Below are 57671 nucleotides of genomic sequence, written 5' to 3' on the forward strand. Positions count from 1 at the left end.
GATGACAACCAGGTTTGCACCGATGACAATCGAGTTTTCACCGATGCAAACTGAGTTTGCACCGATGCCAATCGAGGTTGCACCGATGCCAATCGGGTTTGGCATCGCCTGAATTCGGGATGGTCCTCATCCCTCAAGGCTGGAGCAGCGGATCTATTCCTGTAGCGGCTTGTCCACTGGGTGCCACGGTTTGGTACTCCAAGCCGTGTTCTACACGCCATCACGGCTTGGAGTACCAACCGTGGCACCCAAGCCAGTTTCTGAACTGTAAACCATAACAGGCTCTAAGGCCGTGCTAGGTTAGGTCGCGTTCGCGATCCAGATCACCAAAGCGACAATCAACAGAATACCAACGATGGTCCAGATCAGTCCGCCCTTCATAACGCCCTCGCTTGAGCCATTTATGGCCCGTTTAAAATATTGCCAGCACGCTAATTACGTGCAGCAGATGGAACGCTCGTCCCACCGTCGGCAGGGATCGCGGGACACCCCGTGAAACCCAATACCGAACCCGACTATAAGCGGTCCCATGCGTTGCTCGATACGTGTAATTTTTTTCAGTTTCGAGATTCGGTGCGCATGTGAAGGGTTCAGCCAATGATAAGTTGGCGCTAACCGCGAGGACGGTGTGGCCGTCGTCGGTGATAATCACAGCTTATGAGCGATGCACCAATGGAACAGCGACTGGGAGCTTACTTCCTGATTTACTTCGCGTTGTTCAACGCGTTCCTGGCTGGTATCGACACGACGGCCATTCGCCCGCGCGATGCGTCGCTGTGGCAGGTGCCAGCGTGCGCGTGGTACGCGTACCTCGCGACGGCGATTGCCCTACTGTTGACGGTCGTCGTGGTCGTCGACTTCTTCCGCTCCAGCCGCCGCGGCGCCAGTGCTACGGTTGACGGACCGGAGGTCCCTGCGCCATTGGTTTCGCAAACGGTCGGTGAGTAATCCTGCCGAGCATTCCTCTCGCGGATCAACAGCGGCGATGACGCTATAACGATCCCTAGAAAGAAGCTCGCCTTTCGCCGTCGATGCAAAACATTTCAGAGTCGCTTCTAGAGCAGGGCGCACCTTGCCGTAGCGATTGGGTGCCACGGTTTGGTACTCCAAGCCGTGCTTTAGCTTAGACGCAGCCGACACGGCTTGGAGTACCAAACCGTGGCACCCGGAGGACAAGCCGCTACAGGAACACGTCCGCTGCTCCTAGTGCTCGCCCGCTGCCTCGATCGTGGTGTGAAGTTGTTTACCGCAGTGAGGGCAATGGTGGGACGAAACGGCGGCATCGTCCTCGTGGGCATTGGCCTGCGATAGGTGACTTTTGTGGGCATGCCTTTGCCGACGCCGCGCGGCGAGTTCTTCGGAGAAGCCTGAGGCGATGATGGCCGTTGGCAGCGCAACGATGCCGATGCCGCAGATCGCGATGATGCCGCCCAGCAGTTTGCCGAGGTGCGTCACCGGGTAGACGTCACCGTAGCCGATCGTGGTCAGCGTGACGACGGCCCACCACATGGATGCGGGGATGCTGCTGAACACCTCTGGCTGCGCTTCGTGCTCTGCGTAATAGACGGCGCCAGCGGCGACGACGATCACGATCATCAGGATGAGGAACATCACCGCCAGTTCCGGTCCGCGGCTGCGCAGCACGTTCCCCAGCAATCCCACCGCCCGCGAGTAACGCCCGAGTTTCAGCACGCGCAGCAACCGCAATAGCCGAAGTGCGCGGACGAAGCGCAAATCGGCGCCGAACGTGAGAATGAGCGACGGCAGGATCGCCAGCAGGTCGACCAGTGGCATTGGCCGGACCGCGAAGCGCAACCGGCCCCAGACCGGGTGGGCGAACTGCGGGTCGGCCGTGCAGCACCACAACCGGGTGAGGTACTCGGCCGAGAAGACGATGACCGAGAAGATCTCGAACCCGTAGAAGAACCCACCCCACCGCTGGTCGATCGGCTTGACCGTTTCCAGGATGACGGCGGCGACGTTCAGCAGGATCAAGGTCGCCAGCGCTTGGTCAAACCAGACCAAGTGCCGCTGGGCCACGGCTTCGTCACCGTCGGCCGGCCGCTCGATCATCTCGTAGACGCGGCGCTTCAAGCTAATGGCGGACTGGGTGGATTCTGAAGTCATGCGCGACGGTCGGAAGTATGCATCATTGCATCGCTTCGCACCAGCTTTAAGGCTAGCGGACAACGCCACCGCGGGATGCATTGCCTGTCATCCCGAAGGAGGCCCAAGGGCTATCGGACAAAACCTCCGCGGGATCGCGCGCACTGTCATCCCGATGGGAGCCTTGGCGACCTGAGGGATCTCCCAAGGCTCACACTGTCTGTGATTCGAGATCCCTCAGGTCGCCCTAGGCTCCCTTCGGGATGACACATGCCCGGACTTCCGAGGACGGATTCTCGCGGGTAATCATTGACTATGCGGCGCCTCGCCGGTACGCGAAAACGCCCGCTCGCGGAATATCGCGAGCGGGCGTCTCGGTTATCTATCTGGAAGGTTGCGATCGTGGCCCGTCTTACGACGCGGCGCCGACCAGTTCGCCCGCGGCTTCCTTGGCGGGGGCTTCCTTCTTGACCGCGCGCTTCTCGCTGAGGCGGACGGCCTTGCCGACGCGATCGCGCAGGTAGTACAGCTTGGCCCGGCGGTTGACACCACCACGCTTGACGACCAGCTTGCTGATGAACGGGCTGTTGACCGGGAAGATACGCTCGACGCCCTCGTTGTTCACGATGCGGCGGACGGTGAACGTCTCATTCATGCCGCGGCCCTTGCGCATGATGACGGTGCCGCTGAAGACCTGAATGCGTTCCTTCTCACCTTCGATGATGCGGGTGTGAACGTCGACGGTGTCGCCGATGTTGAAGGTGGGGACGTTGTCCTTCTTGAGGTACTGTGCTTCGACGGCTTCGAGGATCTTGTTGGTCATGACTGTGTCTCCGATCGTTTGGGCTTTGATTCGAGATTTCCGATCGGCGACGACAGTGCCACTTCAACACCGTCTACACATCAGAAATCGCGGAGCAAAAACCAAAAGTGGCCTTTCCGTGCGTCTGTTCGTCCGGGAATAACCGCATCCCGGGTCGGGTATCTTAACGATCTTTCCTGCAGGATCAAACCTAATCTGAATCAGGTCTTATCGTGTATTTCGTTCGGATCGATCCGGTTGTTCCGGGATCAATCTTCTTGCTTCGTCTCAAACCTCCCTACTGAAGTGGGAAGGCCAAACAGCTCGTGCGCCTCAGTTGTTTCCGTTTCGCGCTTTCCAAGCGTTCCACAGATCTGGTCGGCGCTGTTCGGTGCGTTGCTTGCGTTGCTGTAAACGCCAATTCGCTATCGCTTTATGATCACCGGACAACAGGATGTCGGGGACCGTCATCCCGTTGTACTCGCGGGGTCGCGTGTACTGGGGAAATTCAAGCAGTCCGTCGGCGAAGCTTTCGTCATCGGCGCCACCTTCGGCGCCGAGGGCGCCGGGCAGCAGGCGGACGATCGCGTCGATCACGACCATCGCGCCAAGCTCACCGCCGCTCAGCACGTAGTCGCCGATGCTAAGTTCTATCGGCTGAAGCGTGTCGATGATTCGCTCGTCGAACCCTTCGTACCGCCCTGCCACCATCAGCAGCCGCTCTCGACCGGCCAGCTCGCGGGCGAGCGTTTGATCGAACACCCGACCTTGTGGCGACAGCAGGATGCGCGTCGCAGGTCGCGGGTCCTGATTTTCGGTCGCGGTGACGGCGTCGCAGAGCACCGTCGGCATCATCACCATGCCCGGACCACCGCCGAACGGCTTGTCGTCCACCGACTTATGGGCGTCGGTCGCAAAGTCGCGAATGTTGGTCAGGTGGTACGAGACCAACCCTTTATTCGCGGCTCGCTTGGGAATGCTCGTGCCCAGGAACGGGCCGAACATCTCAGGGAACAGTGTGAGGATATCGATGCGCATAAAAGATTCGGGGTTCAGGCTTTAAGGACTCGCATCCCGTGTAAGACTGAACCCCGAATCCTTGTTCATCAGCGAACTAAGCCGACGCCTTCTCGGCCGGCGCTGCCTTGGGCTTGCCCGGCTTGGGCAACCGCAGCGACTTGTGCTCGACACCGCTACGCTTTAGCAGTGACGAGACGGTCTCGCTGGGGATCGCGCCCACTTCCAGCCAATGCCGGCAGCGGTCGATCTTGGCGACGAACTGCTTGTCCTTGTCCTTGTTCAACGGATCGTAGAAACCAAGCTCTTCGATCACGCGGCCGTCACGCGGCGTGCGCGAGTCGATCGCGTTCAAGCGATAGAACGCATGATTCTTCCGACCCATCCTCTTCAAACGCAGCTTTACCGACATCGATTCACTCTCTCTCGTTGTAACATTCCTCGCGCGAACGCGAATCGGGGAGTATAACGAGGACGCAATCGGATGCAAGGGGAAGGAGGGGGTGGGATGTGACTGAGCTGCTAAGTGTATCAAGTTGTGAAATCCCAAATCCCAATGCCAAACAAATGACCAAGCACCAAGTCCCCAAGCAGATGGCCCTCGGCATTGGGCAAGTTGTCATCCCGATGGGAGGCCTGCCGACCTGAGGGATCTCGAACCGCAAAATAATTTTCGGCCTGTGGGAGATCCCTCCCTCGCTGTCGCTCGCTCGGGATGACAGTGCGCGCAGATCGATGCTCGCTCTCGAGTGAGTCATTCTCTTCCTTGGTCATTGGTGCTTGGGATTTTGTTTGGCATTAGGACTTGGGATTTTCCTCTCCCCCGCTACCATCCCTCACCATGATTCACGAGAACCTGTCTCAATCGATCGATGACCTCTTATCCCGGATCGTTGCCATCCGGGACTCTCTTTGACTTCCCCAACAAATTAGCCCGAAAACAGGAATTAGAAGCGAAGATGGGCGAGGCCGACTTCTGGGATGACCAGGAGAAGGCCAAGTCGGTCGTGAGCGAGGCGAAGTCGCTGAAGGCGATCGTTGAGCCGATCGAGTCGCTGTTGCGCGAGATCGACGACGTGCGCGCAATGGTGCAGTTGGGCGAAGAGGTCGACGACGCCGCCACGCTCACCGAGGCCGACGAGACGCTGGCGGCGCTCGAACAGCGTGGCGAGCGGGTTGAGCTGCAGTCTCTGCTGGATGGCAAGAACGACCCGCGCAACTGCTTCGTGCAGATCCACGCCGGCGCCGGTGGCACCGAGGCCCAGGACTGGGCCGAGATGCTGCTGCGCATGTACCTCTACTTCTTCGAAAAGCGTGGCTGGGACGTTTCGGAGACCGACCGCCAATGGGGTGAACAGGCGGGCATCAAGTCCGTCACCCTGCTGGTGAAGGGCGAGTACGCCTACGGCTACATGCGAGCCGAGGCGGGCGTGCATCGTCTCGTTCGGCCAAGCCCGTTCAACGCCCAAGGCAAGCGCCAGACCAGCTTCGCCAGCGTCGACGTGGTGCCAGAGTTCGAGGAAGACGACAGCAGCACCGAGATCCCCGAAAAGGACCTCGATATCGTCGCCTTCGTCCGCTCCAGCGGGCCCGGTGGGCAGAACGTGAACAAGGTCGCCAGCGCGGTCCGCATCACGCACATCCCCACCGGCATCCAGGTCACCTGCAGCGTCGAGCGCAGCCAGCAGCAGAACCGCCGGCTGGCGATCGCACTGATCACCGGTCGCTTGGAATTGATCGAGCAGGCCAAGCGCGACGACGAACTGAAAAAGCTCTATGGCGAAAAGGGCGCGATCTCGTGGGGCAACCAGATTCGCTCCTACGTGCTGGACGACCGCCGGGTGAAGGACCACCGGACCAACGTCGAGACGAGCAACGTTGAAAGCGTGCTCGATCGGGGCGAGCTCGATGCCTTCATTGACGCCGAACTGCGACGAAAAAGGCGCGACAAGAAGTCCTAGAGCGGTTCAACTTCGGGTGTAGCGTCTGGCCGCAACCCTGTCATCCCGAGCGGGAGCGGTAGCGACTCGAGGGATCGCGCCACTGTCGAGCGCCGTCCGTCACTTGAGATCCCTCAGGTCGCTACCGCTCCCTTCGGGATGACACGCTGCACCTGAGGTAGAGCCGCTCTAGTATGATCAGAATAATCGACGCGCCTCTAAACCGGGCTTGCCACTTCAGTGGCAAGCCCGTCTTGTTCACGAATCGAACCCGACCGAGGATCGATCCGTAACAAGTGGGTGCCAGCGGGTTTACGCCCCTCTCAAGAAACATTACTGATGTATCTTTAAGTCATCGTCCGATAAGTTGATATAGAACGTCGCGGGGCGTTGTAGAAGCCGTTTGTTTTGCATCGCCCGGCTGAATCCGTAAAATCCGCACGCGGGCTCCAGGACGCAGAACAACATGATCGTCGATTGTCACACGCATATTTGGCAGTCCGCAGACCAGCTGGGTCATGTGGATCTGGGTGAAGCCTCGCGGCGCGGGCGTGCCGCCAGCAAGCTGACGCCGCAGAAGAGCGCCTGGCGCACCCTCCCCGCCGCCGACCCCGATCATCACTGGGCGCAGAGTGGCACGGTCGACAAGTCGATCGTGCTCGGCTTCAAGAGCAAGTACATGGGGGCCGAGATCCCCAACCGGCTCGTCTCCGATTACGTCAAACGCTTCCCCGCCAAGCTGATCGGCTTCGCCGGCATCGATCCGACCGAGCCGTCGGCCGTTGAGGAACTGCAGATCGCCCGCAACGATTTGCACCTGCGCGGCGTTACGATCTCGCCGGCCAACCAGGATTTCCACCCGGCCGACAGTCGCGCCATGCGCCTCTACGAAGAGGCCCAGCGGCTCTCGATGCCGATCCTCGTCCACCCGGTCGGCCAATACACCGAACAAAGCAAGCTGGAGTTCGCCCGCCCGTATTTGCTGGATGAGGTCGTCCGAGCTTTCCCCAAGCTGCGCGTCGTCATCTCGCAACTGGGCCAGCCTTGGGTGGATGAAACGATCCTGATGCTTGGCAAGCACGCCAACGTCTACGCCGACGTGAGCGGCATGCTCGGCCGGCCTTGGCAGGCGTACAACGCGCTCGTGTCGGCGTATCAAAACGGTGTGATCGACAAGCTGTTGTTCGGCTCCGACTTCCCCTACACCAGCGCCGGCGAGTGTATCGAGGCGCTCTACAGCATCAACCAGGTCGCTCAAGGCACCAACCTGCCCGTGGTGCCGCGCGAAAGCCTGCGCGGCATCGTCGAGCGCGACACGATCACGTTGCTCGGCATCTCGTAGCTGGCCGCCAGCATCGCCTTTTTCTTCCGGATGGGTCACTCGCTTCTGATGCGCTATCTCACTCCCCTCCTCATCCTGCTCGCGCTTCTGACCCTCGGCGGTTGCAGCACTCAAGGCCGCGTCGCGACGCTGCGCCTTCAGCCACAGCGTGACGCGGAGGCCTTCGTCCAGCGGTTCGCCAACGCCTATGCCGTCACGCGCGATGATGGGCAAACCGATGTCGTGCTGACCGATACCACGTCCAACGACCTCACGCTCTACATGCACCTGCGACTGCTGTGGCGGCCGATGAGCGGCACGAAGACCGATCAACCGTCGACCACGAACGCCGTCATCGACTGGTACGTCTTCAGTCAGGATGAGCCCCGGAAAATGCTGCGGTACACCGGCGCCGGGCTGGTAACCGCCAATCCGTCGGCGGGCGATAAGACGTACGTCTCGATCCGCAACGCGTCGCTCCGCCTCGCCGCCCGCCGGGGGGATCTGGTCGACCCGGTCGGCCCGTCGACCCTCACCGGCTCGTTCCACGCGCAGGTAGACTCCGGCCAAGTCGAACGGGCGCTGGCCGACCTGGAATCCAACACCCGCGCTGCCGGCATCACCCGCCCGCAGGACGCAGCGAGGTAGGACGAACAAAAACATGGCCACCTTTTCCTACGAGCCCCCGCTGCCCCCGGTCGCGCCCGACGCGTTCATTCAGACCGTGTACCTCGTTGAAGAAGGCACGCGCATCGGCGCCGCGACGTGGGTCATCCCCGACATCGACGCCGGCGTCCTTCAGATCCTGACGATGGAAATCGTGCCTGCCCACCGCCGGCATGGCCACGGCAAACGACTGCTGAGCGAGGTGCTGAAGCAGGGCAACGCCCTCTGCAGATCCCGCAAGCGCAAATTACGCAAATCCTGGATGCTGATGCGCCACAAGGGTCAGGTCGTCGGCCGATCGTTCTTGACCGGCCAAAGCTTTCACCACGTCAGCACGATCAGCCACCTGCTGAAGGACGAGGATGGTCTGGTATATATTCGTGCGTTTGATTAACCGAATCGTCCCCGCAGATAAATGTCACCAATCGTCACGACACGTCTGACACGAGCACTTGGCTAAACCGTGGGTCATCACTGGCCGACAATATCAGAGTGCAGTTGCAGCATCTGGTTTACGTTAGCCGGGCAGTAAGCCCATTTGGCCCAGTCGCGTTGAAGCAGCTGGCCAAACATTGTTCGAAGAAGAACGCGCCCCTAGGCATAACGGGCCTGCTGCTCTACAGCGGCGGGCATTTCATGCAGTTGCTGGAAGGACCGGAAAGCGTGGTGGGCGGTCTGTTCGACCTGATCCATCGCGACCCACGCCATGCCGCCGTCCGCCGGTTGCTATCCAAACCAGTGAGCGGCCGGCTGTTCCCGCAGTGGAACATGGGCCTGCTGAACTTAGATTCCACCGCCAGCTCCGACCTGCGCGGACTGACGACCGCGCTGCGCGGCGCCCTGCCCGACAGAACCCGCCCCGCCGGCACCGAAGGCGCCCTCGCCCTGCTCCGCGAGTTCCGCCAGCAGCTTCCGGCACCGTCAGTGGTCTGACACGGTCGTGTCACTTGTTCAACGAAATGCGCTGCGCCAAGAAACCAAGTACGCCAACTGCGCCACGCGAGAACAACTAAAAGGGGCAGGCTGGAGCCGCTCGCTGTTTGGTGCCGTCGCTTTTCCTGCCATCCTTGGCGAACTTGGTTTCTTGGCGCGAAATCTTAATCACAGAACAACGAAGAGAGACTGAACTACAGCGAACCGCCTTCCGGCGCCGCCAGTCCCAGCCGCACGTACTGCTCCGCCGGCGCTTCGCACGCCTTCAAATGATGCACCATCCGCTTGACGAACCGCGCTTCCAGTTGCGGATCGTCCAGCGGTCGCTGTTGCGCAGGGTCGTTCACCACGTCGTACAGTAAGTGGCGCCCGCGGTAGCTGGGTCCGCCCGGCAGCGCGCGTGGGACCGACCCGCCAACGGGGATCTTGTACAGCGGCATGTTGTACGTGTGCCCAAAATAACGGCCCATCTCCATGCGATCGTGATCGCTGCGCGGGAAGTACTGGTTCAGGCTGGCCACGGGCATGGCGGTGTAGGCGTGGAGCGGGCGCCCGTCGTCACTGATCGGCATGCGCATGTAGACGTGCCGTCCGTCGGTCACGTTCGTGGACTTCCCGAAGTAACCGAAGATGCCATCGTCGCGCACGGTTTCGCCGCGCTCGATGAGCGGCCGCAGCGACCTGCCGTGCAGGTGAGGTGGTGGCGGGCAGTCGAAGTAATCCAGGAACGTCGGCATCAGGTCGATCGTCTGCGTCATGGCGGCCACCCGGCTGCCCGCCTTGGCCGCTGCGCCGCGCGGCGGCTTCACGATCAACGGGATGCGCACGATCTCGTTGTACATCGGCATGAAGTTCTTCAGCCAGTACCCATGATCGCCCAGCAGCGTGCCGTGGTCGGTCGTGTAGACGATCAACGTATCGTCGAGCTGCCCGATCTCCTCCAGCTTGGCCAGCACCTTGCCCGCCCAATGATCGGTCATCGTCAGCAGGCCGGCGTAGCATTTGCGCATGTGCTCGACCGTCTCCGGCGATTCGGTGAGGATGTCGTAATCTGGCCAATCGGTGACGGGCCCGTCCCACTTGTCGCCGTACATCTCCAGGTACTTCTTCGTGCAGTGGAACGGCTCGTGCGGGTCGAAGAGTTCCACCTGCAGGAACCAGTCCCCCTTGGCATTCTTGTTTGCCTCCAGCCATTCGACCGCCGCCGCGCACGTGCGCGGGCCGGAGAACTCCTCCTCCGTCTGCATGCGCTGGCGGTTCAGGAAATTGTTGCCGAGCTGCTTGTCGGTCTTGCGGGCCTTGTTCCACCCTTCCGGCAGCGCGACCTGGTCGACCTGCGACGCCCACGGGTCGTGTTCCTGCCCGCGGAAGAACTCCCACGTGTTGAACGTCGTGTGGTAGTTCTCGCCGCCCAGCTCAAAGTAATGATCGTGATCGGTCAACAGGTGGCTGAAGACCTTACGCTGCTCGCGCAGCCACTTGGGCAGCGTGTCGTCGTACGGTTCGATCGGCCCCCACCCGCGGTACAGGAAGTTGTACCGCCCGGTCATGAACTCCCGCCGCGCCGGCATGCAGGGCAGCGAGCCGACGAAGTGGTTGTCGAACGTCACCCCCCGCGACGCCAGCTTTGCGAGGTTGGGCGTGTGGACCCAATCGTTGCCGTAACAGGTGAGGAAGTCCCTGCGGACCGTATCCATGACGAGGAAGAGCGTGCGCATGCTGCGAATGCTCCGCCGATCGCCCGTCCCGGTCAAGCCGATGGCTTGCCCGTCGTCGCCGATTCGTTCGCAATGCTCGTCAGCAACAGCGACGCCGCCGCCGACGCAGCGGCGCCGAAGACGAACACCAGACTGCTTGGCAGCGAGTACATCAGCGACGTCATCGGGATCCAGTACGCCCAGCACGGTAGCAGCAGGATGACGACGCGCGTCACGTACCAGTGCGGCCCGAGCGCCGCGAACGTGCGCTGCAGGTTGTACCGATACTCGCGCCACGTGTACGCCAGCGCCAGCACCCCCATGCCCAACAACGGCGTGTACAGGAACTGATCCGCCGCCACCTTGATCGCCACCTTGGCCAGCGTGACCTCGTCGCCCACCACGTACATCGCAACACGGTAGTACGCATCGACGAGCACGCCGAGCACGCCGTACAACAAGCAGTTGAACGCCACGTGTCGCCAGCGCTTCCTTCCCAGCGTGCGATCGATGCCAAAGACGTACTTGGCGATCTCCGGCACCAGCCCCGACACGGTCGCCATCAACAGCGCCGCCGCCAGAAAACCGCCGCGCGTCTTCCAGTCCGCCAGCACGTTGCAGAACGCGCGGAACGGCTCGGCCGAGTAATACGCGACCACCACGCCCAGCCCAACCGCCTGCAGCGCCACGATCGCCGGCCAGTTGCGCTTCAGCGACCGCAACCCCGGCAGCGCCAGCGCCGCCAGCCCAATGCGAGGCGGCAACGGCGCCTCGCTCGCAAACCGCGCCGCAAACGCCGCGGCCGTCTCTTCTTCATTCTCAGCCGATTGCGACGCAATGCTATCCATAGCCTCTGCCTGCCGGGGCGACTAAACCCTTAGCTGAACTTTGTTTGCTATCCTTCGATACCCATCGCCGTGGGCGATCGCAACCTATCGCACCCGCAAATGCAAGCGGCCGGCGCTGGCGATTACGACCGGATCGCATTTTCGGCTGGCCGAAGGGCCGCCGGCGCTAAATCTTCCGGACACGCGCCGCCTTTTGCTGCGGAGTCGGTATAATCTTCCCCCTTCGATTCCGGGAGTTGATTTGGCGTCACTGCGACAGTTAAAGAAGCATTTTTCGTCGGCCGTTCGTTCGGGGGCGCGTCATTACGTTGACGATAACCTCGTGCAGGACCTGGCCGTCAACGGGCAGGCGATCACGGCGCACGTGGTGGGCGAGGACCAGTACAACGTCCACGTCACCTTCAATGGTGACGGCGAGCCCAACTTCGATTGCGGCTGCGAAGTCTACCAGCGCAACAACGAACCCTGCCAGCACATCTGGGCCACGCTGACCGTGGCCGAGGATCGCGGGTTGTTGCACGCGATGCCGGACGAGGAGACGGACGCGAGCGGGCCGTTGCAGGTGACCGGGCCGTTCGCCCAGCGGCCCAGCTTTGCCGTGGGCAGCATGCAGCGCGGCAACAGCAACGACCCGCTGTGGAAGCGGGCGCTGTCGAACCTGAAGGACGCCCCTGACGAACCGCTGATGTCGGCGGACGAGTCGTTCCCAGCTGACAGTCGCATGGTGTACGTCGTCAACGCCGAGCTGACGCGCGACAACGGGCGCGTCTGCGTCGACCTCGCCACGCAGCGCAAACGGCGCGAAGGGGTCTGGCACGCGCCCAAGCGGCCGGTGCTGACGTACCGCCAATGGTTGAACGTGCCCGACGCGGTCGACCGGCAGATCGTGCAGATGCTGTACGGCTCGGGCGCGGCGGGGGTGGCCTCGGGACCGGAGGCCAACGAGGCGCGGTTCTTCCTGGATCAGGCCAGCGTGCCGACGATCTTGCGGCAGATGTGCGACACCGGCCGGGCGATGCTGAAGGACGTCGGCGACGAGCGCGAGTACGTGCCGCTGTCGTGGGACGACGGGCCGACGTTCGAGCTGTGGCTGGACACGATCGCATCACCGCGGCCACGGGAACTCATCATTCGTGGCACGCTGCGCCGCGAAGAGGGGCGCATGGAGTTGGACGAGCCGACCGCCCTGCTGCCGGGCGGGTACGTGATCGCCTACGGGCGCATCGCGCGCATGGAGACGTTCGGCGCGTTCGAACTGGCGACCATGCTGCGCGACAAGCCGAACTTCAGCGTGCCGCGCGAGAGCCTGCGCGAGTTTGTCGAAGAGGTCTACACCCTGCCCGGCGTGCCGCGCATGCAGTTGCCGGAAGAGGCGGCGCTGGAGGAGGTGCGCCCGCCATTGAAGTGCGCGCTGGTGATCGCCCCGCCCGACCCCGCCGAGGCGGGCGACGAGCTGACGGCGGATCTGTCGTTCAAATACGAGGACCGCATCGTGCGGCCGGAAGACCCGCGCAGCGGCATCGTGGAACCGGAAAACAAGGTGATGGTGCGCGACCGCGCTGCCGAGGGGGCGGCGTTGCGATTGCTGGCGTCGCTGGGCGTGCGGTCGGAACGGCGACACGCCAAGCCGCGCGAGTTTCGGTTGCTGACGTCGAAGCTGAACGACGTGGTGCTGGGGCTGGTGCTGGAAGGGTGGGACGTGCAGGCGTCGGGCAGCGTGTATCGCCAGCCGGGCGCGGTATCGCTGAGCGTGGCGTCGGGCATCGACTGGTTCGACCTGCACGGCTCGATCGACTTCGGTGGGCAGACGGCGTCGCTGCCGAAGCTGCTGGCGGCCATCCGCAAGCAGCAGCGCACGATCGTGCTGGACGACGGCAGCATCGGCGTGCTGCCGACCGAGTGGCTGAAGCAGTACGCCCCGCTGGCCGGCATTGGCACGGTGCAGGACGACGTGCTGCGCTTCACGAAGTCGCAGATCGGCTTCCTTGACGCCCTGCTGGCAGCTGCGCCGGCGGCGCGGTTCGATGAGGTCTTCGCCGCCGCCCGGCGCGAGCTGACGCAGTTTGAAGGCATCGAGGCGGCCGACCCGGTGGAATCGTTCAAGGGCACGCTGCGCCCCTACCAGCGCGACGGCCTGGGCTGGCTGCAGTTCCTGCGCAAGTTCGGCTTCGGCGGTTGCCTGGCCGACGACATGGGCCTGGGCAAGACCGTGCAGGTGCTGGCAATGCTGGAGGCCCGCCGGCAGGAGAAGGCCGGCACGTCGCTCGTCGTCGTGCCGCGGTCGCTCGTCTTCAACTGGCAACAGGAAGCCACCCGCTTCGCGCCCGACATGAAGGTGCTGGACCAAAGCGGTCCGCAGCGCACGCGCGACCCGAAGGAACTGGCCAACTACGACACCGTGCTGACCACCTACGGCACCCTTCGCCGTGACGCGGCGTTCTTCAAGGACTTCGAGTTCGACTACGTGGTGCTGGACGAGGCGCAGGCGATCAAGAACAGCGCCACCGCCAGCGCCAAGGCGACGCGCCTGCTGAAGTCGCGCCACCGCCTGGCGATGAGCGGCACGCCGATCGAGAACAACCTCGCCGAGCTGTGGAGCTTGTTCGAGTTCCTGAACCCCGGCATGCTGGGCAGCAGCGCCGTGTTCGACGATCTGGCCAACGCGTCGGCCACGCCACAGGAGCGCGGGGCGCTGGGCAAGGCGCTGCGGCCGTTCATTCTGCGTCGCACGAAGGGGCAGGTGGCGCCCGACCTGCCGGAGAAGATCGAGCAGACGATCTTCTGCGAGTTGGGCCCCGAGCAGCGCAAGATGTACGACGAGCTGCGCGAGCACTACCGCCACACACTGATGGACACGGTGAGCAAGGTCGGCATGGGCCGGGCCACCATCCAGGTGCTCGAAGCGCTGCTGCGCCTGCGGCAGGCGGCGTGCCACCCCGGCTTGATCGACCCCGAGAAGACGGGCGACCCCAGCGCGAAGATGGACGCGGCCCTGGCGCAGATCAAGGAAGTGATGGCCGAGGACCACAAGGTGCTGCTCTTCTCGCAGTTCACCTCGTTCCTAGCGATCGTGCGGCAACGGCTGGACGCCGAGGGCATCACCTACGAGTACCTCGACGGCCAGACGCGCGACCGCCAGAGCCGCGTGGAGCACTTCCAAAGCGACCCCGAGTGCAAGCTGTTCCTCATCAGCCTCAAGGCCGGCGGCCTGGGCCTGAATCTGACGGCGGCCGACTACGTCTACCTGCTCGACCCGTGGTGGAACCCCGCCGTCGAGGCGCAGGCCATCGACCGCACCCACCGTATCGGCCAGACGCGCAGCGTCTTCGCCTACCGCGTCATCGCCAAGGACACGGTGGAGGAAAAGGTACTCGAACTGCAGGCCAAGAAGCGCGACTTGGCCGAGGCGATCATCGGCGAGGACAACAGCCTGATCTCGCGGCTGCAGAAGGAAGATCTAGAAGCGCTGCTGGGGTAGCCGTATGGGCAGATGTCGGCGTTATGGAATTCCGCGCCGTTTATCATGGTCGTTTCCAGTGCGGCGGCGTTGAATGTGGGCATGACTACTTTCAAATCCTGCGGGGTGGGCTTCGCCGGGGCCCTTCTCGGCGCGTTCTTCGTCAACACGGTCGCATTCGCGCAGACGAAGCCGGCGGTCAACCTGACGACGCCAACCGAGGCAATGATCACGTTTGGCCGCGCCTCGTCTGCGGGCGACTGGGCAACGGTGGAAACTGCCGTGATCGGCACTGACGAACAGCGCGTGCAGACGAAGCAAATGCTGCGGGGCTTTAGGGGTCATATCAATCGTATGAGCGCGTACGACGCGCACTTTGGCGGAAACACTGCGGACACGATGGGTTTCACTGCCGCCAACGAAAAGATGCTGCGCGAGATGCCCGTTAAAATAGAGGGCGACGCGGCTTCCATCACCGTCAGAGATCCGGAGGCGAGGAAGGAAGTCCCTGCGATGAAGGTCGACTTCAAGAAGATTGATGGCGATTGGAAGCTCGACCTTGGATCGTACCTGCAGTACTCGCAGACGACGCGTGAGGCCGACGCCGCCCATACCGACCGGATCCTGACGATCATCGAACGCGCCAGCGAGGAGATCATCGCCGGGTTGGACGCCGGCGCGTACGCCTCGCGCGAGGAAGCGGAACGCGCGTTCGGCCAACTTTTTGCCGAGCGCTTCGCCACCGCCACCACTCAGCCCACGAAGATGACCGAATAACTTCCGCCGGTCCCGCGATCCGTTGTATTGCGCGGCGGGTAGATTTTGCTTTTGAAACTTGGCATTGGCGGTCGCGGCCTTACATTATGACGCATGGCGATGGAAGTTCCGCCCCATGCGAGCGTCGGCGACAGAGTGGCCGGCAAGACGTTGCGCCACCCGGCGTTGAAGCTCACGGCGCAGCTGGTGCTCGGGTTGTTGGGGGTGGCGGGGCTGTACGTCGCCAAGGCGCACAGCTACCTGTTGTTTCACGCGATCGTCGAGCTGTTCGGCATCGTGGTCGCCGGCTGCATCTTCGTCATCGCGTGGAACGGGCGCAAGCTGCACGCGAGCCATCCGATCACGCTATTGGGGGCGGCCTACCTGGCGATCGCCGTGCTCGACATGCTGCACATGCTCAGCTACCGGGGCATGGGTGTCTTTCCCAACATTGAAGCGAACGTCGCGACCCAGCTGTGGATCGGCTCGCGTATGGTGCTGACGGCCAGCCTGCTGCTGTTCGCGACCGTCCCCAATCGCCGGTCGTGGCCGCTGTGGACGCTGGGCGCGTACCTGGGCGTGACGGTCCTGCTGCTGCTCTCGATCTTCTACTGGCGCAGCTTCCCCGCGTGCTTCATCGATGGCCACGGTCTGACGCCCTTCAAGCGTGGGGCCGAGTACGCGTGCTGCGCGCTCATCGTCGTCGCAATGGTGCTGCTGCACCGCAGGCGGCACGAGTTCGACCGCCAGCTGATCATGCTGATGCAGTGGGCGATGGGCACGGGTGCCGCGGCGGGCCTGGCGTTCACGCTGTACAACGATCCCTACGCCATCTGGAACTGGACCGGGCACGTGCTGAAGGTCGTGTCGTACTTCCTGGCGTACGAGGCGATCATCGTCACCGCGTTCGACCGCCCGTACGCGCTGATGTTCCGCGACCTGTCTGAGAACGAACGGGCGCTGCGGGCGGCAACCGACGCGGCGCAGGCGGCCAACAGCGCTAAGGACCGGTTCCTGGCCGTGCTGTCGCACGAGCTGCGCACGCCGCTGGCGCCGGTGCTGCTGACGATCTCGAGCCTCGAACGGGACGAACGCCTGCCCCCCGACGCCCGGGCGGCGCTGGCGGTGGCGAGGCGGAACGTGGCGCTGGAGACGCACCTGATCGACGATCTGCTCGACCTGAACCGCGTTACCGCGGGCAAGCTGGTGCTGCAGTGGCAGCGGTTGGACCTGCATCGGGTGGTCTCCGATGCCGTTCAGCACGTCGCCGACGACGCGCGGGCCAAGGGCGTGACGATCGTCCTCCCGCCCGCCGACGCGGTCGCCGGCGCGATGCAGGGTGTGGTGGTGCAAGGCGACCCCACGCGCCTGCAGCAGGTGTTCTGGAACCTGCTGCGTAACGCCGTGAAGTTCAGCAAGACGGACGGCACGATCACCGTGCGTTACGCGCGCGGCCGGTCCGGTGGCGGATCGATACGGGTGTCGATCACCGACGACGGCATCGGCATCGAGGCGGCGGCGTTGGAGCGGATCTTCCGCGTGTTCGAACAGGGCAGCGCGGACGTCACGCGGGCCTTCGGCGGGTTGGGGTTGGGCCTGTCGGTCGCCCGCGCGATCGCCGAGCTGCATAGTGGCATGATCACGGCCACCAGCGACGGCCTGGACCGTGGCGCGACGTTCACCGTGGAACTGCCCTGCCACCCCGCCGCGGTCGACCGAACGCCGAACCAGCCTGTCGATGCTGCACCAACGTCTTCGACCGACGCCGCCCCAACACCCTTACAGAAGGGGCTGCGATTGCTCGTGGTGGAGGACCACGCCGACACCGCCCGTGCGCTGTCGCTGGTGTTGACGCGCCAGGGATACCACGTCCAGACCGCCGGCAACGCCGCTGAGGCGCGGTCGGCGGTCGCCAGCGGTGAACCGTTCGACCTGGTGTTAAGCGATCTGGGTTTGCCCGACGCCACGGGTTACGAGCTGATGGCCGAGCTGCGCCAACTGCACGGCCTGAGCGGCATCGCGATGAGCGGCTTCGGCATGGACGACGACATCCGCAAAAGCCGCGCCGCCGGCTTCGCCGACCACCTGACCAAGCCGGTCGCCATCGACCGCCTGCTCGACGCCATCCGCCGCCACGGCGGCGGCTAAGCGGCCGTGGGTGCTGGCGAAGGGAAGACGTTAAACCACAGAGGACACAGAGCACACAGAGAGCGGCGCATTGCGATGAACGATGCCTACGCCGTCAGGATGGGGAACTTGCTGCTGCTGATCGGCAGGTGCGAATACTCCTCAACCAAGCGACGATACTCCCTTGCGACCTTGCGTTGCTTGCGGGCAAGCGTGTACAGGCCGACGGGGTTCACGGTGCCGCGCATCTTGGTCAGGGCGCTGTCCCAGTCCTTCATGTCGACCAGGCCGAACCAGGTGAAGCCGACGATCGGCACGCCGTCCTCGCGCAGGCGCAACAGGTTCATCCATTCCTTCCACAGCCATTCCACCGCGTGCTTGGCGGCGCGGTTGGTCTCGGTGTGCATGACGGGCAGGCGATAGCGGTCGAAGTATTGCCTTGTGATGACGTAGTAGCCGTAGACGTCACCGGCGCCGATGCTGGTGCCGTTGGACCTTATCACGTGCTCGTTGGTGATATAGTAGTCGGTCCCCATGATGCAGTGGGTGCGCAGGTCGCGCACGTCGCGGAACCACATGTACTCGTCTGCGGTCATGCCGCTGGCGAGCAGGTAGCGGTACATCGTCGCCGACACGTCGTGGCCGAAGAGCAGGTCCAGCGACAGGAACCGCCGTTCGTTCATGAAGTGGGCCTGCATGACCGTGTCGGGGCTGCCGGGGTGAACGTACTCGGTGCTCTCGCTGTAGATGAAGATCGCGTCCGGCCGCAAGTCGAGGATTGCGCGCATCGCCAGCACGCTCGCCTTGCAGCAGTGCTTGATGTTGGTGACGAAGCCATGGTCGCTCATCAGCCGTTCGTTCCACCAGCCGTAGCTGGCGCTGAACAGGGCCGTCACGTAGATCTCGTTCACCGGCGTGTAATACCGCACCCACGGGTAATGCTCCGCGAACGCGTGCGCGTATTCCGCAAACCACAACGGCCACTCGGGGTTCTGAAAGTCCCCCATCCAGTCCGGCAGACCGAAGTGGCAGAGGTCGATGATCGGCACGATGCCCAGCCGGCGCATCTCGTTCATCACCGGGTCCAGCTCGCTCCAGTCGTACTTGCCCTGTTGCGCGCAGATCTTGTAGATCGGCGGCCCGTACCGCAGATAGCGCAGGCCCAGCTCGCGAACAAGCTTCAGGTCGGTCTTCCACAGCTCGTAATGCCCCGTGTCGCGCAGCTGGTCGACGCGCAGGTTGCCCTCGATCTTCGGGCACGAACACTCGATGCCCACGGCGAACATGAACCGCAACGTGTCGACGGGGTCGGCCGGGCGAATAGACGTCGTGCTGGATGGTTTGGCGGTCAAGCAATCCTCGGCAAATGCGTTGGCGGCCTCATCGGAACCGCATCACCCGCACCTTTTAACTTATGCCCCCGATAAGGGCAGCAGGGAAACGGGATAAAATTCGCGATCCGCGCCCTCCCCTTCGTTCGTTGACGCTTCACCGGCTAGGGCTTAGCCTGCTTGGATGATTCCTCTGACGCGCCATGGCTGGCGAGAAATGTTGATCGGCACCGTGGTTCTGGCGCTGACGGCCGCGGCGCTCGGGTTCGTCTGGTGGCCACTGGCGCTGATCGTCGTGCCGGTGCTCGTCTTCCTGTTCGCCTTCTTCCGCGACCCCGACCGGGCGGTGCCGGTCGAACAGATGGCCGTCGTCTCCCCCGCCGACGGCAAGGTGTCGGACATCACCGAAGTGGAAAACGACCCGATCATCGGCGGCCCGGCAGTCCGTATCGGCATCTTCCTCAGCGTCTTCAACGTCCACGTCAACCGCAGCCCGTGCGACGGCAAGGTGATCGACGTGCGCTACAAGACCGGCAAGTTCATCAACGCCTTAAAGCACGACGTGGTGTCGGATCAGAACGAGAGCAACACGATCGTGATGGCCGAGCCCAACGGCACCGAGCCGGTGGTGGTGGTGAAGCAGATCGTCGGACTCATTGCCCGGCGCATCATCTGCACGGTCAACGTGAACGACCAGGTCAAGCGCGGCGACCGCATCGGCATGATCAAGTTCGGCAGCCGCACGGAACTCACGATCTCCAAGAAGCTGCAACCGATGGTCAAGTGCAAGGTCGGCCAGACCGTGAAGGGCGTGGTCGACGTGCTGGCGATGCTCGGCGAGCCGATCCACACGACGATCCCTGCGAGCGACACCGGCACGGAAGGCGAGCCGATCGTCGGCAGGACGACACCGGCGTGATGGGATGAGGTTCGGGATTAGGCGTTTGGACGACAGCTGTGGATGAAACACTTGTCATCCTGAGCGGGACTTTATTGATGCGGTCGCGACCGCTTCACCGTGGCATGGGCGTCTCGCCCATGCGTGTGGATTGGAATGGGAATCAGTTTTTTTGGGCTGTTGCGCTGGCCACGCGGTCACAACGAATCGAGCGGCCTGACCTCACCACAAGCATGGGCGAGACGCCCATGCCACGGTCGGAGCAGACACGACGTACATCATCAACACCATCTCAGGATGACGAATCACGCTGGAGCGGTTTCCCTGATCCTTCCTAATCCTGTCCCTCCAACCTCCTCGCCGCGAAGGACGACCCCATGACCCCACTCCGCCCCCCCATCGATCGCGAGAAGCTCCGCCAGCACCGCCGTCGGCGGTTTCGCAGGCACGGGCGGCGGGCGTACGTGCGCAGCGTCTACTTCCTGCCCAGCCTCGCCACGCTCGGCAACGCCATCTGCGGCTTCGGCGCGATCTACGTCGCTGGCCTCTGGATCGACCGCGGCTCGACCGACCCGCTCACCCAGCGCTTCGCCTCGCACGCGTTCGAGTACGCCGTCTATTTGATCTTCCTGGCGATGGTGTTCGATGCGTTGGATGGCCGGCTCGCAAGACTGACGCGCCACACGACCGACTTCGGGGGCCAGCTCGACAGCCTCGCCGACGTCATCAGCTTCGGCGCCGCCCCGGCGTTCATCGCGCTGCAGGTCTTTAAGAGCGCCGACTTCGACGTCTCCTACCCCGTCAGCCGACTCATCTGGGCGATCGGCGCCCTATACCTTGCCTGCGCGGCGTTGCGCCTCGCCCGCTTCAACGTCTCCAACGAGCATGGCGAACAGCACCACTTCAGCTTCCTTGGCCTGCCCAGCCCCGGCGCGGGCGGCGCGGTGGCGGCGTTCGTGCTCATGGTCCAGCAGCTGCGCGTGGATGGTTTCACAACGCTGTACCACATCGGCGTCGGCATGCTGCCGCTGGTCGTGCTGGCGACGGGCCTGCTGATGGTCAGCGACATCCGGTACCCGCACGTCGTCAACCGCTACCTCCGCGGCCGGCGGTCGATCCCGCAGCTCATCATCGTCGTCGCCCTCATCCTGCTGCTCATCACCAAACCGCAGTACACGCTCGGCATCGGCCTGCTGATCTACAGCGTCTGGGGCGTGTGGTTATGGGCCTATGCGCGCATCGTGCGTCGGAAGATCGTGGAAACGCCTCCGGTGACCTGACCCACATCAACTCGTCATCCTGAGAGGGTGTCAAAGGACATGGTCGCGGTCGCCTGCTACCGTGGCATGGGCGTCTCGCCCATGCTCGTCGTGAGGCCAGGACGTTCTATTTGGGTCGGAGGCTCGGCCGGCGCGGCAGCCACCAATAGGGTTCCTCGTTCCAGTCCACACGCATGGGCGGGACGCCCATGCCACGGTCGGAGTGGACGCGGCATGGTTCTTTGACACCCTCTGAGGTACCCCGAAGGATCTCCCCCCGTATTCGCACACGGAAGAGAAGAGATCCTCCGGAGTACCTCAGGATGACGAACGCAGCCGCCGGGTGCCACGGGTCGCGGTACCCCAAGTCCTGTGTCTTCGTCCGCAGCAAAAGACGTGGGTCTGCCCGTACGCCGACCTGTGGCACTGGGCCTTGAAAGAAAACGGCGAGGCTTCTCGTTCAATGGGAGGGCGTGTCGTTTACTCTGAGGGTTGCACAGTAAACGAGAGGGCGTGTCGTTTACTGTGAAGGGCTCAGGGTAAATGGGAAGACCGCAGGGAAAATGAGCGGGCGTGAGAGTAAATGCGCGGGCGTCAGGGTAAATGGGAAGGCCGCAGGGAAAACGAGAGGGTCGCGCAGTAAACGAGAGGGCGTGAGGGTTACTCTGAGGGCGTGAGAGAAAACGAGAAAGCATTATTCGGACCTTCGCCGGGCAAGCCGATGTAGCGGGCGCGGGGCCGTGCCTTAGCGATGCGGCTAACACGCATGAATTTTCGCCCCGCCCCCATAGCGTTGATTCCCGCCCCGTTCGCCCGATAATCGCTCGCCTTATGAGCCAACCCGCCGTCGTCACCCGTTTCGCCCCGTCCCCCACTGGTTACCTGCACGTGGGCGGCGCCCGCACCGCGCTGTTCAACTGGCTGTTGGCCAAGCATTCGGGCGGGCAGTTTCTGCTGCGCATCGAAGACACCGACCTCGCCCGCAGCACCGACGACGCCACCCGGCAGTTGCTGGAAGACCTGAAGTGGCTCGGGTTGAACTGGGACAATGCCGAATTGGTTTATCAGTCCAAGCGGCTCGACGTTTACAACAAGCTGATCGATGGCCTCATCGAGAAGGGGCACGCCTACGAGGCCTGGGAGACGACCGAGGAACTGACGGCAATGCGCGACCAGGCCGCCCGGGCCAAGCGGCCGTTCCTGTATCGGCGGATGACCTACACCGCCGACCAGTTGGCGAAGTTTAAGGACGACGGCCGCAAGCCGGTCATCCGCTTCGTGATGCCCGTGAAGGAATATCGCTTCAAGGACGAGGGGCTTGGCAAAGAGGTCGTGCAGAGCCAGTACGAGAGCCAGGATTTCGTCATCCGAAAAACCGACGGCATGCCGACGTATCACTTCGGCGTGGTCGTCGACGATGCCGAGATGGGCATCACCCACATCCTGCGCGGCCAGGAACACCTGAAGAACACCTTCAATCACATCGCCCTGCAGGAGGCGCTGGGCTACGAGCGGCCAACGTATGCGCACCTGAGCGTGCTGCTGAACCCCGAGGACGGATCGAAGCTGTCGAAGCGCGACCGCGACAAGCGCATCCGCAAGCGCGCCACCGACTGGATGCGTTCCACGAAGCGGTCGCTAACCGACCTTGCCGCCGCCACAGGTTTGGGTGAAGCGCGTCTGAAGGAATGGATTGACGTCGACACCACGCAACTCAGCCTCGAGGAACAGCCGAACGTGATGCGCGTCGTCGGCCTGAAGGAGGCGGATTTGCCCGAGATCATGGTCCACGACTTCCGCAAGAACGGCTACGTGCCGGAGGTGCTGAACAACTTCCTGGCCCTGCTCGGCTGGAGCCCCGGCGGCGATCTGGAACAGATGTCGATCGACCAGATGGTCGAGAAGTTCGGCCTGGACCGGCTGATCTCGGCCAACTCGAAGTTCAACCGCGACAAGCTGAAATCCTTCAGCACCGACTACTTCGCCAAAGCATCGCCCGCACAGTTGATCGCGCACCTGCGCGACTACCTGAAGGTGAACCCCAACTCGCCGTTGAACAACGCCACCGACGAACAGCTTGCCAAGGTGCTGTCGATGAACGCCGGCTTTCACATCCTGAGCGAGGTGGACGAAAAGAGCGCCTTCCTGTTCACCGCCGACGACGCGATCGTGTACTCGCCCGATGCCGTCGAGAAGGTGTTGAAGAAAAACGAGCAACAGGGCCTGACCGCGTTGCGCGAGCTGCGCGACGTGCTGGTGGGCGCGGCCGACTGGACGAGCCACGACGCGCTGGAAGCGGTCGTCAAATCCTTCTGCGAAGCGAAGGCGCTGGGCCTGGGGAAGGTCGCCCAACCGCTCCGCGTCGCGTTAAGCGGCACGGCGGTCAGCCCGCCGATCTTTGACTGTCTGGCGTTCTTGGGGAAGGACAAGACGCTGGCGCGGATCGACCGCTGCGTGGCGCAGGTGGGATGACTCGATCCGGTCCCTCTCCCGGTACGCCGGGAGAGGCTAGGTGAGGGTGATTTCGAACTGCTGACGGTTCATGTCAATCGAAATCACCCTCACCCTAGCCCTCTCCCGGAGTACCGGGAGAGGGGGAGCAGAGGCTCACTGCCGATACGTCATCGCCCGGCGTAGCTCGCGGTCCTGTTCTTTCTTCTTGATCGTCGCGCGCTTGTCGAACTGCTGTTTGCCGCGGGCAACACCGATCTCGACCTTCGCCCGACCGTTCAAGAAGTAGACGGCCAGCGGCACGAGCGTGGTCCCCTTTACCTTCAGTTCATTTTCCAACCGCCGAAGCTCGCGCTTGTGGACCAGCAGCTTCCGCTCGCGCAGCGGCTCGTGGTGGGCGTTGCCGAGGCTGTAGGGATCGATGTGGGCGTTGTGCAGCACGAGTTGGCCGCGCTCGATGCGGGCGAAGGCCTCGTTGATCTGGGCCTTGCCGTAGCGCAGGGACTTCACCTCGCTGCCGAGCAGGACGATGCCGCACTCGACCTTCGCTTCGATGAAGAACTCGTGGAACGCCCGCTTGTTGTCAATGCGCGGCGAGAGGTTTTCCTTGCGCTTCCCGGCCATTGCGGCAATCATACGCCGTGACGGGTCCGTTGTCAGTGGTCCGTTGTCTGTGGTCGGTGGTCGGTGGTCGGCTGTGGCTGTCCGTGTCCCGAGGCTTATCTTCTACGACGGACCACGGGCCGCTCTTTTGCGTTGCCACCGGCGCACCGATACACTTCCGCGTCCTATGGAATCGGATCAGCCGCAGAAAGTGCAAGTGAAGCGAAGCGACGCCACCGCCGCCCCGGAGAAGTCCGGGTTGATGGTGTTCTGGGACAAGTACGCCAACCGCATCCTGATGGGGTTGACGTTCCTCGTCGTGCTTTACCTGCTGATCCAGTACCGCACCGGCGCCGAACGCCGCGCCACCGCCGCCAGTTGGGACAACCTGGCGGCCGCCCGGGAGAAGGTCGCGCAGTTCCGGTCGATGGAGGACATGATGCGCCTGCCGCCCGACCAGATCATGCGGGAGGCCGTCTCGCTGGAACAAAGTGCGGTGCCTGCGCTCGACGCGATTCTGGACGACGGCGGGCAGACGAAGCTGCACGCCCAGGCCTGGGTGACGCGTGGCGACTTGTTCTGGACGCTGGCGAACCTGCCGACGTTGCCCGCCGCCGCAACGCAGCCCGCGTTGCAGCCGAGCCGTACCCCCACCGAGTACCTGACGACCGCCGAGGCCGCCTACCAGAAGGCCGTGGACGCGACGGAAGACACCGTCAGCGCCCTGGCCGGTCGCTTCGGCCTGGCCGCGGTCGCCGAGAATCGTGGCAACTGGGACGAAGCGAAACAGCAGTACCAGGCGATCGTGAACGCGCCCGCGGTGCTGCCATCGATGAAGACGCTGGCGGAGAGCAGGCTGGCGCAGGTCGACGAGCTGCGCAAGCCGTTGTTTACGTCCCCCACCACGGCCCCCGCGACCGCGACGACCGTGCCGGCAGCGGCGGCATCTGCCACGACGCTACCCGCGGCCGCAGCGGCATCGCCCACCACGGCTCCGACCACCGCGCCGGCACCTTAAGTCGCCCGCGTTGAACTAACGCGCCCCACGTTCACCCCCCGCCCGCCATGGCCGCAACGGAAGACGATGATTCGACCGACGAAGCCCTCGACGGCATGATCGTCCCCGAAGGCGATGTCGAGGGCGACGCCGACTCGGACACGCTGCACTTTCGCTTCAACGCCACCAAGACGCAGACGCGCCGGATCGACCAGTTCCTGTCCGACCGGATGGTCCACCTGTCGCGCGCGATGGTCCAGCGGCTGATCGACGACGAACTGGTGAAGGTCAACGGCCGCCCCACCAAGGCCAGCTACAAGATCAAGTCCGGCGACGCCATCGAGATGTTCGCCCCGCCTGTGCCAGTGAGCGAACTGGTGCCCGAGGACATCCCGCTCGACATCGTCTACGAGGACGAACACTTCCTCGCGCTCAACAAGCAGGCAAACCTGATCGTCCACCCCGCGCGCGGCGTGTGGAAGGGCACGCTGGTGAACGGTCTCGTGCATTACGGCAAGAAGTGGAGCAGCCTGAACGGCAACTGGCGCCCGGGCATTCTACACCGGTTGGACAAGAACACCACCGGCGTCATGCTCGTCGCCAAATCGGACGAAGCCCACTGGCGGCTCGCGCGTCAATTCGAGAACCGCACCATCCAGAAGACCTATGTCGCCGTAGTACATGGCGTGCCGCAGTTCATCTCCGACATCATCGATTTGCCGATCGGCAAGGACAGCAAGGTGCGGGAAAAGCAGGCGGTGCGTAAGGTGGAATCGGGCGGCAAGGTCGCCACCACCCGCTACGAGGTGCAGGAGCGGTTCGAGCAGGTCGTGGACCACGAACTGATCGCCAGCGTACACGCCAGCGATAAAAAGCTGGCCGCCCCACCGGCGAGGTTCGCGTTCGTGAAGCTGTGGCCCAAGACGGGGCGAACGCACCAGTTGCGCGTGCACATGTCGGCGATCGGTTACCCGATGGTCGGCGACACGATGTACGGCGGCAGGACGTTCTCGGCCGATGATTTTGCCTTCACCCGACAGGCGTTACACGCGTTCGAGATTACATTCGTCCACCCCGTCACGCTGAATACGATGACCTTGTCGGCCCCGTTGCCCCCCGATATTCAGCAGTTGCTCGGGGCGTTGCGCGGGAACGTACAGACCTAAGTTGATGCCGGACCGACCCAAATAGCCGCCGGCTTGCCAATGGTCTTGTACGATTGACGAGAAGACCACCGGCAAGCCGGTGGCTATATGGGTAAGGACACTCCCTCGCTTTTCGGTTCGCAATTGGGTTCTGCCCGACTACAATGAAACGGCCTTCGTATTGCGAAAAGGATGATCATCATGCTCACGACAACATTGCCATTAGCCTTAGGCATGCCCGGGACAACCGAATGGATCTTCATCGCGGCCATCGCGCTGCTGATCTTCGGCAAACGCCTGCCCGAAGTGGGCCGGAGCATGGGCCGGGGCATCGTGGAGTTCAAGAAGGGCCTCGCCGGCGTCGAGGACGACGTGAAGGTCGGCATGGTCGACGCCCCGTCGCGCCCCGCGTTGCACGAGGGCGACGCGAAGTTCGACCCCTACACCGGCAAGCCGCTGAAGGCCGAGTCGACGTCGACGCAGAGCTAAGTTCGCCTTTCCATCGTGAATCGAAGGAGACACGACATGGTGCTCCCCATCCGCACGCGGCTTTCCGGAGCTTTGTTGGTGGCGGCTCTCGCGCCACTGTCGCCTGTCTACGCCGCCGACTCCGTTCGCCCCACCGCGACCGCCGCTCCAAACGCAACCACCGCCCGGCCCGCCGCGCCGACGCTGCGGCAGATCCTCAACGCGCGCATCCCCATGGTCCGGCTGGAAAACGCGCCGCTCACCGATGCCATCGACTTCATCCGCGACATCACGCAGGCCAACGTCAACGTGAACTGGAAGGCGCTTGAACTAGCCGGCATTTCACGTGACACCGCCATCAGCACCACGCTGCGCAACGTGCCGGTGAAGAAGGCGCTCTCAGTAATCCTGTCGCAGGCCGGCCCGGACAACACACTGGCGTTCTACAACGACGGCGACGTCCTCCAGATCACCACGCGCGAACTGGCCGACGCGCAGCAGGTCACCCGCATGTACTTCGTCGACGACATCCTCGTCGACGTCCCCGACTTCGCCGGCCCGCGGTTCAACCTGAGCAGCAAAAGCGGTTCGAGCGGTGGCAACGGTGGCGGTGGTGGGTCGGGCGGTGGCCTGATTGAAAGCGGCGGCAACGACGACCGCCAGAGCGTCGGCCGAACCAAGAGCGAGCGGGCCGACGCGCTGATCAAGCTGGTGACGCAGTTGATCCGCCCCGACGTCTGGGAACAGGCCGGCGGCACCGCCCGCATCAGCTACCTGCGCGGCCACCTCGTCATCACCGCCCCCCGCAGCGTCCACGAGGCCATTGGTGGGCCGATCAACTAGAGAGCGTAAAAAACGGTACGCCGGCATGGTCGCTTAAGCGACCATGCCGGCGTGACCCCTTCCCTTTGCTCCTCCTACTCGCTCGTCGCCACTCCCGTCGGCGTGCTGCCATCGGTGATGGTGATCGGTAGCGAACCCTCGGCCATCCGGTTGCTCTGGCGATCCACCACCGTCACCTTCAACACGTAACGGCCCGTCGTCAGCGTCGCGGGCAGGCGCAGCATCTTCACCACGAAAAAGTCGCTTCGGCGATTGCGCGAGTAATCGACCACGTTGGTCGTCTTGTCGCTCCAGACCGGCACGCCACTGTCGCGGTACAGGGTGGCCGAGTGGGAGAGCGTCGTCTCCCACTTTTTGCCGTCGGCCTTTTGCGAGCTGAAGTTGGCGACCTCGCAGTACAGGATGACCGACGCCTCACGGCCGCGCGCAAACTGCGCTGGCTCGATCGGGTCGTACACGCCAAACCCATCCACTTTACGGCAGAGTGCGATCGTCGGCACCGCCAGGTCGGCACCGGCGCGAAGGCGTTCGGACATGTCGACCAGCGGGCGGACCTTCTTCGACAGCAGCTGGTTGCCGTCGGTCTGCACCGACGTGCGGAAGTTGCTCAGCCCATCCATGACGGCCGCGATGACCTCGCGATCCTCGACCGGCAACGGCGACAACGCCGTCAGCTCCGGCACCGACTTGCCCTGCGTGAACTGCCGCAGCTGATAGTCCAGGTGGGCCGCCACGTCACGCGGGTTGTCGCCGATCCGCTGGGCGAAGACGTCCTCCGAGATCGCTGCGGGCGCCGCAATGGACGGGGAAGCCATCGACGAAGTCACCGGCGCAGCGGGCTCGGTGATCGCGAATTCCTGACCCTCCGGAACGACCATCGGACCGTCGTTAATCTGACCATCGAGAGAGATGCCCGCGTTGGCGGTCGATGTATCACCCCTGACCGGCACGGCGGCGGGTCGAAGGGGAATCGCAGGCAGCGGGGTCGGCCGGCTATCGACCGGCGCAGACACCGACGTGGCAGCGGCAATGGCGGGCCTGGGAGCGGCCGGCTCGGGGGCTGCAGGAGGGGTCGCGCCGTCGGCGGGCGCGGTCGGCGTCTTTGCTTCGCCGAACAGCTCCGCCCAATCGACCTTCGACGCTTCCGGCTCGGGCGTCTTGGCAGTGGCCCTAGATGACTCGGTGATCGCCTGTTCCATCTGCTGCGCATAACGCCGGGCCCGCTCGGCGACGGCATCACGCGACGCCGAGGCGTCAGCGTTTGCAGTGGCTGATGCAGGCTCAGCAGCCGAGGTGCCCGCGGCCGATTCGATCGTCACGGGCTGTTCCGGTTGCGGTGGAAAGCTCTCGACGGTGACGGCGTTCTGCTGGGTCGTGGCGGGCTTCGACGTGCTGCAGCCGTACAGACCGACAACGCAGGCGCCCATCAGGAGAAGGCGTGACTTCATGTTGGATCCATCCTTGGATTGACGCGTAGGCCCCGCATCCTGCAGTGGCCGCCGCTTTATCCTAGTATGTCGCGGTCACGTCGCAAGTTCGCTGAAGCGCCGAATTTGTGGGCGAGTGCGGTCGCAGATGAATTGAAGTGAGTAATGGGGACGACCTATCCGACGATTGTCATTCCGAGCGGAGCCTGAAGGCTAGCGGACAAAATCCCGGCGCGGATCAGGGAAATGTCATCCCGATGGGAGCCTTGGCGACCTGAGGGATCTCAAACCACGGACGGTTCTCGGCCTTGGGAGATCCCTCAGGTCGCCTGAGGCTCCCATCGGGATGACAAGTGCGCGAGGCGACAGGGTTTTGTCCGGTAGCCTTAAGGCGAGCGGACGAACCCAATGTCATCCCGAAGCGAGCGGTAGCGACCTGAGGGATCTCGAGTGTCAGAGCACCCCGCGACCGATCGAGATCCCTCTGGTCGGCAAGCCTCCCATCGGGATGACACTTGGGGCAATCGCGAAGGTGCCAGACTGCACGGGTGCCCTTACCCGGTCCGTCATACACTTTTCACCCCCTTCACGCTCCGGAACCTGTGAAACCACCCCCACCTAACTTGACCCTTTTCCACACCCTCGTTAACGTATGCCACGAAGTTTGTGACAAAAGGAACGAAGTCGGTTTCGACCCGTTCGGAGGGCGTGCGATGGCCGCGGAGAACGAGGGCTCGGGCCCGTCGAAGCGGCCGGTAGACGACGCCAGGCAGGCGCAGGGTTGGTACGCCCTTGCCGGCATTGGGTTTGAGTTCGTCGCTGCGGTGCTGCTGTTCGGTGGGATCGGTTGGTGGCTGGACGGCCACTTCGACACCTCACCGTGGCTGCTCATCGTGGGCGCCGGGCTCGGATTCACGGTTGGCCTGTGGATGATGGTGAAGGCGGCCAACCGCTCGTTCAAAAGCAAGTCGTGACGCAAGCGCCTCTCCCATCCACGTTTTCCGTCCCGATGGCTGCCCTGCAACTTGCAGGCGTGGTCTTCGGAACGATCGTGCTGACGGCGATCGCGCTGGCGGGCATCATCGTCGCGATGGACCGGCCCGACTGGTGGGCCCCGTTCACCGTGGCCACGGGCGTGATCGTCGTGGCGGCGGTGCTGTCGATCGTGCCGATCGTGCTGACGCTCGGCCGCGGGCCGGCGGCAAGTGCGATCGCCCATGTGATCGCGACCGGCGTGCGCGTGGTGGTCAGCCTGGGTGGGTGCTTCCTGATCGTGAAGATGCGCGGCCTGCCCCTGACGCCGACGCTGCTATTGATGGTGCCCTATTACTTGACAGTGCTGGCGGCCGAATCAACCATGCTGGCCCTGTTTATCCGCCGAGAGAGTTCGTCGAAGAGGGTTTGACACGATGTCGATGCCAATCATGTTGACACTGGCCGCCGCTAATCCGATCGAACACGTGATCGATCACCCGCAGTGGATCGGTGCCAACGGCTGGTGGTTGCTGACCAACCACATGATCCTGATGTGCGTGGTCGCGGTCATCATGCTGCTGATCTTCCCCGCGATGACCCGCCGTTATCGCAGTGGCGAGATGGTGCCGACCGGCTCGCGCAACATGTTTGAAGCGGTGCTGCTCTACATTCGCAACGAGGTGGCCAAGCCCGTGCTCGGTGCCGACGCCGACCGCTTCATGCCGCTGCTCTGGACGCTCTTCTTCTTCATCCTGTTCAACAACCTGCTCGGTCTGCTGCCGCTCGATATCCTTCTCGCCCCTCTGTACAACGCGATCGGCTTGCACCACGGTATCTACGGCACGCCGACGGCCAACCCCTACGTGACGGCCGCGTTGGCGCTGATCAGCTTTATCGTCATCCACGTCAGCGGTGTGATTGCCAATGGACCGGTGAACTACGCCAAGCACTTTCTGGGTGGCGCGCCGTGGTACATGGCCCCGATCATGGTGCCGGTGGAAATCATCGGCATGCTGGTTAAGCCGTTCGCGCTCTTCCTGCGTTTGGCCGCGAACATGACCGCCGGGCATATTCTGCTGGCGGTGCTGATCGGCTTCCCGGCGCTGGCGGCGGCGGGCATGAACAGCTACGGCGCTGCGATCGGCATCGGCATCCCGGCGGTGCTGGGCGCGGTCGTCATCATGTGCCTGGAACTGTTCGTCGCCTTCCTGCAGGCGTATCTGTTCACGTTCCTGACGGCGCTGTTCATCGGGCAGATGGTCGTGCATCACGATCACGACGAACACGACCCGCACGGCGACCATCACAAGAACGACGTTGAAGCACTGAACGAACATCGCCCGACGCCGTCGGCGGCGTAAGGGCACGACAACATAAGAAGCCATGACGAACCGCCGCGAGGGCGGATGGTCTTGCGGACCCTGCGTCCGGTTGGCTTTCCTGGCCCTTCCTCGCGGGGCAGGCGCGAGTCCGGCCGGGTGAACGGGACTCGGGTTTCGCGTTGCCACCCTAAGGCGACGCACAAGGGAATCGTTATGCGTAAGATCGTCATGCTGGCCCTGCTGGGCCTCCTGCTGTTGCCCGCCACGGCCGTGTTCGCTCAAGATGGCACCGTCGGCACCGGATTCAACGCCAACAACACCAACGATGTCGGCGCCCTGCGCGACGGCCTCGTGGTCGCCGGTGCCGCCATTGGCGCTGGCTTGGTCATCATCGGTGCCGGCAAGGGCATCGGTTCGATCGGCAGCCACGCCGTCGACGCGATCGCTCGTCAGCCCGAGGCCGGCGACCGCATCTTCACCACCATGATCATCAGCGCCGCGCTGATCGAAGGTGCCACGCTGTTCGCGCTGGTCATCTGCCTGATCCGCGGTGGGTTGACCTAAGTTTCGCTTTTGAGCCCCTTGCCCACGGTGAACAACCGTGGGCAAGGCTTTCTCCGCGACGGCAGATGCATTACCGTTGCGGCGTCCATGGGAGACCTGAACATGAAGCGTTCGTCAATTACCTCGCTCGTTGCCCTCGCTCTGCCGCTCGTGAGCGCCACGGTTGCCTTGGCCGCCCCGGCCGGTGATGACCATGCGGCCCCCACCCTTTTGAACGCCCCGAACACCGGCATGGTGACGGCGATCACGACGTTGATCGTTTTCATCCTGCTGCTGGCGATCCTGAGCAAGTTCGCTTGGGGCCCGATCACCAAGGGCCTGGCCGAGCGCGAGCAGAAGATTCGCGATGAGATCCAGAACGCCGAAAAGGCCCGCCTGGCCGCCGAGGCCCGCCTGCGTGAGTACGACGCGAAGCTGGCGACCGCCGACGCCCAGGTGCGCGAGCTGCTGAACAAGGCCACCGCCGACGCCGAGCGTGCCGCCACCACGATCCGCATGCAGGCCCAGCAGGAATCGGAAGAGGCCAAGGAACGCGCCATCCGCGACATCGAGGCCGCCCGCAAGGACGCGCTGCGTGACGTGTACGAGCAGACCGCCATGCTCGCCACGACCGTCGCCGAGAAGATCCTCCGCCGCAACCTGAACGCCGACGACCAGCGCGACCTCGTCAACGCCAGCCTCGAACAACTTCAAGGCGCCGCGGCGCGGAACTGATTTGTTCCCTCTCCCGGTACCCCGGGAGAGGGTTAGGGTGAGGGTGATTTCGAACAGCTGACGACTCAGGCAGAACAAATCACCCTCACCTAGCCTCTCCCGGAGTACCGGGAGAGGGACCAGAAAGTACAACGAGACTCGACATGGCAAGCAATCACGACGCCGATCCGGTTGGGGCGACTTATGCCAAGCCGCTGCTGCAGCTGGCGACCGAGCAGAACCAGGCCGCGCAGGTCGGGGAAGAGCTAGCGCAGATCGCCGAGATCGTTCGTCAGAACAAGACGTTCGGCCTATACTTGAGCGACCCCGGGATCAGCAACGACGAGCGCAACGCGACGCTTACCCGCGTCTTCGGTGGCAAGGTGTCGCCGCTGTTGCACAACTTCCTCGGCGTGCTCAACCACCGCGGCAAGCTGCGGTATCTCAGCCAGATCTCAAAGGCCTACGAGCGTTTGCTCGAGGACCAGCTGGGCAACATCGAGGTGGACGTGACCACCGCCCAGAAGCTGTCGCCAGAGCAGGTCGAGGTCGTCCGCCAGCGCGTGAGCGCGGCCCTCGGCAAGAACGCGATCGTTCACCAGTACGTCGACGAGTCGATCCTGGGCGGCCTGATGGTCCGCGTGCAGGACAAGCTGATCGACGCCAGCGTCCGCTATCAGCTTCAGGCAATGAAGCAGCAGCTTCTGTCGGCGGCGCCACGGTAAGTCAGTCGCGGCAGGTCAGAACAACAGCAATTACCGAAAAATAGATCGAAATAAGCGGAGAAACCTATGGCAATCAACGTAGCCGAAATCACCAGCATCCTGAAGAACGAGATCGCTGGCTTTGAACAGCAGGTCCAAGTTTCCAGCGTCGGCACCGTGATCGAGGTCGGCGATGGCATCGCCCGCGTCTACGGCCTGCAGAACGCGATGGCCGGTGAACTGCTGGAGTTCGAGAACGGCACGATGGGCCAGGTCTTCAACCTCGAAGAGGAGTCGATCGGCGCCGTCATCTTCGGCAACTACCTCGAAATCAAGGAAGGCGACCAGGTCAAGAGCACCGGCCGCCTGCTGGAAGTGCCGGTCGGCGCGGGCATGATCGGCCGCGTGGTCAACCCGCTGGGTCAGGCCATCGACGGCGGCCCCGCGATCACCGGCACCGAGTCGCGCAAGCTCGACATCGTCGCCCCCGGCATCGCCGAGCGGCAGCCCGTCACCGAACCCCTGCAGACCGGCATCAAGGCGATCGACGCCATGATCCCGATCGGCCGTGGCCAGCGCGAGCTGATCATCGGCGACCGCAAGACCGGCAAGACCGCCATCGCGATCGACGCGATCATCGCCCAGAAGGGCAAGGGCGTGAAGTGTTTCTACGTCGCGATCGGTCAGAAGGAATCGACCGTCGCCGGCATCGTGGAAGTGCTGCGGGCCGCCGGCGCGATGGAGTACACCACCGTCGTCGTCGCCAGCGCATCCGATCCCGCCCCGCTGCAGTACATCGCCCCTTACGCGGGCACGGCCATGGCCGAGTTCTTCATGTGGAAGGGTGAGGCGACCCTCTGCGTGTACGACGACCTTTCCAAGCAGGCCGCCGCCTACCGCCAGCTGTCGCTGCTGTTGCGTCGCCCGCCCGGTCGCGAGGCCTACCCCGGCGACGTCTTCTACCTCCACAGCCGCCTGCTCGAGCGCGCCGTGAAGCTGTCCAAGGAAAACGGCGGCGGCAGCCTGACCGCCCTGCCGATCATCGAGACGCAGGACGGTGACGTGTCGGCGTACATCCCGACGAACGTCATCAGCATCACCGACGGCCAGATCTACCTCGAACCCGAACTCTTCTTCGCCGGCGTACGCCCGGCCGTCAACGTCGGCATCTCGGTGTCGCGCGTCGGTGGCAACGCCCAGACGAAGGCCATGAAGAAGATCGCCGGCTCGCTGAAGCTCGATTTGTCCGCCTACCGCGACCTAGAGGCCTTCGCCCAGCTCGGCACCGAGTTGGACAAGGCCACGCAATCCCAGCTCGACCGCGGCGCGCGACTTGTGGAACTGCTGAAGCAGCCGCAGTACCGCCCGATGTCGTTCGAGCAGCAGGTGCTGGTCATCTACGCCGGCACGAAGGGCTACATGGACGACGTCCCCGTCAGCCGCATTCAGGAGTTCCAGAACAGCTTCCTGACCTACGTCGACCAACAGGCCGCCGACCTGCGATCTGACCTGGCGACGAAGAAGGAGCTAAACGACGACATCGAAGGCAAGCTGAAGGCCGCGCTGAACGACTTCAAGGCGAAGGTCTGGAAAAAGTAAGCGGGGCAAGACCATCCAGCTTAAGATAAACAGCGAATCCCGAGCGATCAGCGGTCACTCGGGATTCGTCGTTTCCATGCCCCACGTGGTACGCGTCGTTCAGTATGATTAGATCGCTAGCGAGGAACGCGATGGAGGTGGCGGATGTCACGACGCCAAGATCGAAAAGCCATCCTCAGGGGGAAGCTGATTCCTGCACACTCTGGACGGAACGTCGAATTTCCGCCCCTGGATCCCCCGTATGTTTCCTTAGCCTACCTCGAAGATCGAACTGCACGTCTTTTGACGCTCGATGGCAGTCGGTTCGAACAAGGGGCCATACTTGACAACACCTTTCGCGTCTTTGCATCACTTGCGGACGCACGTGACTACGCGATCAGCTTCATGAATGATGTGCCGTTACCTTTTGAATCTCGGCTGATCGAAAAGGATATCTTCTGCGCAATCTTTGACCACCAAGGCAACTTGATCGAGGAAGTACATAGGCCGGAATCGCGATGACGCCACCAGTCTGCCCCTGTACTACCTGAAGTTCTTAAACTGAATCGGCACCTCCGGCGGGTTCGCCTTCAGGTGGGCGATCACCGCCTGCAGGTCATCCCGCTTGGCCCCGCTGACGCGCAGCGCCTCGCCTTGAATGCTCGCGTTCACCTTCAGCTTCAGTTCCTTAATGCCCTTCTGGATCTCCTTCGACACGTCCTTTTCGATCCCCTCCTTCAGCTTCACCTTCATGCGGACGGTGTTGTGGGTGGCGTGTTCGAGCTTCTGGTAGTCCAGCACCTTCTGGTCGACGCCGCGCTTGATCATCTTGGCGATCAGCACCTGCTTGACCGACTCCAACTGCTGCTCCGCGTCGGCCGTCAGCGTCAGCTCCTTGTCCTTGCGGTTCAGCTCCGAGATGCCCGCCGCCGTCCCCTTGAAGTCGAAGCGGGTGATGATCTCCTTGATCGCCTGCTGGACCGCGTTGTCCATCTCCTGCAGGTTGATCTCGGACACGATGTCGAATGAGGGGTCGGCTGCCATGATGTACGGAATCCTAACCGCCGGCTCACCTGCCAAACAACTAAAGTATGCGCCTCCTGCCTGACTGGCGATCGCGGTGCATGAAAGACTCAAATCATACAGGTATACACAGCCCAAACTAAAGCGAGCGCCATAGTACGATTAGCTTAGCGCGGAGCGCCCGGCCCGTCATCGAAAAGCTTGCCAGCGAAACACAGATCATTCCAAGTAACACAAGAGGTAGCAAGGTCTCTCGATACTTTGAGTTGGCATCCATGCCATGCTCTACTAACCACCTGTAGTTTAGCACTTGTTGCGTGAATAGCACCGTTACATTGAAGACGGCGGCCAGTATGACAGGACGGCACTGCGCGAAGGCGCCAATAAATATTGGTCCGGAAACGAAGCACACGAGCAAGGCGGGTAGCGTCCCGAACCCTTGGTTCGTCCACTTCCCTAACCCTAGGGCACAGACGAGCACGAGAATCACCTCGATCATGGGGCGGACAACCCGCTTAGGATCAGGACCCCATACCACGACCATCGATTACCCTCGGTATGGCTTGTGATCGGTGAGGATTCGCAGGCATGGCTGCGGACCCGACGCCATTTCCAGACCCCAAAGCGGCACGGCCTCCTGGCGGACGATCTCCCCGAACCGCCCGGACAACGCGCCTTCCGAGACCACGTCGACATCGACCCCCAGCAGTTCGCGCAGGTCCATCAGCAGCCCGCCTTGGTCAAACAGCGAACGGCCTGGCTCGAAGCGCACCAGGAAATCCACGTCCGACGTCTCGGTCGCGTCGCCTCGCGCCACCGAACCGAACAGCCGCAGGTCCGACGCCCCGTACCGCGCCGCCACCGCGATGATCTCGCCGCGCCGCCGGAGGATGTCCTGCTTGCGTACCACGCCGGTCGATCATCTCCCGTTGGACCCGGCCTGTCCAGCGCTACCAAACCGAAACACGGCCCTCATGAAGGGGTCGGGCGTCATTGCTCCACAGTATCGAAGACTACCGACCCCTTCATCTCCCCTCTGGTAACGAAGGGGATACAAATGCGGTGCGCGCCGAACTTACCCTTGACCCCAAAGGGGATTCACAGTTGTTTGGTTATGCGGCTGGACGGCGGGAGCGGGATTTGATTCGAACCCAGCAGCCATCATCCACAACCAGCCAATGAAGCTTTGAGCCACCGACCGGATTCCGAAAACGGACTAATACCCAAGGTCCGTGCTCGTCAACGTCGCTGACAACCAGCACCCGTCGAGTGTCGATCAGCCGTTGCACAAGGGTGCGCGTAGACCGCTCCCGCCATTCGGGCGAGACGCGCACCATGCGAATGCGGTCACCGAGTTGCAGAGGACGAAGCCGCATAACGGACCAGCATTCAACGGCCGGCACCGCGCCGACCAAACTTCAGTGTACCCGAACGCGTGACGCGGGGCCGGTCCGTTGCAATGCGTGGTTATGCGGCAGTTCCCCGGCACTTTCCTCTACCGTGACAGTTCAAACAGCAGCAACGGCACCGCGATCCGAAGCACGAAGAGCCCGAGAAGCACATTGATCGTCAGGCCCACAATGGGCAAGCCGCGACGCCGCCGACGCTGGAACATCGACACAATGCCCAACACCGTCCCCACCGCCGGCAGGATGAACGCGAGGCCAAAGAGCGTGCAAACCGTCCTGTCCATCGGCAGGGTGAATGGCCCGTAGGGCATATACCCAGAGGCGATCCGTCCCTGAATCGCCCAGAACACCACCATCAACGTCGCTGCCGCGGCAACCGCCACGCAGAACGATGCGATTCCCACCCCGGACCGCCGCAGTGGTGGCAGTGGTGGCGCATATTCGAGTCGCTCAACCGAGTGTTCCTGCCGCATACCTACTATTAACCGGACCCCTGAACCTCGCAGATCGTGATAATTTGCGCTAGGCGCACAATATCATTCCTTGGCACAGATGGCCAGAGGGGTGGTAAGGCAAGTGGCGAGCGATGTTTAAGGGGAGCTGGCAGGCGTGGGAATGGGACGAAAACCGGCGTGCGGCGCACATGAGTAGCCAGCCGGCGATTGTTGGGCGTGTGCTTAGGCCGCGGCGCGTTCCACCGCGGCGACGGCTTCGCGTTGGGCGTGCAGTTCGGCGAGCGTGGGGATCGTGGTGATGCCGGGGAGTTCGATCGTCTCGACCGGGGCGGGCAGCAGGAGCGGCGCGCGGGTGGGTAGGGTGGCGGCACGCGCTGCGATCAGGGCGTCGACCTCGGCCTTGCGCTTGGCGTGCAGGCGGCCGTAGTAGCCGGGGTGGCGCTGGCGGAACAGGCGCTGCCGTTCCGTGTTGGTCATCGCGCGAGGCGGGGGACATGAGGGAAACTGCAGCATACGTTCATGTTATCGACACGATCCCCCTGCCACTTGATCGCAATGTTGCCCGGCAGATTGTTTCCGCCATCCCCATTGACGAAAACGGGCGTCGACCGGCAATGGACGGCCCGGCGGCGGGTTGCCGCATAACGAAAGTAATCGTCCGCATAACGAAGCAAGGCAGCCGCGTAACGAAAGTAGTCGTCCGCATAACGAATCAAGGCGTCCGCATAACGAAACTGTTAAGCCGACGCTCGGAGTCGACAAGTCTCGTTATGCGGGCAATCAGATCCGTTATGCGGGAGACAAGCTCCGTTATGCGGGTGACACGCACCGTTATGCAGCGGACAAGCCCCGTTATGCGGGTGACAAGCGTCGTTATGGAGCCGACGAGTTTCGTTATGCGGCTGGTCGGATTCGTTATGCCGACGGTTGAACGGAGCGGGCGAAATGTTATCGCCGCATCTCGCGTTGTCGCATGGGCATCGAATCGATCAGGCGGAAGATGGCAGCTGGTTCGACGGGTTCGGTGGCGCGCAGCTTCTCGCCGGCGTCTTTGCCGATGAGCAGGACGGTGAATTGGCTGGTTGGCACGCCGTACTGCTGCCGCACCGCAGCGGTGTGGTGCCGGTCGCCGATCACTTCGACGATGACGAGGTCGCGATCGCCGATAGCTTGCGGGTCGGCGTTGAGGGACGTGCGCTGTTGGACGGCGTTCGCGTCGGTCGCCGCGGGCGCGAAGATCACGATCACGCGGTTCTGCCACTGGTAGGTGGATAGATCGATGGTTGTGGGTTGGGATGACGGTGGCATGGCGGGCGTCTCCGCGGTCGACTCGCAGCCGCTCGTGACGGAAAAGATCGCGAGAAGCATGAGCAGGTGGGTGAGGATCGTCGTCCGCATCGACTTAATGATAGGCACGCATGGCCGTGGCATGGGCGTCTCGCCCATGCATATAGATTGGAATCAGAAAGGTTATTCAAGCCGACGGTGCTGATCGAACAGCTGATTTGAATGAGATCGCTCGTCCTCATCGCGAGCATGGGCGAGACGCCCATGCCACGGTGAAGGCAAACGTTCGCGCAAAAAAGAAGGGCAGGCACGGACGCCTGCCCCTACGGGTGCATTTCCAACAACGGACCACTGACAACGAACTCGCGCTAGCGCAAGAACGCCTCGTGCAATCCACCATCCACGGTGAGGATTTGCCCGGTGGTTTTGCTCAGGCGATCGCTGAACCAGATGAAGTAGGCCTCGGCCTGGTCGGCGGGCGTGATCGGGGCCTTGGTGAGGGTGCGGTCGGCGTAGAATTGGCTGAGCTTGGAGGTCAGCGAGTCGTCGGCCTCGTCCTCGGTGTACGGGATGTTGTACTTGGCCAGCGAAGCGATCACGCGGTCGCGGGGGAACATGGCGCTGCCCTGAACCACGGTGGCCGGGGCGACGCCGTTCACGCGGACGATGGGGGACAGCTCGATCGCAAGTTCGCGCACCAGATGGTTGGCGGCGGCCTTGCTGGTGTCGTAGGCGACGCTGCCCTTCTTGGCGACGACGGCGTTGGCGCTGGTGGTCAGCACGATGCTGCCGGTAAGGCCCTGCTCCTTGAAGGTCTTGGCGGATTCGTCGGCGACGATGTAGGCGCCGGTGACGTTGATCATGAACGTCAGGCCCCACTTGTCGTCGGGGATGCGGCCCGTGGTGTCGGGCGAGACGAAGATGCCCGCGGTGATGGCGATACCGTCGAACCCGCCGTAGGCTAAGGCGACGTTGTCGAGCATCTGCCGCACGCTGTCGCGCTTCGTGATGTCGGCCGCGATGCCGACCGCCTGCCCGCAGCCGCTGATGCCACTGCCCGCGACGCCGATGCCAAGCCCGACCTTGTCGGTGATCTGCTTGGCGGTGGCATCGGCGGCAGCTTGGTTCAGGTCGACGGCGACGATCGTGGCGCCGTCCTTCACCAGCCGATGCGCGACTTCCCGCCCGATGCCGCTGCCGGCGCCGATGACGGCGATGACCTTGCCAGCCAGTTCCTTCTCGGCGGGCATGCGCTTCAGCTTCGCCTCTTCGAGCAACCAGTATTCAATGTCGAACGCTTCCTGCTGCGGCAGCGCGATGTATTCATCCATCGCCTCGGCCCCGCGCATCACTTCGACCGCGCAGTTATAGAACTCGGCCGTCACGCGGCTTTCGCTCTTGTCCTTGCCCCAGGCGATCATGCCGAGGCCGGGGATGAGCACGACCGTGGGATTCGGGTCGCGCATCGCGGGCGAGTCGGCGTGCTTGCACTTCTCGTAATACGCAGCGTAGTCCTTGCGATACTGTTCGAGGCCGGCCGTCAGCTTCGCCTTCAGCGCCGCGACGTCTTCCGCCTGCGGGTTCCACGCGACGTAGAGCGGCTTGATCTTCGTGCGCAGGAAGTGGTCGGGACAGCTCGTGCCAAGTTCCGCCAGTCGCGGCGCGTCGACGCTGTTGACGAAACGTTGAATGGTCGCATCGGTCTGCACGGTGCCCACGAAGCGGCGCTTCTTGCTGACCTGCCCGCGCAGCCAGGGAAGGATGGCCGCAAGTGTGGCGTTGCGCTTTTGCTCGTCCAGCGCAGCGTACTTCTGCCCGCCGAAGGTCTTGTCGCCCTTGTCCTTGCTTTCGATGTACAGCGCGGCCTTCTCGATCAGCGAGAGGGTGAGCTCGTAGCATTCCTTGTCATCGTTGGCCCAGTTAATCAGCCCGTGCTGGCCCATGATGAAGCCCTTGGCCTTGGGGTGCTTCTTCACGGCCTCTTGCATCATCAGGCCGAGTTCGAAGCCGGGGCGTAGCCAAGGCAGCCAGACGACGTCGTCGCCGTACACCTCGCGGGTGAGCCTCTCGCTGTTGCGCGATGCCGCGATCGAGATGGCGGCGTTCGGGTGCATGTGGTCGACGAACTTGAACGGGATAAAGCTGTGCAGCGGCGTGTCGATGCTGCTGGGCCGTGGGTTCAGGTTGAACGTGGCGTGGCTGTACATGCCCACCATCGCGTCCTCGGCCGGCGTCTTCGGGCCTTTCTTGTCGGCCTTGGCGTAGCTGGCTTGCAGGCCGATCAGCTTCGACTGGTACAGCGAGGAGAAGTTCTCGCGCTTGCTGGTGCGTAGATCGCCACCGCTGCCCTTCACCCAGAGCACCTCGGTGGGCTCGCCAGTGAGCGGGTCGGTTTCAGAGATCTTCGACGACGTGTTGCCGCCGCCGGTGTTGGTGATGCGCTGATCGGCGCCGAGCAGGTTCGATCGATAGACGAGCCGCCCCACCGCATCCAGCTTGGCGGCCTCGGCGTCGTTCCAGAGATAGTTAACGTGTTTGTAGTTGCTCATGTGTGTCTTTAGTTTGAAGAGACGCGAAGGCGCGAAGGAGGCGCGAAGAAACGCGAAGGAGGAAAGAACTCATTTTGGCTTCACTTCGCGACCCTTCGCGACTCCTTCGCGCCTTCGCGTCTCTTCGACGTCTTGAAATTACAGGTTCAATGCCTTCCGCCGATAGTGTTCGTCCTTGCGGCCCTCGATGCGCGCCACGTTTTCGGGCGACAGGAAGATCGGTCCGCCCATCGCCGCGGCGTTGGTGAAGATCTCGGCGGCCTTCGTCGCCATCAACGTCGCGACCATCGTACCGGCGGCGGTGGCGGCGGGCGCGATCAGGCCGTGGTTGGTCAGCAGGATGATGCGCGGCGGCGCGTCGTTCCGCTTGATGAAGTCCGTCACGCCCTGCCGAATCGCCTTGGCCAGCACCAGCCCGGGGTCCGTATACGGCACCAGCACCGACTCGCTGCCGCAGCAGACGATCTCGTCGGGGAACGTTCGCTTCGTCGCGTAATCCGCGGCCCGCGGTGAACAGAGGATGCCGTTGACGGCGATCGGGTGCGTATGGGCGACGTAGTTCATGCCCGGCAGCGACAGCAGGTACGCGTGAAAGACCGCCTCGACCGATGGCTTACGGCTGTTCGCGTCCACGCGAGCATCCAGCAGCGCCTGATCGACGGCGGCGTCGTCCAGATCGTTTCGTTCCAGCATCGCCATCAGCGGCGCGAAGCGGCACTCGACCACGCCCGCCTCGTCCAGTTTGCCGAGCTGACTGCCGCTGGCTTTGACGAGGAACGTGTCGTCGGACACCTTCGCCGACGTGTTGCCCTCGCCGAGAATGGCGAGCTTGCGGTCCTCGCGGCCCAGGTCGCGCGACAGCGCGATCAATTCAGCTCGTTTTTCGGATGCGTTGGTCGATGCCACTGATTTCCTCTCTCACGCCTGCAGGTAGTTCTTCTCCGCCACGTCCGCGCCGGTGGCCGTCACGTCCGCCAACGGCAGTTCGCAGATAAGCATGTCCAGCGCGTCCCACTCCGCCAGCAGCGTCGGCGCCCGCCGGCCGAGTTTACGGCCGTCCATACAGAGCGCGTGTCGCTTTGCCTGCCCGATGACGGCCACTTGCAGTTCAACCACGTTGGCCGCGCTGTTCCAGACGCCGGTCTCATCCATCGCCTCGGCCCCCAGCAGCGCCAGGTCGTACTGATGGAACCCTGCCGCCCGCGTGGTGTTGTCGCCCAATAGCACGGCCTGGTTCGGCAGCAACCGCCCGCCCAGCAGATGGACCTCGATCTCCGTCACGTGTGCCAGCTTCTCGGCGACGGCCAAGCTGTTGGTGACCACCTGCAGTTCCATCGGTCGCTTGCGCAGCAGATCCGCCACCGTGAAGAGCGTGGTGCCGGCATCCAGGAAGATCGTCATCCCAGACTCGATCAGTTCCACCGCCCGCGCCGCGATGCGCGCCTTGGCGGTTGCGGCCACCTTCAAACGGTCGGCGAAAGGGGCGAAGCGCTGGTCGTAGTCGGCCATCGCCCCACCGAAGGTGCGCACGATCGACTTCTGCCGCGACAGCGCTTCCAGGTCTCGCCTGGCCGTCGCTTCGGAAATGCGGAAGCGTTTGCACAGTTCCGCCACCGGCAGATAGGCGCGATCGCGCAGCAGCAGCGTCATCGCCTGCCGGCGTTCGTCGATCACGCTCTGAGACACCCGGGGCACGCCTGCGAAGCCTAAGAATTATATGATCGAAGTCAATCATAAAATTTGCGTCTGGGGCGCGGCTGAGGTATGGTGAGGCTTCACTTTGGATGGAGTAATCGGAATGGATCAGGACCGCATTCTGCAGCTGTTGAACGACTTCAAGATCGAGACGCCCAGTTGGGGTTACGCCGACACCGGCACGCGCTTCGGCAAGTTTGCCCAGTCGGCCGCCGCCAGCACGATCGAGGAAAAGCTGGCCGACGCTGGTACGGTCAACAAGTACACCGGCTGCTGCCCCACCGTGGCGGTCCACGTGCTGTGGGACTTTTCGATGGGCGTCGATGCCCAGCAGACCGCCGACATCGCCAAGCGCAACGGCGTGAAGATCGGCTCGATCAACCCCAACCTCTTCCAGGACCAGGTCTACAAGTTCGGCTCGTCGGCCAGCCCCAACGAGCAGGCGCGCCACCACGCCAGCCGGCACGTGCAGGACTGCATCAAGATCGCCAAGGCGGTCGGTTCCGACCTGATCAGCTTCTGGATGGCCGACGGCACCAACTATCCGGGGCAGGACGACATCGTCAGCCGCAAGCGCCGCATGGCCGGCGCGTTCCGCCAGTGGCACGACGCCATGGCCGACGGCATGACGATGCTGATCGAGTACAAGCCGTTCGAGCCCGCGTTCTACCACACCGATATTGCCGACTGGGGCATGGCCTACGGTTTCGCTAAGGAAGCGGGCCCGAACGCGAAGGTGCTCGTCGACACGGGCCATCACCTGCCCGGCGCCAACATCGAGCACATCGTGGCTTACCTGCTGGACGAAGGCATGCTCGGCGGCTTCCACTTCAACGACCGCAAGTACGCCGACGACGACCTCACGCTCGGCAGCATCGATCCCTACGCCGTCTTCCGCATCTTCCACGAGATAAGGAACGCCGCCGACATCCACGGCACCGACGTCTCGTCCATCGCCTACATGGTCGACCAGTCGCACAACCTGAAGCCCAAGATCGAGGCGATGATTCAGACCGTGCAGACCGCGCAGGAACTGTACGCCAAGGCGTGTCTCGTCGACCGCAAGAAGCTTCAGGACGCCCAGGCCAAGATGGACATCGTGGCTGCGGAAAGTCTGCTGAAGGAAGCTTTCTTCACCGACGTGCGCCCGCTGCTCTCGAACTGGCGTAAGAACAAGGGCTTGGAAGCCGACCCGCTTATGGCCTACCGCGCCAGTGGCTACGAGGCCCGCGTCGGCAAAGAACGCGACGCCGCCCGTGCCGCCCGCGGCATCACCAGCGGCGGTGGCAGCTACGCCTAGCCGCCCTCAGCCATAGGTGGCGGCGAACCCGCCCCAGCCGGTCACGTATATCTTGACAGCCGCCCGCTGTCGGCTAGATTGATGGGCAGTTATTGGGGAATGGTGTAACGGTAGCACAAGCGCCTCTGGAGCGCTTTGTCTAGGTTCGAATCCTAGTTCCCCAGCTAAAAGGCCACCCACTGCGGGTGGCCTTTTTCGTGGGCAGATGGTGCTGTTGCCCCTTTTGGCATTACCCGCTGGGCGCGATGATCGAGCACCTCCCCGAGACGGACCACACAGGAGCCCCTCATGCGAAACCTCTCGACCGACGGCGTCTCCGTCGTGGTGCCGGTCTACAACGAAGAGGAGAACCTCCACCACCTGCGCCGCCGCATGACCGCAGCAATGGACGGTACCGGGCGGCCGTGGGAGCTGATCCTCGTCGACGACGGTAGCCGGGATGGGTCGGTGAAGATCCTGACTTCGTTCCACGAGGAGGACCCGCGCATCAAGGTCGTGCGCCTCTCGCGCAACTTCGGTCACCAGTCGGCCGTCACCGCCGGCATCCACCACGCCAACGGCGGGTGCGTCGTGCTGATCGACGGTGACCTGCAGGACCCGCCCGAGGTCATCCCCAAGATGGTCGCGAAGTGGGCCGAGGGGTACCACGTCGTGCTCGGCGAGCGCACCAGCCGTCAGGATGGCGGGCTGCGCGGGATGGGGTTTACGCTGTTTTACCCCATCATGCGGTACGTCTCAGACCTGCCCGACGGGCCCGACGCCGGCATCTTCGGGCTGATGGACCGGCGGGTCGTCGAGGAGTTCAACAAGCTGCCCGAGCGCAACCGGTTCATCCCGGGGCTGCGCACCTGGCTAGGGTTCAGCAGCACATCCGTCACCTACGCCCGCCAGGAACGGGCCGCGGGCCAGCCGAAACAGACGATGAAGCGGTTGTTGCGGTACGCGTTGAACGGCATGTTCAGCTTCAGCTATAAGCCGCTGCGCGTCGCGACCTACATGGGGTTTCTGGCGTCGGCCGTCGCGTTCCTGATCGCGGTCTACTTCTTCATCACGTTCTTCGCGTTCAACAAGCAGGCGGGCAGCGGGTTCACGACGATCATCATCAGCGTGCTGTTCGTGGGGGGCGTGCAGCTGATCACGGTTGGCATTCTCGGCGAGTACATCGGCCGCATCTACGAGGAAGTGAAGCAACGGCCGCTGTACGTGGTTGACCAGCGCCTGGGTTTCGATGGCCGATCCGCCACCGCGGCGGCCAGCACCACGGGCGACGGAGTGGCGACTTCGGGCAACGACACCGCGACCGCGAAAGTTTCTCAAGTTCCTGTAGCCGGCCTGAACGCGACAGGGCTGCGATAGCTCAGCCTCGCCGCATGACAGCCTTCCGGTGACTCTTAGGCTGCGAAACCCACGGGGCGGCTGCAACGCAGCGACGAGGACGGCCCTTCTTCACGCTGTTTTCACGGAAACTCATTGCAATCAGCCGCCCGATGACCATTATGTCGGTTGGCAGGTTCTAATTTGTTGTCCGACAGGCGGGGGGCTCGTGGCTAGGATTTCCATTAAAATGCTGCTGATGGCGCTGGCGATGTACGCTGTGCATTACGGTGTGCAGTGGCAGTTTTCGTACCTGCATCGCATGGACCTCAACGAGCAATGCCTGGAACTGGAAACACGTCGCGCGGAACTGGCGGCACAAGGGCTGGCGGACTTGGCGGTCGAGCATGCGCTGTACGAGTCGAACCTTCGATTGATGCGGCTCGGTCGAGGCGATGAGGCGTTCGGCGATCTTGGTTTCACGCATACGAGCGGCGTGGTTCCGCTCGATCAGGTGGGACAGTACCGGGCCACCGGGTCGGTGGCAGCGCCGTCATCGAATGCTGAAACCACCGCGTCGGCCGGCTGGGGGCAGTCGACCCGGAACGCGCCCGCGGGTGGCACGGTATCGGAATGAGGCGCGCCTGGCCGCTCGCATATGGGCGCTGCGATGCCGAATTGCCCGTTTCAAGCGGTCATAAGGTCAGCCGATCGGCCTGTTAACATCCGTAACCGGGGGAAACAACACTTCATCGCGTGCGTCGCGGGCCGAATCACCCTATACTCGGCCGGTCGATCGCAGCTAACCCCTGCTCTCGGGAGCGGCAACCGCGGTCGACGACGGTCACGAATTCCGACACCACTCGCGAGGGTTGAGGCGCTATCCATGTCACGTACTGCGACGCTGAACTTAGACGGCAACATCATCGAACTTCCGGTTGTCCAGGGATCGGAGGGCGAATGTGCCGTCGACGTCACGCAATTGCGCGACAAGACCGGCTGCATCACGCTCGACCCCGGCTACCGCAACACCGGCTCGACGCTGAGCGAGATCACCTTCATCGACGCCGAGAAGGGCATCCTGCGTTACCGCGGTTACCCGATCGAAGATTTGGCTGAGAAGAGCTCGTTCCTTGAGACGGCTTACCTGCTCATCTACGGGAAGCTGCCGACCACGTCGCAGTTGGACTCCTTTGTCGGTCGCGTTGCCGAGCACACGCCCGTGAAGGAGCGCCTGCTGAAGATGCTGAACGGCTTTCCGAAGGAAGCCAACCCGATGGCGATGCTGTCGGCGTGCATCAACGGGCTGTGCAGCTATCACCCGGACGTGCTCGACCCGGACTACGAGAAGAACTTCGACGTGGTCGCCGCCAAGCTGATCGCCAAGAGCCGCACGCTCGCCGCGACCATCTACCGCCACACGCTTGGCGAGACCGGCGCGGTGCAGCCCAGCGGCACGGCACGGGCCGACGCGTACACGAGCGACTTCCTGAAGATGATGTTCGGCGGCGACGTGAAGCCCGAGGTGGCCCGCGCGCTCGACCTGATCTTCCTGCTGCACGCCGACCACGAGCAGAACTGCTCGGCCAGCACGTGCCGGATGGTCGGCTCGTCGCACGCGAACCTCTTCGCCTCCTGCGCCGCAGCCGTCTGTGCCCTGTGGGGCCCGCTGCACGGCGGGGCGAACGTGGAGATCATGAACCAGCTGGAAGAGATCCACGCCAACGGTCTCGAACCCGACGCGTTCATCGAGGGCGTGAAGGCCAAGAAGTATCGCCTGTTCGGCTTCGGCCACCCGATCTACCGCAACTATGACCCCCGCGCCCGCATCCTGAAGCAGGCGGCCGAGGACGTGCTGGGCGCGCTGAACGTCAGCAACGACCCGCTGCTGAAGATCGCCCGCCGACTCGAGGAGATCGCGCTGGCCGACGACTACTTCGTCAGCCGCAAGCTCTACCCGAACGTCGACTTCTACAGCGGCATCATCATGCGGGCGATGGGCGTGCCGACGGACATGTTCACCGTGCTGTTCGCGGTCGGGCGCATGCCCGGCTGGATCGCGCAGTGGAAGGAAGTGCGCGACCAACAGGGCAAGATCTACCGCCCGCGCCAGATCTACACCGGCCCGATCAACGGCACGTACAATCCGGTCAGCTCGCGCGGGTGATCGGTCCTCAACCGCACTTGAATGCACAACAACCGGCATGGTCGCTCAAGCGACCATGCCGGTTGTCGTTAGATGAAGGGGTTTGTGCTGTCGCGTGCGGCCCTACGCGATGCGCCCGTTCATCCCTTCGGGGAAGAAGCCGCCGGGCGTGTTGGCGCTGCCGAGATAGACGATGCTGAGCACCTCCTCGAACGCGCGGACGAAGGCGATCGAGTTGGGATCGGCCGGGACGATGTTGGCGTCGCCGTCGGCATCGGTGATGCCCTCGTCGGTGGTGGCCGGGATGCCGGTGGCGGCGTTGCGGAGGGCGGCGATCTTGTTGGCAGCCTCGATGAGGAACGGGGTGTCCTGCCCGCGGTTGACCAGCACGGTTCGGATCTCACCGGCGTGGTAGGCCTCGACGGCGAGGATGCCGGCCGAGGCGGTCAGCACCGACGTGTTCTTGATGAACGGAACCGCCCCACCGTACGCCGTCACGCCGACGTCCTCGAAGATGAAGGCGCCGAGGAGGAAGTTGTTCTCGTTCGCGTACGGATCGAACGTGTCGTTGGGACCGATCACGTTCGCCGCCCGCGCCGCGGCGGTGAAGGCTTGACCAATGTCGATCGCCGGTCGCGCGACGGCGGCAGCCCCGAGCGCGCGGCGCAGGAAGCCGACGTGCCGGAACTCGTCCAGCGCGATCTCCTCGGCGTACTGCTCGATCAACGGCGTTGCGAACGACACCGCCCGGCCACCGGTCACCTCGCCACCGGGGACGACCGTCCGGCCACTGTCATTGGTGACGCCACTGGCGTCGTTCTCGTTGAGCCCGAAGCCCGTGACGGCATGCAAGTAATACTCGGCCTCCAAGTACTCCAGGTTCAACGCGAAGTTCAGGATGTCGGCATCGGTGACGACGAACTGCCGCGCGTTGTTACCGCTGAAGCGCCGGCGGAAGAAGGCGTCGGCCGACTGCTGCCCCACACCCAGCATGCCCGTGCCCGCCGCCACTGCGGCGCCCAGCAAACCGGCACGCGTTAGGAACTGACGACGATTCGCCTGGGGCTGATCGTTCGTGGTTTCGATGTTGTTCGGCTCGGTCATGATGTTCTCCCGCTTCTGAGGAAAGACGTTTCCCATCGTCGTGGCGCAGGCACCTGCGGCTCACGTTCACAATGGGGGCTACGCAACGGGCGTGCGATCAGATGTGGGATTTCTCACCCGCGTCGTCCCGGCAGGGCCTACGCAATCGCTGCACCACGGCCGACCTCGCCGCGTATTTCCTTAAGCGGCACTCCAGTGTGATGCCGCGACAGCCGCATCGCCGTCCGTGCACTTTGCCTCACATTGACGACACGGGCGGCAAGCGGCCTGTGCACAGAAATGGTGGACGCGCGGCAGACCCTCGATCCGCTACGTCCTGGCGATGATCCACTGGTGGATATCGTGGAAGACCTTCGCGCGGCCCGACTCGCGCAGCAGCTCGTGGCGCATGCCGGGGTACTCGATCAGCGACTTGTCACCGGCGGCGCAGGCCTGGAAGAACTGGCGGTTGCCGAGCGGGCTGGCGATCACGTCGTCGGTGCCGATCAACATCTGCAGGGGCAGCGTGAACTGGCCTGCGTCGCGCATCACGCGCGGCTGGGCGCGCGTCACACCGTGGTACCAGCGCGGCGTCGCCGATCGCAGCAACAGTGGGTCCTGACGAGCGTCGGCGAGCATGTCGGGGTCGTCGGTCATCATCTCGGCCTTCAGACCGTTGGCGATGCGGATCGCGGGAATTAGCAGGTTGGCGCCCGCCGCCAAAATGCGCTTGCCGAACGGCACGACGACCGCGCTCACCAGGAACGGTGAACAAAGCACCACGCCCCCGACCTGCGCTAGCATCCCGCGCTCGACGGCAGTCGCGGTCACCAGACCGCCGTGGCTGTGCCCCACCACAAACTGCGGCACATCACTTGGCACGGTCGCGACGAACGCCTGCAAATCGTCGAGGTATTGGTCCCACGGGCTCACAAACCCACGCCGTCCACCCGACCGGCCATGGCCTCGGAAGTCGTAGGCGTGCGACTCGATGCCGGCGCCCGCCAGCGATCGCATGAACGGTTCGTAGCGCCCGCTATGGTCACCGTAACCGTGCAGCACGAGGACGCGCGCGAGCGGACGTTCGACGCGCAGCGCGCGCCGGAACAGCTGCAAGCCGCCAGACGCGAAATGACCTTCCTCGATCGTCATAGGTGCGACGGCGCAGTCTACACGCGACGGGCATCTCACGAAATCGGCGCTTTCCCTTTCCGCTGCGGCATCCTCGTTGCACACCGCAACTTGGAGTCGATTCGATGCCAGTGCGGCACGTCGATTAGGACAAGACTAGGACAAACTGTCGATCTAGCGAGGGAGACTGTCGTGGCAAAGAAAAGTTCCAGCCCCAAGAAGACCCGCCCCAGCCAACACCAATCGCGCCGCCCGGGCCTTGAGGAAGACATGAATCCCGAGCCCGTCGCTGAAATGAAGGACTACAAGGGCAGCGGCAAGTTGGAAGGAAAGATCGCGCTCATCACCGGTGGTGACAGTGGCATCGGCCGGGCCGTGGCGATCGCGTACGCGAAGGAAGGCGCCGACGTCGCGGTGTCGTATCTGAACGAGCACGAGGACGCCGAGGAGACCAAACGGCAGGTCGAGGAAGAGGGCCGCCGTTGCATCACCATCCCGGGCGACATTGGCGATGAACAGTTCTGCCGCGACGTGGTGCAGCAGGTGGTGGATGAGCTTGGTGGCCTCGACATTCTCGTCAACAACGCCGCCGAGCAGCATCCGCAGCAGGACGTCACGAAGATCAGCGCCTATCAGCTTGAGCGCACGTTCCGCACGAACATCTTCGCGCAGTTCTTCTTCGTGAAGGCCGCCATGCCGCACCTGAAGAAGGGATCGGCGATCATCAACACGACGTCGGTCACCGCGTACCGCGGCAGCGCGCAGCTGGTCGACTACGCGTCGACGAAGGGCGCAATTGTCGCGTTTACGCGGTCGCTGTCCGAATCGCTGATCAAGCAAGGCATTCGCGTGAACGGCGTGGCCCCCGGGCCGGTCTGGACGCCATTGATCCCCTCGACGTTCCCACCCGAAAAGGTCGAAACGTTCGGCGGCGACGTGCCGATGAAGCGCCCCGGTGAGCCGGCCGAGATCGCGCCCTGCTACGTCTTCCTGGCCTCGTCCGACTCGTCGTACATGACCGGCCAGATCCTTCACCCCAACGGCGGCGAAGTGGTGAACGCGTAAGAAAGTTTCGGTTGCAACACGTTTGGAGGTCGATCATGTACCGTCGAAGTCGAGCCATCGCGATCCCCGCCAAGCGGGACTGGCGTTACTGGGCCACCGCTATCCTCGCAGGGCTCTTCGGCGCCGGTTGTGCGACCGACACCCCGCAGGTGACGCGTATTGAAACGCCCGCGCCCGCCAAGGCGCTGAACGTGAACCTGACCGAATCGCCCGCCGATTACAGCAGCATTCCGGCGACGGGCAACCTTGAGGTGGTCGCGCTGTTCGAGGCCGGCCCCATGCCTACGGGGGTCGCCGTGTCGGAAGGCGGGCGCATCTTCGTCTGCTTCCCGCGCTGGGGCGACCCGGTGGAGTTCACGGTGGGCGAGATCGTCGATGGGCAGATCAAGCCTTACCCCAGCCTGGAATACAACAAGCGGCAGACCGAGTTTCCTGGCACCACGCTCGTGTCGGTGCAAAGCGTGGTGGTCGACGCGACCGGCAAGCGCCTGTGGCTGTTGGACACCGGCAGCATCAACTTCCAGCCGCGCGAGAAGCACGGGGCGAAGTTGATCGGAATCGATCTGGACACGAACCGCGTCGTGAAGGAGATCGTGTTCGAGGAATCGGTCGCGCTGCGCACCAGCTACCTGAACGACGTGCGCATCGACCTGACGCGCGGCCGCCAGGGCACGGCGTACATCACTGACTCCAGTGGTGCCGGCAACAACGCGATCCTCGTCGTCGACCTCGCCACCGGCAACACGATGCGCCGACTTGACCGGCACCCCAGCACGCTGGCCAACGAACAGTTCGTGCCGCGCGTCGAGGGCAAGCCGTTGATGGCGAGGGTACCCGGCCAGCCGGAGGCGTACGTCACCATTGGCGCCGATGGCATCGCGATTTCGCCCGATGGTGAGACGCTGTACTACTGCGCACTCGCATCGCGCGAGTGGTACGCCGTTTCCACCGACGTTCTTGCCGATCCGAAGGCGTCGGCGGCTCAAGTGTCGGCCGCGGTTCGCGAGATGCCCGTGCGCGACTTCGCTTCGGACGGGCTTGAGACGGACGCTTGGGGCCGTGTGTACCTGACGGACTACGAGAACAACGCGATCCGCCGATATACTCCCGGCAGCCCGGTGTTTGAGGTGATCGCCTCCAGTCCACGGCTGATCTGGCCCGACACGCTGGCGGTCGCCGGCGACGGCGGCGGGACCGGCTACGTCTACGTGATCGCCAATCAGTTGAATCGCCAGCCGAACTACCAGAACGGCAAGGACCAACGCGATCGGCCGTTCGTGTTGTTCCGCCAGGCGATCAACGCAGGACCAATTCGCGTTCAATAATTTCTCTATGAGCGCCGACATTCAAGATCCGGTCGTCTCGGCACGCCAGGCAGGCTTACGCTATTGGCAGGCCGAGGTGACCGGCATTCGCCGGATGAAGGTCGGCGGCAGCTTCCGCTACGTGACGGTGGCCGGCAAGAAGGTGTCGGCCGACGATCTGGCGCGCATCAAGTCGCTGGTGATCCCACCGGCGTGGCAGCGCGTCAGCATCTGCCCGTATGAGAACGGTCACATCCAAGCCATCGGCTACGACGCGCGCGGCCGCAAGCAGTACCGCTACCACCCCAAGTGGCGCGAGGCGCGCGACGAGAACAAATACGAACGTCTGATCGATTTCGTCCGCGTGCTGCCGAAACTCCGTCGATCGGTCGATCGACACCTGCGCCTGCCCGGCATGCCGCGCGAGAAAGTGCTGGCCGCGGTGGTAAAATTGCTCGAAACAACCTTAATTAGGGTCGGAAACGACCAATATGCGAAGGAAAACAAGTCGTACGGCCTCACCACCCTGCGCAACCATCACGTGAAAGTAACGGCCGACCAATCGCGCTTCCGCTTTCGCGGCAAGAGCGGGGTCGACCATGCGATCGACCTGCAGGACAAGCGCCTCGCCAAAATCATCCGCCGATGCCAGGAACTGCCCGGCGAGGAACTGTTCGCGTACGAGGACGAGAACGGCGTTGCCCACGATGTCGGCTCGGCCGACGTGAACGGGTACCTGCAGGAGATCACCGGCCAACCCTTCACCGCCAAGGACTTCCGCACCTGGGCCGGCACCGTGCTGGCAGCCACGGCATTGAAGGCGTTCGAAGCGGTCGACACCGACGCCGGTCGAAAGAAGAACGTGGTGGCTGCCATCGAATCGGTCGCGAAACGCCTGGGTAACACGAAGGCCGTCTGCCGTAAGTGCTACGTGCATCCGGTCGTCATCAACAGCTACCTGGAAGGCTCGCTGGCCGAGTCGCTATCCAACAAAGCGTCGGCGGAGATCACCAAAGGCCTCAAGAACCTCCCCGCCGATGAGGCCGCCGTGCTGGTGCTGTTGCAGAAGCGACTGAAGGCCGCCACGAAGCGCCCGTCGAAGAAGCTTCGCCCGGCAGCGTGATGTGACGGCATCCATTGCTCCAGCTTCGCCAACTGTCATCCCGATGGGAGGCTTGCCGACCTGACCCATCTCCCACGGCCGAGAACCGTCCGTGGTTCGAGATCCCTCAGGTCGCCTTCGGCTCCCATCGGGATGACAACTTGTGGCCGCCGATCGCTCTTTCACCAATCATCTTTCCCCCGGCCCCTCCGGCAACTTTTCGCCCCTTCCGGTGGTATAACCTTGTGAAGACCTTCGCCCCGGGAGCGTCCACTATGTCCACGCCCATCTCGCGCTACATTCTCGCCGGATCGCTCGCCATCGCCGTGCTGGCGGGCAACTCGCCCGCCGTCGCGCAGGACTTCGTCAACCCCAAGGCCAATATCCCACCCAAGGCCAAGCCGCAGCGCCGCAACGCCGGTGAAGGCTTCCCACCGCTACCATTGCCGGCGACGCCGTTGCGCCGCAGCGAGAAGAAGCGAGAACCGTCGCCACCGGCGCTCGTCGGCAACGTCACCTTCAGCGACGCCACCGCGAAGAAGGCGGGCCTCGATTGGCAGACGACGGTCATCGATATCGAGAAGTGGGTCGAGTTCACCAACAGCCAGCTGGGTCAGAAGTATCGTTTCGTCGGCACCGATTTCGGCAAATTCAGCTACGACCCCGCCGAGCTGCCGATCCTGTACTTCACCGGCTGGAAGCCGCTGCCGAAGTTTGACGACGACACGATCGCGCGCCTCCGCCAGTACGTGATGGACGGCGGCACTTGGGTCGTCCACAGCAACTGTGGCCGACCCGAATTCAACGACAGCTTCCGCCGGGAGATCGCCCGCATCTTCCCCGATCGCCAGCTGGCGCCCATCCCGGCCGACCATCCGATCTATTCCAGCTTCTACTCCGTCAGCCAGATGCGCGTGCGCAAGAACGCCGAGCCGTGGAAGACCGTGCCGACGTCGCTCGGGTTGCTGGAGACGATCAACATTGGCACGCGCGCCGCGGTCATCTTTTCGCCGATCGATCTGTCGACCGGCTGGAACGCCGACGCGAACCCGATTGAAGGCGGCGTGCTCTACGCGCAGGACGACGCGCTAAAGCTCGGCAGCAACATCGTCACCTACTGCTTAGCCGAGTTTCAGTACGGCCGATTTTTCAGCCATCAGAAGGTCTACCATCAGGCGACCGACGCCACGCGCGACCAGCTCGTGCTCGGGCAGATCGTGCACAACGGCGACTGGGACCCCCTGCCCCACGGCCTGCCGAATTTACTGAAGACGATGGACACGAGCACGACCCTCAACGTGCAGTTCAAGCGTGTGCCCGTCGACCCCGACGAGACCGACATCTTCGCGTTCCCCGTCCTGTTCATGACCGGCCAGCGCGACTTCCGCTTCAGCGACACCGCCCGCAAAAAGCTCCGCGGCTACCTCGACAACGGCGGCACGCTGCTGGTCGACAACGCAGTCGGTGGCAGCCAGTTCGACGAAGCCTTCCGCCGCGAGATCGCCGCGATGTATCCCGACAAGAAGCTCGCCCCCCTACCGGCCGACCACCCGCTGTTCACGTTCGTGAACGACGCCCAGAACGTCCGCCTCACCCCCCTTGCGGCCAGCGAACGGGGTGGCGGCGTGACGCCCCCGCAACTGGAAGCCATCGAGGTCGACGGCTCCCTGCCGGTCATCTACTCGCCCCTCAGCATGGCCGCGGGCTGGGAGCAGCTGCCGCGGGCGTACAACAAGGGGTATTCGGATGCGGACGCGCTAAAGCTGGGGGTGAATTTGCTGATGTACGTGGTGAGCCACTGAGTCAATCTGCGACAACGCTTACGGGCGGCCGAGACATGGAAATGCTTCTGCTGATAGTGCCATTGGCGATATGTATCGCCAACTGGTGCTACCCATGGAATTCGCTTGCGACGCCTCGCGGAATCATCGCGTTGCAGTTGCCATGGCTGGCAATTCCCGTCTGCGTCCTATACGAAATCCTGATGCGGCGGTCGTACAACATCCGCGTTGATCTTGTAATCCTTGGACCGCTAGCCGTTCTGGTCGCATTGGTCACGCTTGTACTTTACATCGTCCGCATGACACGGATCGTCCGCTGCCGTCGCGAGCTAAATCGTGGGCGAGGATTCGATGTGGTGAAGCCCAAGAACTAGAACCCGCGCACCGTTCGTATTCAATGGCGACCCAGGTGGCGCTAACCTCCGATACGCACTCGGAAACGGCGTGCCGGCCTGATAAGATTGTCGAAACGGAGTGAGTCCATGAACAATACGACGACGTTCGATGAAGTGCTGGACGCGATCGAGCATCTGCCGGTTGAACAGCAAGCCGACCTGGTAGACGTAGTTCGTCGTCGGCTGGTCGACCGTGGCCGACAGCGCATCGTCGCCGACGCCAAGGCGGCGCGCGCCGAGCTTGCCGCGGGCCAGACGCAGCCGACCTCCCTCGACGATCTTCGCTGGAGGTTTGATCGGCTCACATGCTAGTCCGTTTCGCCATGTATCTTCCGCCTCTGGCGCTACTGTTGATAGCAAGGGTTCTTCCCGATCGGTGGCGTAGCGGCCGCACGGAAATGGATGTCCGCGATGTGCTCATCAACATCGCGGTTTGGTGGTCCCTCGGGATCGTTGCTTGGCTCATCTATCGCTTACTCCGGTTGCTGTCCGATGTACCGGCAACACCGGTTTGCGGATTTGAGGTGGTGCCGCAGCATGATGACGAGAAGCCACGATAGATCGTCCCTCACGCTGCGGCCGACGACGTAATACGTGGGTTGTTGCCTTGCGATTCAACCCTGAGCTAGCCGGCGCGGTATAACCGTTGGGCTGACGTTTTCGTCCGCCACCATCTGCTAACCGGGAGCCGCGCTTGTCCACCGCCGCCAATCCATCCGCCGTCTCGCCCTTGGGGAACCAGAACGAGTTCATCGGCAAGTTCACCGCCGTGAAGTCGCAGTTGTTAAAGGAACTGCACAAGGCGATCGTCGGGCAGGACGCCGTCATTGAGCTGTTGCTGGCGAGCTTGTTTGCGCGGGGGCATTGCCTATTGGTGGGCGTGCCAGGGTTGGCCAAGACGCTGATGATCTCGACGCTGGCGAAGGTGTTGCACCTGGAGTTCAACCGCATCCAGTTCACGCCTGACCTTATGCCCGCGGATATCACGGGCACGGACATTCTGGAGGAAGACCAGACGACCGGGAAGCGGGCGTTCCGGTTCATGAAGGGGCCGATCTTCAGCAACATCGTGCTGGCCGACGAGATCAACCGCACGCCGCCCAAAACCCAGGCGGCGTTGCTTCAGGCGATGCAGGAGCAGCACGTGACGGCCGGTGGGCGCACGTACTCGCTCGATCTGCCCTTCATGGTGCTGGCGACGCAAAATCCTGTGGAACAGGAAGGCACATATCCCTTGCCCGAGGCGCAGCTCGACCGGTTCATGTTCATGGTGAACATCGGTTACCCGAGCCGCAGCGAGGAAAAGCAGATCGTGCGCGCGACGACGATGGACGTCGAAAGCAAGCCTGAGGCGGTGCTGAGCGGGGCGGACATCCTCCACATCCAGCGGGTGCTGCGCAAGCTGCCGGTCAGCGATCACGTGGTTGACTACGCCGTGGCGCTAACGCGTGCCACGCGACCGAAGGAACCCCACACGCCATCGTTCATCAACGATTGGCTGACGTGGGGCGCGGGCCCACGCGCGGCGCAGTATCTTGTGCTGGGCGCCAAGGCTGTGGCGTTGATGGACGGCCGGTTGAACGTGGGCTGCGACGACGTTCGACGGGTGGCCAAGCCGGTGCTGCGACACCGAATCTTCACGAACTTCAACGCCGATGCGGAAGGCGTGAGCCCCGACAAAGTGATCGAGCGGCTGATCGATGT

At 63.3% G+C, this 57671-nt stretch carries 52 protein-coding genes, 1 tRNA gene and 1 pseudogene (1 of these 54 running past the window's edge); 35 read left to right on the forward strand and 19 right to left on the reverse strand.

Features of this window, described 5'->3' with window-relative positions; all coding sequences use genetic code 11:
* The first annotated feature begins 657 nt into the window (after positions 1-657).
* Complete coding sequence (locus VGN72_18295) at positions 658-948, forward strand: hypothetical protein (GenBank protein ID HEV7301320.1); 291 nt, start codon at positions 658-660, stop codon at positions 946-948.
* A gap of 255 nt (positions 949-1203) precedes the next feature.
* Here VGN72_18295 and VGN72_18300 read toward each other — a convergent pair whose 3' ends face one another.
* The 4 genes and pseudogenes from VGN72_18300 to rpsP all read right to left on the reverse strand — a co-directional run bounded on the left by VGN72_18300 (position 1204) and on the right by rpsP (position 4337).
* Positions 1204-2127: an ion transporter gene (locus VGN72_18300; protein ID HEV7301321.1), complete on the reverse strand. Its 924-nt coding sequence runs from the start codon at positions 2125-2127 to the stop codon at positions 1204-1206.
* A 454-nt stretch (positions 2128-2581) separates the two neighbouring features.
* Positions 2582-2929: pseudogene (gene rplS / locus VGN72_18305) on the reverse strand (50S ribosomal protein L19).
* A gap of 312 nt (positions 2930-3241) precedes the next feature.
* Positions 3242-3946, reverse strand: coding sequence for a tRNA (guanosine(37)-N1)-methyltransferase TrmD (trmD, locus tag VGN72_18310; protein HEV7301322.1), 705 nt, complete (start codon positions 3944-3946; stop codon positions 3242-3244).
* A 76-nt stretch (positions 3947-4022) separates the two neighbouring features.
* Complete coding sequence (gene rpsP, locus VGN72_18315) at positions 4023-4337, reverse strand: 30S ribosomal protein S16 (GenBank protein HEV7301323.1); 315 nt, start codon at positions 4335-4337, stop codon at positions 4023-4025.
* A gap of 460 nt (positions 4338-4797) precedes the next feature.
* On the opposite strand from rpsP, the gene prfB reads away from it, so the two are divergent.
* The 5 genes from prfB (at position 4798) to VGN72_18340 (ending at position 8785) form a co-directional block, all read left to right on the forward strand.
* Entirely contained in the window at positions 4798-5886 is a 1089-nt protein-coding gene (prfB, locus tag VGN72_18320) for a peptide chain release factor 2 (protein ID HEV7301324.1), read from the forward strand.
* A 445-nt stretch (positions 5887-6331) separates the two neighbouring features.
* Positions 6332-7207 carry an amidohydrolase family protein gene (locus VGN72_18325; protein HEV7301325.1) on the forward strand — a complete coding sequence of 292 codons (876 nt, stop codon included), beginning with the start codon at positions 6332-6334 and terminating at the stop codon, positions 7205-7207.
* Between the two features lie 30 nt (positions 7208-7237).
* The gene (locus tag VGN72_18330; GenBank protein HEV7301326.1) at positions 7238-7834 is read left to right on the forward strand and encodes a hypothetical protein; all 597 of its coding nucleotides are present in this window, start codon (positions 7238-7240) and stop codon (positions 7832-7834) included.
* Between the two features lie 13 nt (positions 7835-7847).
* Entirely contained in the window at positions 7848-8246 is a 399-nt protein-coding gene (locus tag VGN72_18335; GenBank protein ID HEV7301327.1) for a GNAT family N-acetyltransferase, read from the forward strand.
* 98 nt (positions 8247-8344) lie between these two features.
* On the forward strand, positions 8345-8785 hold the full coding sequence (locus VGN72_18340; GenBank protein HEV7301328.1) for a BLUF domain-containing protein: 441 nt from the start codon (positions 8345-8347) through the stop codon (positions 8783-8785).
* 194 nt (positions 8786-8979) lie between these two features.
* On the opposite strand, the gene VGN72_18345 is transcribed toward VGN72_18340, so the two are convergent.
* Complete coding sequence (locus tag VGN72_18345; GenBank protein ID HEV7301329.1) at positions 8980-10503, reverse strand: sulfatase; 1524 nt, start codon at positions 10501-10503, stop codon at positions 8980-8982.
* Between the two features lie 32 nt (positions 10504-10535).
* Positions 10536-11330 (reverse strand): hypothetical protein, encoded by a 795-nt coding sequence (locus VGN72_18350; protein ID HEV7301330.1) that lies wholly within the window; start codon positions 11328-11330, stop codon positions 10536-10538.
* A gap of 241 nt (positions 11331-11571) precedes the next feature.
* On the opposite strand from VGN72_18350, the gene VGN72_18355 reads away from it, so the two are divergent.
* The 3 genes from VGN72_18355 to VGN72_18365 all read left to right on the forward strand — a co-directional run bounded on the left by VGN72_18355 (position 11572) and on the right by VGN72_18365 (position 17691).
* Entirely contained in the window at positions 11572-14808 is a 3237-nt protein-coding gene (locus VGN72_18355) for an SNF2-related protein (GenBank protein HEV7301331.1), read from the forward strand.
* Between the two features lie 81 nt (positions 14809-14889).
* Positions 14890-15564 (forward strand): hypothetical protein, encoded by a 675-nt coding sequence (locus VGN72_18360; protein HEV7301332.1) that lies wholly within the window; start codon positions 14890-14892, stop codon positions 15562-15564.
* A gap of 99 nt (positions 15565-15663) precedes the next feature.
* Positions 15664-17691, forward strand: a complete 2028-nt coding sequence (locus tag VGN72_18365) for an MASE3 domain-containing protein (GenBank protein ID HEV7301333.1) — start codon at positions 15664-15666, stop codon at positions 17689-17691.
* Positions 17692-17777: 86 nt separating this feature from the next.
* On the opposite strand, the gene VGN72_18370 is transcribed toward VGN72_18365, so the two are convergent.
* On the reverse strand, positions 17778-19022 hold the full coding sequence (locus tag VGN72_18370) for a family 1 glycosylhydrolase (protein HEV7301334.1): 1245 nt from the start codon (positions 19020-19022) through the stop codon (positions 17778-17780).
* Positions 19023-19218: 196 nt separating this feature from the next.
* Here VGN72_18370 and VGN72_18375 point away from each other — a divergent pair, with 196 nt between their 5' ends.
* From VGN72_18375 to gltX, 3 genes are all read left to right on the forward strand, one after another.
* A complete protein-coding gene (locus VGN72_18375; protein ID HEV7301335.1) occupies positions 19219-19920 on the forward strand; it encodes a phosphatidylserine decarboxylase in 702 nt (233 codons plus the stop codon).
* Positions 19921-20276: 356 nt separating this feature from the next.
* Positions 20277-21179, forward strand: a complete 903-nt coding sequence (gene pssA / locus VGN72_18380) for a CDP-diacylglycerol--serine O-phosphatidyltransferase (protein ID HEV7301336.1) — start codon at positions 20277-20279, stop codon at positions 21177-21179.
* A gap of 810 nt (positions 21180-21989) precedes the next feature.
* Entirely contained in the window at positions 21990-23630 is a 1641-nt protein-coding gene (gltX, locus tag VGN72_18385) for a glutamate--tRNA ligase (protein HEV7301337.1), read from the forward strand.
* Between the two features lie 135 nt (positions 23631-23765).
* Here the strand turns inward: gltX and smpB are convergent, their stop codons facing one another.
* Positions 23766-24233: an SsrA-binding protein SmpB gene (gene smpB, locus VGN72_18390; protein ID HEV7301338.1), complete on the reverse strand. Its 468-nt coding sequence runs from the start codon at positions 24231-24233 to the stop codon at positions 23766-23768.
* A gap of 196 nt (positions 24234-24429) precedes the next feature.
* Here smpB and VGN72_18395 point away from each other — a divergent pair, with 196 nt between their 5' ends.
* The 4 genes from VGN72_18395 to VGN72_18410 all read left to right on the forward strand — a co-directional run bounded on the left by VGN72_18395 (position 24430) and on the right by VGN72_18410 (position 27665).
* A complete protein-coding gene (locus VGN72_18395; protein ID HEV7301339.1) occupies positions 24430-25230 on the forward strand; it encodes a hypothetical protein in 801 nt (266 codons plus the stop codon).
* A gap of 47 nt (positions 25231-25277) precedes the next feature.
* Positions 25278-26375 (forward strand): RluA family pseudouridine synthase, encoded by a 1098-nt coding sequence (locus tag VGN72_18400; protein ID HEV7301340.1) that lies wholly within the window; start codon positions 25278-25280, stop codon positions 26373-26375.
* 180 nt (positions 26376-26555) lie between these two features.
* Entirely contained in the window at positions 26556-26843 is a 288-nt protein-coding gene (locus VGN72_18405; protein HEV7301341.1) for a twin-arginine translocase TatA/TatE family subunit, read from the forward strand.
* A gap of 36 nt (positions 26844-26879) precedes the next feature.
* The gene (locus tag VGN72_18410) at positions 26880-27665 is read left to right on the forward strand and encodes a hypothetical protein (protein HEV7301342.1); all 786 of its coding nucleotides are present in this window, start codon (positions 26880-26882) and stop codon (positions 27663-27665) included.
* Positions 27666-27739: 74 nt separating this feature from the next.
* Here VGN72_18410 and VGN72_18415 read toward each other — a convergent pair whose 3' ends face one another.
* The gene (locus tag VGN72_18415; GenBank protein ID HEV7301343.1) at positions 27740-29113 is read right to left on the reverse strand and encodes a hypothetical protein; all 1374 of its coding nucleotides are present in this window, start codon (positions 29111-29113) and stop codon (positions 27740-27742) included.
* A gap of 692 nt (positions 29114-29805) precedes the next feature.
* On the opposite strand from VGN72_18415, the gene VGN72_18420 reads away from it, so the two are divergent.
* From VGN72_18420 to VGN72_18455, 8 genes are all read left to right on the forward strand, one after another.
* Positions 29806-30066, forward strand: a complete 261-nt coding sequence (locus tag VGN72_18420; protein ID HEV7301344.1) for an AtpZ/AtpI family protein — start codon at positions 29806-29808, stop codon at positions 30064-30066.
* Positions 30067-30101: 35 nt separating this feature from the next.
* Positions 30102-30497, forward strand: coding sequence for a hypothetical protein (locus VGN72_18425; GenBank protein ID HEV7301345.1), 396 nt, complete (start codon positions 30102-30104; stop codon positions 30495-30497).
* Between the two features lie 4 nt (positions 30498-30501).
* A complete protein-coding gene (gene atpB / locus VGN72_18430) occupies positions 30502-31428 on the forward strand; it encodes a F0F1 ATP synthase subunit A (GenBank protein ID HEV7301346.1) in 927 nt (308 codons plus the stop codon).
* A gap of 174 nt (positions 31429-31602) precedes the next feature.
* Positions 31603-31953 carry an ATP synthase F0 subunit C gene (locus tag VGN72_18435; protein HEV7301347.1) on the forward strand — a complete coding sequence of 117 codons (351 nt, stop codon included), beginning with the start codon at positions 31603-31605 and terminating at the stop codon, positions 31951-31953.
* A 102-nt stretch (positions 31954-32055) separates the two neighbouring features.
* A complete protein-coding gene (gene atpF, locus VGN72_18440) occupies positions 32056-32667 on the forward strand; it encodes a F0F1 ATP synthase subunit B (protein ID HEV7301348.1) in 612 nt (203 codons plus the stop codon).
* Positions 32668-32810: 143 nt separating this feature from the next.
* Complete coding sequence (gene atpH, locus VGN72_18445) at positions 32811-33371, forward strand: ATP synthase F1 subunit delta (protein HEV7301349.1); 561 nt, start codon at positions 32811-32813, stop codon at positions 33369-33371.
* A 66-nt stretch (positions 33372-33437) separates the two neighbouring features.
* Positions 33438-34949 (forward strand): F0F1 ATP synthase subunit alpha, encoded by a 1512-nt coding sequence (gene atpA / locus VGN72_18450; protein HEV7301350.1) that lies wholly within the window; start codon positions 33438-33440, stop codon positions 34947-34949.
* A gap of 144 nt (positions 34950-35093) precedes the next feature.
* The gene (locus VGN72_18455; protein ID HEV7301351.1) at positions 35094-35450 is read left to right on the forward strand and encodes a hypothetical protein; all 357 of its coding nucleotides are present in this window, start codon (positions 35094-35096) and stop codon (positions 35448-35450) included.
* Between the two features lie 21 nt (positions 35451-35471).
* On the opposite strand, the gene VGN72_18460 is transcribed toward VGN72_18455, so the two are convergent.
* From VGN72_18460 to VGN72_18495, 8 genes are all read right to left on the reverse strand, one after another.
* Positions 35472-35972 carry a YajQ family cyclic di-GMP-binding protein gene (locus VGN72_18460; protein HEV7301352.1) on the reverse strand — a complete coding sequence of 167 codons (501 nt, stop codon included), beginning with the start codon at positions 35970-35972 and terminating at the stop codon, positions 35472-35474.
* Positions 35973-36498: 526 nt separating this feature from the next.
* Positions 36499-36861 (reverse strand): nucleotidyltransferase family protein, encoded by a 363-nt coding sequence (locus VGN72_18465; protein ID HEV7301353.1) that lies wholly within the window; start codon positions 36859-36861, stop codon positions 36499-36501.
* 585 nt (positions 36862-37446) lie between these two features.
* Entirely contained in the window at positions 37447-37833 is a 387-nt protein-coding gene (locus tag VGN72_18470; GenBank protein HEV7301354.1) for a hypothetical protein, read from the reverse strand.
* 204 nt (positions 37834-38037) lie between these two features.
* Positions 38038-38328: a hypothetical protein gene (locus VGN72_18475; protein ID HEV7301355.1), complete on the reverse strand. Its 291-nt coding sequence runs from the start codon at positions 38326-38328 to the stop codon at positions 38038-38040.
* A gap of 435 nt (positions 38329-38763) precedes the next feature.
* Entirely contained in the window at positions 38764-39213 is a 450-nt protein-coding gene (locus VGN72_18480; GenBank protein HEV7301356.1) for a DUF4174 domain-containing protein, read from the reverse strand.
* Between the two features lie 257 nt (positions 39214-39470).
* A complete protein-coding gene (locus tag VGN72_18485; protein ID HEV7301357.1) occupies positions 39471-41651 on the reverse strand; it encodes a bifunctional rhamnulose-1-phosphate aldolase/short-chain dehydrogenase in 2181 nt (726 codons plus the stop codon).
* 138 nt (positions 41652-41789) lie between these two features.
* Positions 41790-42557, reverse strand: coding sequence for a class II aldolase/adducin family protein (locus VGN72_18490; GenBank protein ID HEV7301358.1), 768 nt, complete (start codon positions 42555-42557; stop codon positions 41790-41792).
* 12 nt (positions 42558-42569) lie between these two features.
* A complete protein-coding gene (locus tag VGN72_18495; GenBank protein ID HEV7301359.1) occupies positions 42570-43346 on the reverse strand; it encodes a DeoR/GlpR family DNA-binding transcription regulator in 777 nt (258 codons plus the stop codon).
* Positions 43347-43449: 103 nt separating this feature from the next.
* Here VGN72_18495 and VGN72_18500 point away from each other — a divergent pair, with 103 nt between their 5' ends.
* From VGN72_18500 to VGN72_18520, 5 genes are all read left to right on the forward strand, one after another.
* Positions 43450-44646 carry a TIM barrel protein gene (locus VGN72_18500; protein HEV7301360.1) on the forward strand — a complete coding sequence of 399 codons (1197 nt, stop codon included), beginning with the start codon at positions 43450-43452 and terminating at the stop codon, positions 44644-44646.
* A 93-nt stretch (positions 44647-44739) separates the two neighbouring features.
* A tRNA-Gln gene (locus VGN72_18505) sits at positions 44740-44810 on the forward strand.
* 124 nt (positions 44811-44934) lie between these two features.
* Entirely contained in the window at positions 44935-46002 is a 1068-nt protein-coding gene (locus VGN72_18510; GenBank protein ID HEV7301361.1) for a glycosyltransferase family 2 protein, read from the forward strand.
* Positions 46003-46189: 187 nt separating this feature from the next.
* Positions 46190-46597, forward strand: a complete 408-nt coding sequence (locus VGN72_18515) for a hypothetical protein (protein HEV7301362.1) — start codon at positions 46190-46192, stop codon at positions 46595-46597.
* Positions 46598-46846: 249 nt separating this feature from the next.
* Positions 46847-48127: a citrate synthase gene (locus VGN72_18520; protein ID HEV7301363.1), complete on the forward strand. Its 1281-nt coding sequence runs from the start codon at positions 46847-46849 to the stop codon at positions 48125-48127.
* A gap of 102 nt (positions 48128-48229) precedes the next feature.
* Here VGN72_18520 and VGN72_18525 read toward each other — a convergent pair whose 3' ends face one another.
* Both VGN72_18525 and VGN72_18530 read right to left on the reverse strand, forming a co-directional pair.
* Complete coding sequence (locus VGN72_18525; protein ID HEV7301364.1) at positions 48230-49210, reverse strand: ferritin-like domain-containing protein; 981 nt, start codon at positions 49208-49210, stop codon at positions 48230-48232.
* Between the two features lie 309 nt (positions 49211-49519).
* The gene (locus VGN72_18530) at positions 49520-50341 is read right to left on the reverse strand and encodes an alpha/beta hydrolase (protein HEV7301365.1); all 822 of its coding nucleotides are present in this window, start codon (positions 50339-50341) and stop codon (positions 49520-49522) included.
* A gap of 171 nt (positions 50342-50512) precedes the next feature.
* Between VGN72_18530 and VGN72_18535 the strand changes: the two genes are divergently transcribed.
* The 6 genes from VGN72_18535 to VGN72_18560 all read left to right on the forward strand — a co-directional run.
* A complete protein-coding gene (locus VGN72_18535) occupies positions 50513-51385 on the forward strand; it encodes an SDR family oxidoreductase (GenBank protein HEV7301366.1) in 873 nt (290 codons plus the stop codon).
* Between the two features lie 35 nt (positions 51386-51420).
* Complete coding sequence (locus tag VGN72_18540) at positions 51421-52710, forward strand: L-dopachrome tautomerase-related protein (protein ID HEV7301367.1); 1290 nt, start codon at positions 51421-51423, stop codon at positions 52708-52710.
* 7 nt (positions 52711-52717) lie between these two features.
* Positions 52718-53812, forward strand: a complete 1095-nt coding sequence (locus VGN72_18545) for a hypothetical protein (protein HEV7301368.1) — start codon at positions 52718-52720, stop codon at positions 53810-53812.
* A 254-nt stretch (positions 53813-54066) separates the two neighbouring features.
* Positions 54067-55593 (forward strand): DUF4159 domain-containing protein, encoded by a 1527-nt coding sequence (locus tag VGN72_18550; GenBank protein HEV7301369.1) that lies wholly within the window; start codon positions 54067-54069, stop codon positions 55591-55593.
* A gap of 461 nt (positions 55594-56054) precedes the next feature.
* Positions 56055-56279 (forward strand): hypothetical protein, encoded by a 225-nt coding sequence (locus VGN72_18555; protein HEV7301370.1) that lies wholly within the window; start codon positions 56055-56057, stop codon positions 56277-56279.
* 382 nt (positions 56280-56661) lie between these two features.
* Positions 56662-57671: the 5' portion of a MoxR family ATPase gene (locus VGN72_18560; GenBank protein ID HEV7301371.1), read on the forward strand. Its footprint extends 43 nt past the window's final position; the window shows 1010 of its 1053 coding nt (coding positions 1-1010); its start codon is at positions 56662-56664; its stop codon lies beyond the right edge, outside the window.

The sequence above is a fragment of the Tepidisphaeraceae bacterium genome (assembly GCA_035998445.1).
Lineage (GTDB): Bacteria > Planctomycetota > Phycisphaerae > Tepidisphaerales > Tepidisphaeraceae > DASYHQ01.

Coding starts and splice junctions, on each gene's coding strand:
- VGN72_18400 (HEV7301340.1), top strand. CDS start 25,278: ATGGCCGCAACGGAAGACGATGATTCGACCGACGAAGCCCTCGACGGC.
- VGN72_18360 (HEV7301332.1), top strand. CDS start 14,890: ATGACTACTTTCAAATCCTGCGGGGTGGGCTTCGCCGGGGCCCTTCTC.
- rpsP (HEV7301323.1), bottom strand. CDS start 4,337: ATGTCGGTAAAGCTGCGTTTGAAGAGGATGGGTCGGAAGAATCATGCG.
- gltX (HEV7301337.1), top strand. CDS start 21,990: ATGAGCCAACCCGCCGTCGTCACCCGTTTCGCCCCGTCCCCCACTGGT.
- VGN72_18520 (HEV7301363.1), top strand. CDS start 46,847: ATGTCACGTACTGCGACGCTGAACTTAGACGGCAACATCATCGAACTT.
- VGN72_18555 (HEV7301370.1), top strand. CDS start 56,055: ATGAACAATACGACGACGTTCGATGAAGTGCTGGACGCGATCGAGCAT.
- atpF (HEV7301348.1), top strand. CDS start 32,056: ATGAAGCGTTCGTCAATTACCTCGCTCGTTGCCCTCGCTCTGCCGCTC.
- VGN72_18425 (HEV7301345.1), top strand. CDS start 30,102: ATGGCTGCCCTGCAACTTGCAGGCGTGGTCTTCGGAACGATCGTGCTG.
- VGN72_18530 (HEV7301365.1), bottom strand. CDS start 50,341: ATGACGATCGAGGAAGGTCATTTCGCGTCTGGCGGCTTGCAGCTGTTC.
- VGN72_18500 (HEV7301360.1), top strand. CDS start 43,450: ATGGATCAGGACCGCATTCTGCAGCTGTTGAACGACTTCAAGATCGAG.
- VGN72_18510 (HEV7301361.1), top strand. CDS start 44,935: ATGCGAAACCTCTCGACCGACGGCGTCTCCGTCGTGGTGCCGGTCTAC.
- VGN72_18295 (HEV7301320.1), top strand. CDS start 658: ATGAGCGATGCACCAATGGAACAGCGACTGGGAGCTTACTTCCTGATT.
- VGN72_18325 (HEV7301325.1), top strand. CDS start 6,332: ATGATCGTCGATTGTCACACGCATATTTGGCAGTCCGCAGACCAGCTG.
- VGN72_18420 (HEV7301344.1), top strand. CDS start 29,806: ATGGCCGCGGAGAACGAGGGCTCGGGCCCGTCGAAGCGGCCGGTAGAC.
- VGN72_18415 (HEV7301343.1), bottom strand. CDS start 29,113: ATGAAGTCACGCCTTCTCCTGATGGGCGCCTGCGTTGTCGGTCTGTAC.
- atpB (HEV7301346.1), top strand. CDS start 30,502: ATGTCGATGCCAATCATGTTGACACTGGCCGCCGCTAATCCGATCGAA.
- VGN72_18330 (HEV7301326.1), top strand. CDS start 7,238: ATGGGTCACTCGCTTCTGATGCGCTATCTCACTCCCCTCCTCATCCTG.
- VGN72_18550 (HEV7301369.1), top strand. CDS start 54,067: ATGTCCACGCCCATCTCGCGCTACATTCTCGCCGGATCGCTCGCCATC.
- trmD (HEV7301322.1), bottom strand. CDS start 3,946: ATGCGCATCGATATCCTCACACTGTTCCCTGAGATGTTCGGCCCGTTC.
- VGN72_18335 (HEV7301327.1), top strand. CDS start 7,848: ATGGCCACCTTTTCCTACGAGCCCCCGCTGCCCCCGGTCGCGCCCGAC.
- VGN72_18345 (HEV7301329.1), bottom strand. CDS start 10,503: ATGCGCACGCTCTTCCTCGTCATGGATACGGTCCGCAGGGACTTCCTC.
- VGN72_18455 (HEV7301351.1), top strand. CDS start 35,094: ATGTCACGACGCCAAGATCGAAAAGCCATCCTCAGGGGGAAGCTGATT.
- atpH (HEV7301349.1), top strand. CDS start 32,811: ATGGCAAGCAATCACGACGCCGATCCGGTTGGGGCGACTTATGCCAAG.
- prfB (HEV7301324.1), top strand. CDS start 4,798: ATGACCTCTTATCCCGGATCGTTGCCATCCGGGACTCTCTTTGACTTC.
- VGN72_18545 (HEV7301368.1), top strand. CDS start 52,718: ATGAGCGCCGACATTCAAGATCCGGTCGTCTCGGCACGCCAGGCAGGC.
- VGN72_18375 (HEV7301335.1), top strand. CDS start 19,219: ATGTTGATCGGCACCGTGGTTCTGGCGCTGACGGCCGCGGCGCTCGGG.
- smpB (HEV7301338.1), bottom strand. CDS start 24,233: ATGGCCGGGAAGCGCAAGGAAAACCTCTCGCCGCGCATTGACAACAAG.
- VGN72_18485 (HEV7301357.1), bottom strand. CDS start 41,651: ATGAGCAACTACAAACACGTTAACTATCTCTGGAACGACGCCGAGGCC.
- VGN72_18480 (HEV7301356.1), bottom strand. CDS start 39,213: ATGCGGACGACGATCCTCACCCACCTGCTCATGCTTCTCGCGATCTTT.
- VGN72_18350 (HEV7301330.1), bottom strand. CDS start 11,330: ATGGATAGCATTGCGTCGCAATCGGCTGAGAATGAAGAAGAGACGGCC.
- VGN72_18475 (HEV7301355.1), bottom strand. CDS start 38,328: ATGCTGCAGTTTCCCTCATGTCCCCCGCCTCGCGCGATGACCAACACG.
- VGN72_18460 (HEV7301352.1), bottom strand. CDS start 35,972: ATGGCAGCCGACCCCTCATTCGACATCGTGTCCGAGATCAACCTGCAG.
- VGN72_18435 (HEV7301347.1), top strand. CDS start 31,603: ATGCGTAAGATCGTCATGCTGGCCCTGCTGGGCCTCCTGCTGTTGCCC.
- pssA (HEV7301336.1), top strand. CDS start 20,277: ATGACCCCACTCCGCCCCCCCATCGATCGCGAGAAGCTCCGCCAGCAC.
- VGN72_18300 (HEV7301321.1), bottom strand. CDS start 2,127: ATGACTTCAGAATCCACCCAGTCCGCCATTAGCTTGAAGCGCCGCGTC.
- atpA (HEV7301350.1), top strand. CDS start 33,438: ATGGCAATCAACGTAGCCGAAATCACCAGCATCCTGAAGAACGAGATC.
- VGN72_18365 (HEV7301333.1), top strand. CDS start 15,664: ATGGAAGTTCCGCCCCATGCGAGCGTCGGCGACAGAGTGGCCGGCAAG.
- VGN72_18410 (HEV7301342.1), top strand. CDS start 26,880: ATGGTGCTCCCCATCCGCACGCGGCTTTCCGGAGCTTTGTTGGTGGCG.
- VGN72_18540 (HEV7301367.1), top strand. CDS start 51,421: ATGTACCGTCGAAGTCGAGCCATCGCGATCCCCGCCAAGCGGGACTGG.
- VGN72_18470 (HEV7301354.1), bottom strand. CDS start 37,833: ATGCGGCAGGAACACTCGGTTGAGCGACTCGAATATGCGCCACCACTG.
- VGN72_18405 (HEV7301341.1), top strand. CDS start 26,556: ATGCTCACGACAACATTGCCATTAGCCTTAGGCATGCCCGGGACAACC.
- VGN72_18525 (HEV7301364.1), bottom strand. CDS start 49,210: ATGACCGAGCCGAACAACATCGAAACCACGAACGATCAGCCCCAGGCG.